49 protein-coding genes and 3 tRNA genes (1 of these 52 running past the window's edge) are annotated in these 57,671 nt (G+C 56.7%); 30 read left to right on the top strand and 22 right to left on the bottom strand.

Translation table 11 applies throughout. The annotated features are described in order from the left end of the window. The 6 genes from glpQ to CF137_RS10510 form a co-directional block, all read left to right on the top strand. Nucleotides 1-401: the 3' end of a glycerophosphodiester phosphodiesterase gene (gene glpQ / locus CF137_RS10535; protein ID WP_139718950.1), read on the top strand. 688 nt of this gene lie to the left of the window's left edge; only the last 401 of its 1,089 coding nucleotides appear in the window; its start codon lies off the left edge, out of view; it ends in the stop codon at nt 399-401. 218 nt (nt 402-619) lie between these two features. Next, nucleotides 620-1,102 (top strand): serine protease inhibitor ecotin, encoded by a 483-nt coding sequence (gene eco, locus CF137_RS10530; protein WP_042018918.1) that lies wholly within the window; start codon nt 620-622, stop codon nt 1,100-1,102. A gap of 297 nt (nt 1,103-1,399) precedes the next feature. After that, nucleotides 1,400-1,777: a MaoP family protein gene (locus CF137_RS10525; protein ID WP_101315210.1), complete on the top strand. Its 378-nt coding sequence runs from the start codon at nt 1,400-1,402 to the stop codon at nt 1,775-1,777. After that, nucleotides 1,777-2,649 (top strand): HTH-type transcriptional regulator HdfR, encoded by an 873-nt coding sequence (gene hdfR / locus CF137_RS10520; protein WP_139718949.1) that lies wholly within the window; start codon nt 1,777-1,779, stop codon nt 2,647-2,649. The genes CF137_RS10525 and hdfR overlap by 1 nt, the downstream gene beginning before the upstream one ends. A gap of 172 nt (nt 2,650-2,821) precedes the next feature. Further along, on the top strand, nt 2,822-3,763 hold the full coding sequence (locus tag CF137_RS10515; RefSeq protein ID WP_162515916.1) for a hypothetical protein: 942 nt from the start codon (nt 2,822-2,824) through the stop codon (nt 3,761-3,763). Between the two features lie 150 nt (nt 3,764-3,913). Further along, entirely contained in the window at nt 3,914-5,104 is a 1,191-nt protein-coding gene (locus tag CF137_RS10510) for an amino acid aminotransferase (protein ID WP_101315208.1), read from the top strand. 123 nt (nt 5,105-5,227) lie between these two features. Here the strand turns inward: CF137_RS10510 and CF137_RS10505 are convergent, their stop codons facing one another. Together CF137_RS10505 and CF137_RS10500 are read right to left on the bottom strand one after the other, a co-directional pair. Next, entirely contained in the window at nt 5,228-5,731 is a 504-nt protein-coding gene (locus tag CF137_RS10505; RefSeq protein ID WP_042018923.1) for a DUF2062 domain-containing protein, read from the bottom strand. Further along, on the bottom strand, nt 5,725-6,243 hold the full coding sequence (locus tag CF137_RS10500; protein WP_101346625.1) for a DUF2062 domain-containing protein: 519 nt from the start codon (nt 6,241-6,243) through the stop codon (nt 5,725-5,727). The genes CF137_RS10505 and CF137_RS10500 overlap by 7 nt, the downstream gene beginning before the upstream one ends. A 27-nt stretch (nt 6,244-6,270) precedes the next feature. Between CF137_RS10500 and CF137_RS10495 the strand changes: the two genes are divergently transcribed. The 11 genes from CF137_RS10495 (at nt 6,271) to CF137_RS10445 (ending at nt 16,466) form a co-directional block, all read left to right on the top strand. Beyond that, entirely contained in the window at nt 6,271-8,472 is a 2,202-nt protein-coding gene (locus CF137_RS10495; protein WP_162515915.1) for a DNA internalization-related competence protein ComEC/Rec2, read from the top strand. Nucleotides 8,473-8,576: 104 nt separating this feature from the next. Continuing rightward, nucleotides 8,577-10,346: a lipid A ABC transporter ATP-binding protein/permease MsbA gene (msbA, locus tag CF137_RS10490; RefSeq protein WP_098969732.1), complete on the top strand. Its 1,770-nt coding sequence runs from the start codon at nt 8,577-8,579 to the stop codon at nt 10,344-10,346. Continuing rightward, entirely contained in the window at nt 10,346-11,341 is a 996-nt protein-coding gene (gene lpxK / locus CF137_RS10485) for a tetraacyldisaccharide 4'-kinase (RefSeq protein ID WP_139718947.1), read from the top strand. Before msbA ends, lpxK begins: the two co-directional genes overlap by 1 nt. A 72-nt stretch (nt 11,342-11,413) precedes the next feature. Continuing rightward, complete coding sequence (locus CF137_RS10480; RefSeq protein ID WP_042018929.1) at nt 11,414-11,602, top strand: Trm112 family protein; 189 nt, start codon at nt 11,414-11,416, stop codon at nt 11,600-11,602. Beyond that, nucleotides 11,599-12,366, top strand: coding sequence for a 3-deoxy-manno-octulosonate cytidylyltransferase (gene kdsB / locus CF137_RS10475; RefSeq protein ID WP_101325147.1), 768 nt, complete (start codon nt 11,599-11,601; stop codon nt 12,364-12,366). The genes CF137_RS10480 and kdsB overlap by 4 nt, the downstream gene beginning before the upstream one ends. A 215-nt stretch (nt 12,367-12,581) precedes the next feature. Then, nucleotides 12,582-13,226 carry a UvrY/SirA/GacA family response regulator transcription factor gene (gene uvrY / locus CF137_RS10470; protein WP_042018933.1) on the top strand — a complete coding sequence of 215 codons (645 nt, stop codon included), beginning with the start codon at nt 12,582-12,584 and terminating at the stop codon, nt 13,224-13,226. 128 nt (nt 13,227-13,354) lie between these two features. Beyond that, nucleotides 13,355-15,208: an excinuclease ABC subunit UvrC gene (uvrC, locus tag CF137_RS10465; RefSeq protein ID WP_139718946.1), complete on the top strand. Its 1,854-nt coding sequence runs from the start codon at nt 13,355-13,357 to the stop codon at nt 15,206-15,208. Between the two features lie 209 nt (nt 15,209-15,417). Beyond that, a complete protein-coding gene (gene pgsA / locus CF137_RS10460; RefSeq protein ID WP_042018936.1) occupies nt 15,418-15,972 on the top strand; it encodes a CDP-diacylglycerol--glycerol-3-phosphate 3-phosphatidyltransferase in 555 nt (184 codons plus the stop codon). Between the two features lie 181 nt (nt 15,973-16,153). Next, nucleotides 16,154-16,229, top strand: a tRNA-Gly gene (locus tag CF137_RS10455). A 35-nt stretch (nt 16,230-16,264) separates the two neighbouring features. Continuing rightward, nucleotides 16,265-16,338: transfer RNA gene (locus CF137_RS10450), tRNA-Cys, on the top strand. 41 nt (nt 16,339-16,379) lie between these two features. Further along, nucleotides 16,380-16,466: transfer RNA gene (locus CF137_RS10445), tRNA-Leu, on the top strand. A gap of 316 nt (nt 16,467-16,782) precedes the next feature. Here the strand turns inward: CF137_RS10445 and CF137_RS10435 are convergent. From CF137_RS10435 to CF137_RS10410, 6 genes are all read right to left on the bottom strand, one after another. Further along, nucleotides 16,783-17,796, bottom strand: coding sequence for a diguanylate cyclase domain-containing protein (locus CF137_RS10435; RefSeq protein WP_139718945.1), 1,014 nt, complete (start codon nt 17,794-17,796; stop codon nt 16,783-16,785). 72 nt (nt 17,797-17,868) lie between these two features. Then, nucleotides 17,869-18,339 (bottom strand): nuclease-related domain-containing protein, encoded by a 471-nt coding sequence (locus CF137_RS10430; RefSeq protein ID WP_139718944.1) that lies wholly within the window; start codon nt 18,337-18,339, stop codon nt 17,869-17,871. Nucleotides 18,340-18,397: 58 nt separating this feature from the next. Continuing rightward, nucleotides 18,398-18,574 (bottom strand): DUF3606 domain-containing protein, encoded by a 177-nt coding sequence (locus CF137_RS10425; protein ID WP_082186713.1) that lies wholly within the window; start codon nt 18,572-18,574, stop codon nt 18,398-18,400. Nucleotides 18,575-18,870: 296 nt separating this feature from the next. Further along, nucleotides 18,871-19,602: a UDP-2,3-diacylglucosamine diphosphatase gene (gene lpxH / locus CF137_RS10420; protein ID WP_139718943.1), complete on the bottom strand. Its 732-nt coding sequence runs from the start codon at nt 19,600-19,602 to the stop codon at nt 18,871-18,873. Continuing rightward, nucleotides 19,599-20,432: a DUF4269 domain-containing protein gene (locus tag CF137_RS10415; protein ID WP_139718942.1), complete on the bottom strand. Its 834-nt coding sequence runs from the start codon at nt 20,430-20,432 to the stop codon at nt 19,599-19,601. The genes lpxH and CF137_RS10415 overlap by 4 nt, the downstream gene beginning before the upstream one ends. Continuing rightward, the gene (locus CF137_RS10410; RefSeq protein WP_042018948.1) at nt 20,422-20,919 is read right to left on the bottom strand and encodes a peptidylprolyl isomerase; all 498 of its coding nucleotides are present in this window, start codon (nt 20,917-20,919) and stop codon (nt 20,422-20,424) included. Before CF137_RS10410 ends, CF137_RS10415 begins: the two co-directional genes overlap by 11 nt. Before the next feature lie 273 nt (nt 20,920-21,192). On the opposite strand from CF137_RS10410, the gene cysS reads away from it, so the two are divergent. Next, on the top strand, nt 21,193-22,569 hold the full coding sequence (cysS, locus tag CF137_RS10405; RefSeq protein ID WP_139718941.1) for a cysteine--tRNA ligase: 1,377 nt from the start codon (nt 21,193-21,195) through the stop codon (nt 22,567-22,569). Between the two features lie 443 nt (nt 22,570-23,012). On the opposite strand, the gene CF137_RS10400 is transcribed toward cysS, so the two are convergent. The 3 genes from CF137_RS10400 to CF137_RS10390 all read right to left on the bottom strand — a co-directional run bounded on the left by CF137_RS10400 (nt 23,013) and on the right by CF137_RS10390 (nt 26,221). Next, nucleotides 23,013-23,300 (bottom strand): hypothetical protein, encoded by a 288-nt coding sequence (locus CF137_RS10400; RefSeq protein ID WP_139718940.1) that lies wholly within the window; start codon nt 23,298-23,300, stop codon nt 23,013-23,015. A 144-nt stretch (nt 23,301-23,444) separates the two neighbouring features. Beyond that, a complete protein-coding gene (locus CF137_RS10395; protein WP_139718939.1) occupies nt 23,445-25,211 on the bottom strand; it encodes a hypothetical protein in 1,767 nt (588 codons plus the stop codon). Between the two features lie 176 nt (nt 25,212-25,387). Next, on the bottom strand, nt 25,388-26,221 hold the full coding sequence (locus tag CF137_RS10390; RefSeq protein WP_139718938.1) for a hypothetical protein: 834 nt from the start codon (nt 26,219-26,221) through the stop codon (nt 25,388-25,390). 1,092 nt (nt 26,222-27,313) lie between these two features. Here CF137_RS10390 and CF137_RS10385 point away from each other — a divergent pair. Next, nucleotides 27,314-28,666 carry an 8-oxoguanine deaminase gene (locus CF137_RS10385; RefSeq protein WP_139718937.1) on the top strand — a complete coding sequence of 451 codons (1,353 nt, stop codon included), beginning with the start codon at nt 27,314-27,316 and terminating at the stop codon, nt 28,664-28,666. Between the two features lie 131 nt (nt 28,667-28,797). Here CF137_RS10385 and CF137_RS10380 read toward each other — a convergent pair whose 3' ends face one another. The 7 genes from CF137_RS10380 to CF137_RS10350 form a co-directional block, all read right to left on the bottom strand. Next, nucleotides 28,798-29,622, bottom strand: a complete 825-nt coding sequence (locus tag CF137_RS10380) for a substrate-binding periplasmic protein (RefSeq protein ID WP_139718936.1) — start codon at nt 29,620-29,622, stop codon at nt 28,798-28,800. Nucleotides 29,623-29,754: 132 nt separating this feature from the next. Next, nucleotides 29,755-30,501 carry a substrate-binding periplasmic protein gene (locus CF137_RS10375; protein ID WP_139718935.1) on the bottom strand — a complete coding sequence of 249 codons (747 nt, stop codon included), beginning with the start codon at nt 30,499-30,501 and terminating at the stop codon, nt 29,755-29,757. Nucleotides 30,502-30,595: 94 nt separating this feature from the next. Further along, nucleotides 30,596-31,114, bottom strand: a complete 519-nt coding sequence (locus CF137_RS10370; RefSeq protein WP_139718934.1) for a GDYXXLXY domain-containing protein — start codon at nt 31,112-31,114, stop codon at nt 30,596-30,598. Next, nucleotides 31,111-32,115: a DUF4401 domain-containing protein gene (locus CF137_RS10365; protein ID WP_139718933.1), complete on the bottom strand. Its 1,005-nt coding sequence runs from the start codon at nt 32,113-32,115 to the stop codon at nt 31,111-31,113. The genes CF137_RS10370 and CF137_RS10365 overlap by 4 nt, the downstream gene beginning before the upstream one ends. Further along, entirely contained in the window at nt 32,108-33,046 is a 939-nt protein-coding gene (locus tag CF137_RS10360) for a DUF2157 domain-containing protein (RefSeq protein WP_139718932.1), read from the bottom strand. Before CF137_RS10360 ends, CF137_RS10365 begins: the two co-directional genes overlap by 8 nt. Before the next feature lie 177 nt (nt 33,047-33,223). Next, on the bottom strand, nt 33,224-33,781 hold the full coding sequence (locus tag CF137_RS10355) for a TMEM165/GDT1 family protein (protein WP_101325115.1): 558 nt from the start codon (nt 33,779-33,781) through the stop codon (nt 33,224-33,226). 261 nt (nt 33,782-34,042) lie between these two features. After that, nucleotides 34,043-34,372 (bottom strand): translation initiation factor, encoded by a 330-nt coding sequence (locus tag CF137_RS10350; protein WP_139718931.1) that lies wholly within the window; start codon nt 34,370-34,372, stop codon nt 34,043-34,045. A 119-nt stretch (nt 34,373-34,491) separates the two neighbouring features. On the opposite strand from CF137_RS10350, the gene CF137_RS10345 reads away from it, so the two are divergent. From CF137_RS10345 to CF137_RS10335, 3 genes are read left to right on the top strand one after another with little or no spacing between them, the layout of a single operon-like run. Beyond that, a complete protein-coding gene (locus tag CF137_RS10345) occupies nt 34,492-34,719 on the top strand; it encodes a FeoA family protein (RefSeq protein WP_042018966.1) in 228 nt (75 codons plus the stop codon). Next, a complete protein-coding gene (feoB, locus tag CF137_RS10340; RefSeq protein ID WP_139718930.1) occupies nt 34,716-36,986 on the top strand; it encodes a Fe(2+) transporter permease subunit FeoB in 2,271 nt (756 codons plus the stop codon). The genes CF137_RS10345 and feoB overlap by 4 nt, the downstream gene beginning before the upstream one ends. Further along, on the top strand, nt 36,983-37,222 hold the full coding sequence (locus CF137_RS10335; RefSeq protein WP_043819323.1) for a FeoC-like transcriptional regulator: 240 nt from the start codon (nt 36,983-36,985) through the stop codon (nt 37,220-37,222). The genes feoB and CF137_RS10335 overlap by 4 nt, the downstream gene beginning before the upstream one ends. 109 nt (nt 37,223-37,331) lie before the next feature. Here CF137_RS10335 and CF137_RS10330 read toward each other — a convergent pair whose 3' ends face one another. Continuing rightward, complete coding sequence (locus tag CF137_RS10330; RefSeq protein WP_139719003.1) at nt 37,332-37,982, bottom strand: DUF2913 family protein; 651 nt, start codon at nt 37,980-37,982, stop codon at nt 37,332-37,334. 78 nt (nt 37,983-38,060) lie between these two features. After that, complete coding sequence (locus tag CF137_RS10325) at nt 38,061-39,356, bottom strand: DEAD/DEAH box helicase (protein ID WP_162515606.1); 1,296 nt, start codon at nt 39,354-39,356, stop codon at nt 38,061-38,063. 287 nt (nt 39,357-39,643) lie between these two features. On the opposite strand from CF137_RS10325, the gene CF137_RS10320 reads away from it, so the two are divergent. Next, nucleotides 39,644-40,222, top strand: coding sequence for an O-methyltransferase (locus tag CF137_RS10320; RefSeq protein ID WP_139718929.1), 579 nt, complete (start codon nt 39,644-39,646; stop codon nt 40,220-40,222). A 79-nt stretch (nt 40,223-40,301) separates the two neighbouring features. Here the strand turns inward: CF137_RS10320 and CF137_RS10315 are convergent, their stop codons facing one another. Together CF137_RS10315 and gltB are read right to left on the bottom strand one after the other, a co-directional pair. Continuing rightward, nucleotides 40,302-41,717 (bottom strand): FAD-dependent oxidoreductase, encoded by a 1,416-nt coding sequence (locus CF137_RS10315; RefSeq protein WP_139692545.1) that lies wholly within the window; start codon nt 41,715-41,717, stop codon nt 40,302-40,304. Between the two features lie 12 nt (nt 41,718-41,729). Continuing rightward, nucleotides 41,730-46,187, bottom strand: coding sequence for a glutamate synthase large subunit (gene gltB, locus CF137_RS10310; RefSeq protein ID WP_139718928.1), 4,458 nt, complete (start codon nt 46,185-46,187; stop codon nt 41,730-41,732). Between the two features lie 610 nt (nt 46,188-46,797). Here gltB and mnmL point away from each other — a divergent pair. The 7 genes from mnmL to CF137_RS10275 form a co-directional block, all read left to right on the top strand. Then, a complete protein-coding gene (gene mnmL, locus CF137_RS10305) occupies nt 46,798-47,727 on the top strand; it encodes a tRNA modification radical SAM protein MnmL/YtqA (protein ID WP_139718927.1) in 930 nt (309 codons plus the stop codon). 375 nt (nt 47,728-48,102) lie between these two features. Beyond that, on the top strand, nt 48,103-50,247 hold the full coding sequence (locus CF137_RS10300) for a type I secretion system permease/ATPase (protein ID WP_139718926.1): 2,145 nt from the start codon (nt 48,103-48,105) through the stop codon (nt 50,245-50,247). Next, a complete protein-coding gene (locus CF137_RS10295; RefSeq protein ID WP_139718925.1) occupies nt 50,240-51,673 on the top strand; it encodes an HlyD family type I secretion periplasmic adaptor subunit in 1,434 nt (477 codons plus the stop codon). The genes CF137_RS10300 and CF137_RS10295 overlap by 8 nt, the downstream gene beginning before the upstream one ends. A gap of 36 nt (nt 51,674-51,709) precedes the next feature. After that, nucleotides 51,710-53,029 (top strand): TolC family outer membrane protein, encoded by a 1,320-nt coding sequence (locus CF137_RS10290; protein ID WP_139718924.1) that lies wholly within the window; start codon nt 51,710-51,712, stop codon nt 53,027-53,029. Nucleotides 53,030-53,142: 113 nt separating this feature from the next. Next, nucleotides 53,143-53,913 (top strand): transglutaminase-like cysteine peptidase, encoded by a 771-nt coding sequence (locus CF137_RS10285; RefSeq protein WP_240038542.1) that lies wholly within the window; start codon nt 53,143-53,145, stop codon nt 53,911-53,913. 3 nt (nt 53,914-53,916) lie between these two features. Next, nucleotides 53,917-55,842, top strand: a complete 1,926-nt coding sequence (locus CF137_RS10280; RefSeq protein WP_139718923.1) for an EAL domain-containing protein — start codon at nt 53,917-53,919, stop codon at nt 55,840-55,842. A gap of 266 nt (nt 55,843-56,108) precedes the next feature. After that, nucleotides 56,109-57,671, top strand: a 1,563-nt coding sequence (locus tag CF137_RS10275) for a retention module-containing protein (protein WP_240038541.1), incomplete at its 3' end; no start/stop codon positions are given.

The raw sequence follows: 57,671 nt of genomic DNA, 5'->3' as shown, positions 1-57,671 counted from the left end.
TGCAGCTGATGGCCGAGACCGACTGGAACGAGACCATGGTCTATGACGCCAAGGGCAAGGCGACCCCCTACAACTACGACTGGATGTTCAAGCCGGGGGCGATGAAAACCATCGCCAGCTATGCCGAAGGGATTGGCCCCTGGAAGCCGATGATCGTCACCGAGCCGGGCACCCTGGGCAAGCCGGTTTTCACCGGCATGGTGAAAGAGGCCCACGCGGCGGGCCTGAAAGTACACCCCTATACCTTCCGTCAGGATGAAGGCCAGATCCCGGCCTATGCCAGGGACTTCACCGATCTCCTTAACATCTTCCTCTATCAGGCCGATGTGGACGGGGTGTTCAGTGACTTCCCCGACAAGGCGGTGGCCGTCATCAAGGCCCATGAAGGGGCGGCTAAATAACAGCCAGGCGCCATTTGAATGCAAAGCGAGGCCAATTGGCCTCGCTTTTTGTTTGAGGTTCCCGCAACGGGAGTGTGCGCCCTGTCAGAAAATAGCCAGATCACGTCATGGTGTGCCGGATCTGCATCATTTTACGCAGTTTTTACGTAGCAGACCGCTGGCATGAAATCGGCAGAGCGGTTAGTCTAGCGGCGTTGAAGCAACCCCAAGAGGTACAGATGAAAACCGTATTGCGTTTTAGCCTGCTGGGCGCCTTGTTGTTGGGTGGCCATGCCTTCGCCGCCGAGCCGAAAAAATTTGATATCAGCATGTTCCCAGCCGCTGACGTGAATCAGGAACGTGTGGTGATCCGCCTGCCTGAAGTCGAGAAAGAAGCCGACATGATGGTCGAGCTGCAGGTTGGCAAAAAGATGATGGTTGATTGCAACGTGCCCCGTTTTGCGGGCAACCTTGAACAGCACAGCGTTAAAGGCTGGGGCTACAACTACCTGAAACTGGGTAAGATCTCTGATCCCATCAGCACCCTGATGATGTGCCCGGAAAATCAGCAGAAAGAGACCTTCGTCCAGATTTATGGTCAGGGTTTCTTTGTGAACTACAACTCCAAACTGCCGTTCGTGATCTATGTGCCGCAGGAGTATGACGTGCGTTACCGTTTGTGGCGTGCCGATAACCTGGCACAACCGGCCATGATTGAATAAGTGCATGTGAACCTGAAATGACATTGGCATCGCTGATGTGATAAATAAAGCGCCGTATGGCGCTTTATTTTTACCTGAAAATCCAGAAAGTGGCCGTGTTGGATGGCGATGAACTTACATAAGCCTGTTATTTATCAACGATTTTTGTGTGTTCTGCCACAAAATCGGCGCAAGCTATGGGGCAAATGGACTTCGATAAAAGATATTTATTAATATAGTGAGAAAATTGATTTTGCACTCGGCGATGGCCTGATGATACTTGCCCGCAAAGGTCAAACTAACCAGAAAAAGAGCACTATGAGCTTCGAATCAGACAAGCGTTTCAATGACTTCAAACATTTTCCCCGTGGCCTGCGTCGCAGTGGTGAATTCACTGTGGCCGAAGCGGACAGTCTGGAAAAATATGGTTCAGCCATGCTGGCACTCTATCAGGGCACGCAGATCGCCCGTGACGATGTCGAGACGGCTTTCGTCGAGCAGGTCAAATCCGGCGCAGCAGGCACGAATCCCCACGCCAAGGTATGGTTCAAATACCTCAAGGTGATCGGCCCCAAGCGGGTGCATCGCCTCTGTACCGTGGTCGGCGGTGCCAACGAAGAGAGCAGTGGCGGTGCCAGCTTTGATGTTGGTGGCGGCAGTGGCAGTGGCCGCAATAGTGACGAGTCCATGGATTAATGGATACCGAGCTGCTTCGGACTTTTATCGAGGTCAGCAAGACCCGGCACTTTGGCAGGGCGGCAGAAAATCTCTACCTGACCCAGTCGGCGGTCAGTTTCAGGATCCGCCAGCTCGAGCAGCAATTGGGTGTCAGTCTGTTTGCCCGTCATCGCAACAACATTCGCCTGACCGCTTCCGGCGAGCGTTTGTTGCCTTATGCGGATGCCATCTTGCACACCCTCGGCCGTGCCAAGCAGGATGTGGCGCTCTCGCCAGGGTTCAGCCAGCAGTTGGCCATCGGTGCTCCCGCGGTTTTCTGGGAGCTCGATTTCAACGACTGGCTCAATCACATCTATGCGCTGGCGCCCGGGTTGGCGGTGCGGCTGGAGACAGCTTCCCGCGAGCACCTCTGCCGCCAGTTGCTGGAGCGCTCCCTCGATCTGGCCCTGCTCTCCGAGCCCACCAAAATCGACGAGATTGCCCTGCATCCTATTGGTGAGCTGGTGTTCGAGCTGGTGAGCCGTGATCCGGCGGCCAATGCCGATAACCTGATGCAGATGCCTCATATCCATCTTGATTGGGGCACCAGCTTTGAGCCACAGCCGAGCCGCCTGCAGAGTCTGCAAAAGACCCCGGTGCTGCACTCCAGCTCCGCCAGCATGGCATTGCAGTTCGTGCTGGCCAACGGTGGCGCCGCCTACCTGCCCCGGCGGATTGTCAGTCCCTTCCTCGAGCAGGGGGCGCTTCATCTGGTTGAAGGTGGCCACGCCTTGAGTCGTCCGCTCTATCTCGCCTATCTGGAGAAATCCGATCGGCGGGAGCTGATTGATCAGTTGCTGACCCTGCCACTGGGTTGGCACGATGCCGAGCTGCGGCTCAATATCGAATAAGCGTCGCACCGTTATCAAGCAAGAGCCCACCACCATGGTGGGCTCTTCTGTTAGGACACAATTGCAGGGAGCAAGGTCACGTAATTGGCGCGGAAGGCTTGGCGTCATCAGTGGGTAACGGTACCTTTTCAGGCTGTTTATCCGATTGGCTGTTTACAGGGATGGATTGCAATTGATCGACTTTAGTCACCCCGAATGGCGGGCGTTGGCGCAGCAGTTGCTGGAACACGCGCCAGCAGTGATCCGCGGCCGTCAGTGGCAGCCGCTGGTGGGCTTGCTCAGGGACAACCAGCTGCTGCTGGCGGTGGGCCAGCATCGCTATGAGCTGACCCCGGCTGGTCGGCGCTATCTCACCCGCGAGCTGATGCTGGCCGAGATCGCCACCGCCCCCCCTGAGCCCGAGGAGTGGCTGCATGCGCAGGGCTGGCAGTTGGGGGAGCTGGTCAACGAGCGGGTGCTGGCCGCGCTCTATCGCAAGTCAGAGGTGAACTTCTCCCCTAACGAGCAGATCGACTTTGAGGATAAAGGTATTCGGCTCTGTGCCGATCAGCTGTTGCGCTTGCGCGCCGCCCAGCCGTTCAGCCTCTTTTTCAGCGGTGGTACTCTGATCGACGCAGCGCCCTGGTTACAGGCGCTTGGGGAGCTGGCTCTGCCGGAGCGGACCCTGGCGGGCCTTGGCAAGATCCTGTGGGGGGAGGGGGATATTGCGCGGGTGATCACCACCGACAGCGTCGGCGCCTTTGCCGAGCTGCCCGTGGATGCCGGCACCTTGCTGGTGTGGGCCCCGCCATCGGCCCCCCTTGCCCTGCAACAGGTGGTGGCGGCTTTGCCGCCCAAGGTGCAGTGGAGTCATCTCACCGCCCTCGACCCTGCCGGGGTGGATCGGCTGCAGGCGCTGGCCCAGCGGCTCGGCCGCCCGGCCAGCTGGTGGTTGCCCCGTGATCTGGCACCCATCCTCAGCGCGTATGCCCAACCCTTGACGGATCCTCGGCCCTGGGAACCGAGCCGGATCCCCAAGTCATTGTTAGCAGTTTGTAGCGGTTTGGTTGAGTCCAATGGTGGCTTGTCGGCCGAGGTGTGTGCATTGGCGCCAGCCTGGCATGCGGTTGGTTGAAATTGGCCTGTAAGCGAGCCAAAAAGCGGTTTTCCCCCATTGAACGCGATGATATAAAGAGTTGACGAAGCGCTTGCCATTGGCCGAATCGTGCTTCGCTTGCCAACATGTTCAGTCATCCAACGCACTCAACGGAATACAGGGAATACCATGTTTGAAAAGGTTGTTGCCGCCCCAGCGGATCCGATCCTGGGCCTGACCGAAGCCTTCCGCGCTGACTCTCGCAGCCACAAGATCAATCTGGGGGTCGGGATCTACAAGGATGAGACCGGTGCCACCCCAATCCTTCACTGTGTCAAGAAAGCCGAGCAGAAGCTGCTGACTGACGAGAAGACCAAGAATTACCTCGGTATTGAAGGCAATATCGAATATGGCCGCATCGTGCAGCAGCTGCTGTTCGGGCAGCATTCCGCACTGGTTGCCAGCGGTCGTGCCAAGACAGCCCAAGCGCCGGGCGGCACCGGGGCCCTGCGTATCGCTGCCGAATTCGTGGTGCGCAACGGTCTGGCCAAGACCATCTGGATCTCCGATCCCACCTGGGCCAACCACGTCAGCGTATTCCAGGCCGCGGGCCTGACCGTCAAGTGGTACAAGTATTATGATGCCGCCACCAAGGGGCTCGACTTTGCCGCCATGCAGGCCTCACTGGCGGAAGTGCAGCCAGGTGAGCTGGTGCTGCTGCACGGCTGCTGCCATAACCCGACCGGTATCGACCCCACCAGCGATCAGTGGCGCGCACTGGCCAAGCAGAGTGCTGCCGCTGGCTGGCTGCCAATGTTTGACTTTGCCTATCAGGGCTTTGCCCGTGGTATTGAAGAGGATGCCGAAGGTCTGCGTATCTTCGCCGAGTGCCACGACGAGCTGCTGGTGGCGAGCTCTTTTTCCAAGAACTTCGGCCTCTATAACGAACGGGTCGGTGCCTTCACCCTGGTGAGCGCGACCAAAGAGATCGCCGATGTGGCCTTCACTCAGGTCAAGACCGTGATCCGTGCCAACTACTCCAACCCGCCGTCACACGGCGCCGCTGTGGTTACCGCCGTGGTGAGCGATCCGGCTCTCTATGCCGAGTGGGTTGAAGAAGTGGCCGCGATGCGGGTGCGCATTCGTGAGATGCGCGAGCTGTTGGTGGAAAAACTGGCTGCCCTCGGTGTGAGCCAGGATTTCAGCTTTATCCGCGAGCAGAACGGCATGTTCTCCTTCTCTGGTCTCTCCAAGGATCAGGTAGCGCGCCTCAACAGCGAGTTTGCCATCTACATCGTCGGCTCCGGCCGGATCAGCGTGGCCGGTATTACCCGTGCCAATATCGATCCCCTGTGTGAGGCGATCGCCAAGGTGCTGTAACCGCATCACCTTGTGCTCATGCGGCACTATGCCATGAAAAAGCCCGTCACCTTGGTGACGGGCTTTTTTGATCGCCAAGTGCTGATCGCCAAGTGTTGATCGACAAACAATGGAAAGGGCGATTTAGTGGTGACGAGCGCCTTGCCACAGTTTGCGCAATTGCAGGAGCAGCGCGGTCAGGGCGCCGCCGCTCAGGGCGGTCAACACCGCCAGCAGCAGGCTGCCGAGCAGGAACGGGGGCACCAGGGTCACCGCCTCCTGCTCCAGCCAGTGGAGGGTCCAGCTAAGGTGGAAAGGCTCCGGCGTCTGGTGCAGCACCAGACAACCGGTGCGATAGGCGTAGAGATACATGAACGGCAAGGTCAGCGGATTGTTGAACCAGACTGCCAGCAGGGCCAGCGGCAGGTTGAGGCTGAACGCCAGCGCCAGTCCGACGGCGATGAGTGAATGCATCGGGATGGGGATCCAGCAGGCGAAGATCCCGGCCGCTACCGCGCCACTGAGGGCTCGGGAGCCCCCTTGCCACAGCGCGGGTGCCAGCAACCGCTCACCAAACAGCGCAAACCATTTTTGTTGGCGCAGGGTGTCGGGGTCTATTTTGAAGCGGGCAAACCAGCGACTCAGCATGGGCGGGCCATCTTGCGCTTTTGCCACTGGCGCACCGTGCTGATCCGCCAGAAGGTGCGGATCAGGGTGTAGCCGATGAGGGAGCTCAGCAGTGCCAGTATCAGCGAGCCCATCAACAGCGGCGGCGCTATCGTCCCCAGCACCGAGACCAGCCAATCCCAGGTGAACTCAATCTCGATCTGCTGCGCTGAATGTCCCAGCAGCTGGCAACCAACCAGATAGGCTCCATAGAGCAGGGGCGGCATGGTGAAGGGGTTGGAGAGCCAGACCAGCGCCACTGACAGTGGTAAGTTGACCCGAAACAGGATAGCTCCCCCGGCAGCCAGCAACATCTGGCAGGGCAGTGGCACCCAGGCTATGAACAGGCCCACCGCAAATGCACCTGCGGCAGAGCGTCGATTGAGATGCCAGAGATTGGCGTCGAGCAGCAGTTTGCCGAACAGTCGCAAGTGCTTATGTTCTTTCAAGGTTTGTTGATCGGGCATCCAGCGTTTTATGAGTCGTTTGGGCATATTGAAACCTTGCTAAATACTTATCCCATGGATCTGCGTCTATTGTCGTTTGCCCTGGGGGCAAGCTCCTCACTGCTCTGGCCATGGTTACCTTCACTCGCATGGGGGGGCCTGTTGCTGTCCCTGCTGGCTCCCCTTGCATATTACCGCGCCTGGCGGCTGTTGTTTCTCCTGCTTGGTATCCTCTGGATGCAAGCCAACCTTGCCTATCGGCTGACGTGGTTGAACCAGCTTGGAGAGCAAACAAGCCACATCATAACCGCGCAGCTGCAAAGTGCAGAGCCCGAGGGGGATAAATTTGTCCGGCTGCTGCTGCGGGTGAGCACCCTCGACGAACAACCGGTGACACCTGAGCCCCTGATCCGGGTCAATGCTTATCAGGCATTGCCCGCCATGACTGTGGGCAGCCGGATCTCCTTAGTCACCTCGCTGAAACCGGCCCACGGTCTTGCCAACGAGGCGGGGCTGGATGGGCGGCGTCTGCTGCTGGGCAAGGGGATCACCGCGACCGGCAATCTGCGCCGGGTGATCGCCATTGAGCCAGTGGCCGCGGGGTGGCGTGAACGCTGGCTGGGAGCGGCGACCGAGAGTTGGCGCCCGCTTGACCATGCGCCCTTGCTGGCGGCCCTCACCTTTGGCGAGCAGAGTGGCATCACGGATGCCCAGTGGGAGCTGTTTCGCGGCAGCGGCCTGACTCATATCATCGCTATTTCAGGGCAACACATTGCGCTGGTGGCGGTGCTCGGGTGGTGGCTGGGGCGCTTGTTTGGCCTGCGTGGCGCCATTGTCATGTCCCTGCTGTTTGCTGCCGTCTATAGCGCGCTGGCAGGATTTGCGGTGGCCACCGAGCGGGCCCTCATCATGGTGCTGGTGTGGAGTGTGCTGCGCTGGAGCCGGCGGGAGTGGCCCGCCTGGCGCATCTGGTTGTGGGCCTTTGTGGTGCTGACCCTCTGGGATCCCTTCGCCCTCTATTCGGCCGGGTTCTGGCTCTCGTTTCTGGCGGTGGCCATTTTGCTGCTGGTGGGATATTTCCACCACAAGCCCGGGCTGTGGCAGATCCAGCTCTGGTTGCTGCTCGGCCTGTTGCCACTGCAGTTGGCGCTATTTGAGGGGATAGCGCCGCTGGCCATGGTGATCAACCTGCTGGCGGTGCCGCTCTTCTGTATTGCCATCATACCGCTGGCGTTGATTGGCGTGCTGCTGGCGCCGCTCTCCACCTCGCTCGCCTATGGCCTGTTCTGGCTGGCGGACCTGGGGCTGGGGTGGGTGCTGGCCACCTTGAGCTGGCTGGCCGGTCAGTTGCAACTGTGGTGGCCACTGCCCGGCTGGTGGCTGCCGCTCTGTGCCCTGCTGTTGCTGCTCTGGTTCGGTTGGCAGTGGCGCCCCGCACGCTGGCTGTGGTTGCCGGGCGCCCTTGTGCTGGTGTTGGCGTGCTGGCCGGCACCGGCCCGCTGGCAACTGCGGGTACTGGATGTGGGGCAGGGGCTGGCGGTGCTGATCAGCAAGGGCGATCGCGCCATCCTCTATGACACCGGTGATCGCTATCCTGGGGGCTACAACATGGCGGATGCGGTGATCTTACCCCAGTTGAGCCGTCTGGGTATCAGAGTGATCGATCGTCTCATCATCAGCCACAAAGATCGGGATCATGCCGGTAATCGTAGGCGGCTGCTCAGCGCCATGCCGGTTCGCCATGAGACCTCATCTTATCCCTTCAGCGAGGGAACCACCCTCTGCCAGCGGGGTCAGCAGTGGCACTGGCAGGGGCTCGCGTTTGCGGTGCTCTGGCCCGAACACCCGGGCGGTGGGCGTAACAACGATGGCTGCGTGGTACGGATCAGCGATGGCGAGCGCAGCATATTACTGAGCGCCGATATCGAACGGCAGGCCGAACAGCGACTGGTGGCGCTGGAGGGGGAGGGGTTGGCCAGCACCCTGTTGGTGAGCCCGCACCATGGCAGCCGCAGCTCTTCCACCCCACCGTTTGTGGCGGCGGTGGCGGCCCGAGAGGTGGTCCATAGCGCCGGTTTCAGGAACCAGTGGCACTTTCCCCGTCCCGAGGTGGTGGCCCGTTATCAGGATGCTCGCCAGTGGATCACCGGTCAGCAGGGGGCGATATTGGTTGAGCCAACAGCCGACGGCTTGCGTGTCACGGCCGAGCGTGATGATGGCCCCTGGTATCGGCGCAGTGGCGACTGGTGGCGGCCGAAGCGGTGGTTTGGCCAATAAATAGTCACTTCCGGTGTGGATGGTGGTCATATCCAAGGCGGCACTTGGTGGAAACCCAAGCTTTGGCTAGAATGGCGCGTCATTTCCATTACTAACGGCTATTCATGCAACAAGAAACCTCACAAGAGAGCTGGCCAGTATTCAAACGCCTGCTCGGCTATGTCCGGGACCGCAAGCTGGGCCTGGTTGGTGGCATCATCGGGATGCTGGGCTATGCCGCCGTGGATACCACCTTCGTCTACTCCATCAAACCGTTGATCGATCAAGGCCTCAATGGCAATGACAGCAGCGTATTGAAATGGATGCCTTTCTTCGTTCTCGGCATTGTGGCGCTGCGCGGTTGCGCTGCGTTCCTCTCCAACTATTGCATGGCCTGGGTCGGCAACCATGTGGTGATGCGGCTGCAGCAGCAGGTTTTTAGCCACCTGATGGCGATGCCCATGAGCTTCTTTGACCGCCAGAATACCGGCAACTTGCTCTCCAAAGTGACCTATGACGCGGGCCAGGTATCCTCTGCTGCCAGCTCAACTCTGGTGTCGCTGGTGCGAGAGGGGGCCACAGTGGTGGGTCTGCTGGGGCTGATGTTCTGGCACTCCTGGCAGCTGTCAGTGATCTTCCTGGTGGTGGGCCCGGTGGTGGGGATCCTGATTGGCCTGATCAGCCGACGTTTTCGTCAGATCAGCCGCCATATTCAGCAAGCGGTGGGAGACATCACTACCTCTACCGAGCAGATGCTGAAAGGTCATAAAGAGGTGCTGATGTTTGGTGGCCAGCAGGTGGAAGACAAGCGCTTCTTCACCGTCAGCAACCGGATGCGTCAGCAGACCATGAAGATGGTCGCGGCCGATGCCATCGGCAGTCCTATCGTCCAGATGGTGGCCTCGGTCGCACTGGCGACATTCCTCTATGTGGCGACCATCGACAGCGTCAAGGCGACCCTCACCGCCGGTACCTTTACCGTCATGGTCACCTCCATGATGATGCTGCTCAAGCCGCTGAAAAGCCTGACGGACGTCAACAACCAGTTCCAGCGCGGTATCACCGCCTGTCAGAGCCTGTTCGGCCTGCTCGATTCCACCCCGGAAGAGGATTCAGGGACCCGTACTCTGGCGCGCGCCCGCGGCGAAATCGAGTTTCGCAACGTCACCTTTAGCTACCCGACCAAAGAGACACCGGCGCTGCACAATGTCAGCTTCAAGGTCGAGGCGGGTAAATCGGTGGCGCTGGTGGGCCGCTCCGGCTCCGGCAAGAGCACTATCGCCAGCCTGTTGACCCGTTTCTACGATATCGAACAGGGCGAAATCCTGCTCGATGGCGTCAACATCCGCGAATACAAGTTGAGTGAGCTGCGCAAGCAGTACGCGCTGGTCTCCCAGCATGTGCACCTGTTCAATGACTCGGTGGCCAATAACATTGCCTATGCCGCCGAAGAGCGCTACAGCCTGGACGAGATCCAGCAGGCGGCCCGCATTGCCCATGCCGACGAGTTTGTCCGCAAGATGCCGGAAGGTTACGACACTGTGGTGGGCGAGAACGGGGCATCGCTGTCTGGTGGCCAGCGCCAACGTATCGCCATCGCCCGCGCCCTGCTGCGCGATGCACCTGTGTTGCTGCTCGATGAGGCGACCTCGGCGCTCGATACCGAGTCAGAGCGCCACATTCAGGCTGCCATCGACGAGCTGTGCAAAGCGCGCACCTCGCTGATGATCGCCCACCGTCTCTCTACCATCGAGAAGGCGGACGAGATCCTGGTGATCGATGAGGGTCATATCGTTGAGCGCGGCAACCATGAAACCTTGATGGCCATGCAGGGCACCTATGCCCAGCTGCGGGCCATTCAGTTTGGGAGCGCTTCACTGGGAACCAAGGCCTAATGCTGCAACAGCTCTGGTACGGCAAAAGTGGCTGGCGCTGGTTGCTGGTCCCGTTTGCCCTGCTGTTCGCCATCATCAGCGGCACCCGCCGCTACGCCTATCGCCACGGCTGGCGCAAGGGGTATCGTTCCTCCTTGCCGGTGATGGTGGTGGGCAATATTTCTGTGGGTGGCAACGGCAAGACCCCGGTAGTGGTCTGGCTGGTGGAGCAGCTGCAAGTACGCGGTTTTCGTCCCGGGGTGGTGAGTCGGGGTTATGGTGGCAAGGCGCCCCATTACCCTTATCGGCTGGATGAGACCAGCACCACGGCGCAGGCGGGAGATGAACCCGTGTTGATCGCCCGACGTTGCGGTTGCCCGGTGGTGGTCGCACCGAAACGGGCCGATGCGGTACGGCTGCTGGAACAGAGCGGTGAGGTGGATATCATCATCACCGATGACGGTCTGCAGCACTATGCGCTGGCCCGGGACATCGAGCTGGTGGTGGTGGATGGCGCCCGGCGCTTTGGCAATGCCTGTTTGCTCCCCATGGGGCCGCTGCGCGAGCCGGTCACCCGTTTAAAGCGGGTTGACGCCATCATCTGCAACGGTGGCGAGCCGGGCAAGGGTGAGTACCCCATGCAACTGGTGGCCGATGCCCCGCGGCGGGTGCGCGACGATGCACCGCTGGCGGTGCCCTTGTCAGGGCTTATTGATGCCCTGGCAGGCATTGGTCATCCCCCCCGTTTCTTTGCCACGCTGGAGGGATTGGGCTACGCACTGGATCAGCAGGTCGCTTATGGGGATCACCACCCCTTCGATCGCACCGAGCTGGTGGGTCGCTTTGCCGCCAAGCCGCTGCTGATGACCGAAAAGGATGCGGTCAAATGTCGCTCGTTTGCCCTCGATAACTGGTGGTATCTGCCGGTCAGCGCCCAATTGCCGGCCCCCCTGCTCGATACCCTGCTGCAGAAATTGAAATTGGTGAAAGCACCCAATGCGGGTGCCGGGATATAACATATCGGATTGCTCGACATCATAGCTGGCCGGGTTGTGTGGCTGGCTCGACATCGTTGAAGGAGTATCGTTTTGGCATTAGATATCAAGTTGCTCGACATCATCGCCTGCCCGGTCTGCAAGGGTAAGTTGCACTACAACAAAGCCGTTCATGAGCTGGTTTGCCGCTTCGACAAGCTGGCCTATCCGCTGGAAGAGGGGATCCCGGTGCTGTTGGAAAACCGCGCCCGCCTGCTCAATAGCGATGAGCTGCCATCATGAGTTTCGTGGTCGTGATTCCAGCCCGCTATGCGTCAACCCGCTTGCCGGGCAAGCCGCTGGCGGATATCCATGGCAAGCCTATGGTGCAACATGTAGTTGAAAAAGCACTGCAATCTGGCGCCGACCGGGTGATTGTCGCCACCGATGATCAGCGGGTCGCGCAGGCGTTGGCGGCGACCGGTGTCGAGGTGTGCATGACTTCACCGGATCACCAGTCCGGCACCGAGCGTCTGGCCGAAGTATGCCGTCACTACGGCTTTGCTGCCGATACCATCATCGTCAACGTGCAGGGGGATGAACCGCTCATTCCGCCCGCCATCATTCGTCAGGTGGCCGACAATCTGGCTGCTGCCACGGCGCCGATGGCCACCTTGTCTGTGCCGATCAAGGATGCCGAAGAGGCGTTCAATCCGAATGCGGTCAAGGTAGTGACTGACAAGGATGGCTACGCCCTCTATTTCAGTCGCGCGTGCATTCCCTGGGATCGTGATCGCTTTGCTGCCAGTGATCGCGCTGCCGGGAGCCACGAGCAGATTGGCGGCCACTATCAGCGCCATATCGGCATCTACGCCTATCGCGCCGGATTCATCCAGCGTTATGTGGACTGGGCTCCGAGCGTGTTGGAGCAGGTCGAAGCGCTGGAGCAGCTGCGGGTGCTCTGGTACGGCGAGAAGATCCACGTAGCCCAGGCCCTTGAAGCCCCGCCGGTAGGGGTAGATACCCAAGCCGATCTGGAGAAGGTGCGCGCATTGTTGGCCAAGTGATGGCAAGGACGTGCAGATTAAGGAACAACGGTGTCGCCAGACACCGTTTTTTGTTTTTAATATTTATATAATTATTTGATTTTAAACATCAATAACGGGTTTTCTCAAACTTTTGGCGGACATGGTTTGCCAATGCGACGAGTTTGGTTATGATGCAAGACGCTCTGTTAACCCTAACCGGGCGGCAAAAACGAGATAAAAAACGGGGTGTTTGGGTGATAAATGTATTCCTGGTCGATGATCATGAGCTGGTGCGTACAGGGATAAGACGCATTCTTGAAGACGTGCGCGGGATCAAGGTGGTGGGCGAGGCACAGAGCGGGGAAACCGCCGTTGCATTTTGTCGCCAACACCATCCGGATGTGATCCTGATGGACATGAACATGCCGGGCATTGGTGGTCTGGAGGCGACCCGCAAAATTCTGCGGATCCGCCCCGATGTACGCATCATAGTGCTGACTATTCACTGCGAAAATCCGTTCCCTACCAAGGTGATGCAGGCGGGTGCTGCGGGTTACCTGACCAAGGGCGCGGCCCCTGACGAGATGATCCAGGCGATCCGGCTGGTGCACTCCGGTCAGCGTTACATCTCCCCGGAGATCGCCCAGCAGATGGCCCTCAGCCAGTTTGCCTCGGCAGATGAGAATCCCTTCAAGTCCCTCTCCGAGCGCGAGTTGCAGATCATGATGATGATCACCAAGGGACAGAAGGTGACCGATATCTCCGAGCAGCTCAACCTGAGCCCGAAGACGGTCAACAGCTACCGCTATCGCTTGTTCAGCAAGCTGGACATCAGTGGTGACGTGGAGCTGACCCATCTGGCCATTCGCTATGGCATGCTGGATGCCGACACCCTGTAACGGGGTGGCGTGAGGCTTCAAAGGCGGCGGGTGCCGCCTTTTTGCTTTTCTGCCCCTTTGCTTTTCAGGCGGCAGGGGCAGTATGCTCTGCCCGTCTTTTTGCATTCATCTGTTGAGCCGAGTAGCTGATGACCCTCTCTCCCGATCCCCTCTTCGACAGCAAAGCGTTTCTGAGCGCAGTGACCCATCAGAGTGGCGTCTACCGCATGTATGACAGCGGTGGCACCGTTATCTATGTGGGCAAGGCCAAGGATCTGAAAAAGCGGCTCGCCTCCTACTTTCGCACCAATGTCGACAGCATCAAGACCCGCACTCTGGTGCGCCAGATCGCCGACATCCAGGTCACTGTCACCCATACCGAGACCGAGGCACTGATCCTCGAGCATAACCTGATCAAGCAGTACCAGCCCCGCTATAACGTGCTGTTGCGGGATGATAAATCCTACCCCTGGATCATCATCACCGCGCACCAGCATCCGCGCATCGGCGTCCATCGCGGTGCTCGCAAGGTGAAAGGTGAGTACTTCGGGCCATACCCTTCCGGCGGCGCGGTACGCGAGAGCCTGCACTTGATGCAGAAGATCTTTCCGGTGCGCCAGTGCGAGGATGCGGTCTATGCCAACCGCAGTCGTCCCTGCCTGCTCTATCAGCTCAAGCGCTGCGCGGGCCCCTGCGTGGCAGGGCTGGTGAGCGAGGCCGAATATGCCCAGCAGGTGGAGTTGGCCAAGTTGTTTCTGGCGGGCAAGAACCAGCAGGTGATTGGCGAGTTGGTGGGCAAGATGGAGTCCGCTAGCGGCGATCTGCGCTTTGAAGAGGCGGCCCGCTATCGGGATCAGATCCAGGCGCTACGCCGCGTCACCGAGCAGCAGTCGGTGAGCGGCAACGTGCTGGACGAGCTGGATGTGGTGGGGGTCGCCTTCGAGCAAGGGGCCGCCTGCATCCACGTACTGTTTATCCGGCAGGGCAAGGTGCTCGGTTCGCGCAGCTACTTCCCGAAAGTGCCAGCCGATACTCCGCAGGACGAGGTGGTGCAATCCTTCCTGCTGCAGTTCTATCTGTCGGGGCAGGGGGGTCGGCAGATCCCCAGTGAGGTGCTGCTCGACGTGGCCCTTGAGGACGAGAGCGTGATCGCCGAGACCCTGAGCCAGACCGCGGGCTACAAGGTGCGGGTGGTCAGCCGCACCCGCGCCGAGCGGGCTCGTTTTATCAAGCTCGCCTCCATTAACGCCGAGACCGCGTTGCGCTCCCGTTTGGCCCACAAGAGCACCCTCATCGCTCGCTACGATCAGCTGGAGGAGCTGCTGGAGCTGGAGCGTCCCATCGCCCGCATGGAGTGTTTTGATATTTCCCACACCATGGGGGAGCGCACGGTAGCCTCTTGCGTGGTGTTCAACCGCGAGGGGCCGCTCAGCTCCGAGTATCGTCGTTTCAATATCGACGGCATTACCGGTGGCGATGACTACGCGGCCATGGAGCAGGTGCTGGAGCGCCGTTTTGGCAAGTTGCAGGAGCCGGACAAGGTGCCGGACGTGCTGTTTATCGACGGCGGTCTTGGCCAATTGCGCCGCGCCGAAGAGATCCTGGCGCGCCAGCTGGAGTTCCTCGGTGGCAAATACCCGCTGTTGGTGGGGATCGCCAAGGGGGTGACCCGCAAGGCGGGGCTGGAGACCCTGATCATGGGGGAGAGCCACGAAGAGCTGCACTTGCCGGCAGATATGCCCGCTTTGCACCTTATCCAGCATATTCGCGATGAATCCCACCGTTTTGCCATTACCGGTCACCGGGCGCGGCGCGCCAAGGCCCGCACCAGCAGCAGCCTGGAGGATATTCCCGGGGTAGGCCCGAAGCGGCGTCAGGCGCTGCTCAAGTATCTGGGCGGCCTGCAGGAGGTGAAGAAGGCGAGCGTGGACGAGTTGGCCAAGGTGCCCGGCATCAGTCAGGAGCTGGCTCAGACCATCCACGATGGCTTGCACAGTGCCTGACCCGCTGTTGGTCCCTCGTTGGCGCCAGAGGAGATCGCTAACTCCTTGATGCACAAGAGCCGTGACGCGGGGGGGCCGTAAATGCCATAATGGCCCCGCATCTTGAGAAGATTGATGGATTAACAAGACCGAGACGAGCGCCAGTGCGATTGCATCGCAAATCGGCTTTGGCGCACTGTGTAGCGACGTACAAGAAGTGGCTGAAAATAATGACAAACATACCTAACCTGTTGACGTTTTTCCGGATTTTGCTCATTCCCGTCTTCGTCATCCTGTTTTATCTGCCTTATCAATGGTCCTATCTGGCGGCCGCCCTCGTCTTTATCCTGGCCGCTGCCACCGACTGGTTTGATGGCTACCTGGCGCGCAAGCTGAACCAGTCCACCGCCTTTGGTGCCTTCCTCGACCCGGTTGCTGACAAGATCATGGTCGCCGCCGCGCTGGTGGTCATCGTCGAACACTACAACACCATCTGGGTCACCATCCCCGCCATGACCATGATTGGCCGCGAGATCATCATCTCCGCCCTGCGCGAATGGATGGCCGAGCTGGGCAAACGCTCCTCGGTGGCGGTCAGCTGGATTGGCAAGTGGAAGACCATGATCCAGATGGTGTCGCTCACCGGCCTTATCTGGCAATACAACGTCTGGATGGTGTGGCTCGCCTATGTGATGCTCTATGTCGCCACCGTGCTCACCTTCTGGTCGATGTTCCAGTACATGAAGGCCGCCTGGGGCGATCTGACCCACCACGCCAAGCTGTGAGTCACCGGCACCGCAAGGTGATGTTTCCGCTGATTTGAGACAGGAAATGGCCAAAGGCGCTAAAACTGTTCAAAAAGGGCAAAAAATGCCCGAACGATCAGGTAATTAAATATTTCTGATTGACTGGGCGAGGAACATCGCTAGAATGCGTCCTCGTAGTCAGGCAGTCAGCCAGACCAATGCGGGAATAGCTCAGTTGGTAGAGCACGACCTTGCCAAGGTCGGGGTCGCGAGTTCGAGTCTCGTTTCCCGCTCCAAATTCAGACAATAGAGAGCCAACTCTCTTTTGCATGGCGCGTTAGCAAAGCGGTTATGCAGCGGATTGCAAATCCGTTTAGTCCGGTTCGACTCCGGAACGTGCCTCCATATTGACAAGCCCGCCACGCGGACTTGATACCGATTGCGGTGCCCGAGTGGTGAAATCGGTAGACACAAGGGATTTAAAATCCCTCGACGTTCGCGTCGTGCCGGTTCGATTCCGGCCTCGGGCACCATTAAAATCAAAGAGTTACAAAGGCCACTAGCGATAGTGGCCTTTTTGTTTTTACCAATTCCTAATACTCCTTCCTAATACTTCACGGCTTTTTCACGCTATCAACAGCAGGAACCACCTCGATAGAGCGGTCATATGCTGCCACTTAGGCCTCAGTTTTATGGCCGCTGATACGTTGTTTATCTCGGCTGCTGCCGGCCACATCAGAGATGGCTTTGGCCTTGATATCGTGAAAGGTGAAGTCCATCGGCCAGCCTGTTTGCTCGTGTGCGGTTAATACCGCTAGGGAAATGCATGTGGATGTAGAGGCTTGCTGGTTACGCCATTTTGATGCAGTTGCGTCCGGATGATTTGGCGTTGTATAGCGCGGAATCTGCAAGCTGTACCAGTTCTGACGGTTGCTGATGATTTGATGGTATTAGGCAGGCGACACCCATGCTAACGGTCACTAAACCAGTGACGTTTTGTGTGTGTGGCTGGGCGAGTATAAGAATATCTTGCTGGATGTGCTGGGCGATCTCGTAAGCCGATTGAGGCTCAACATTTGGCAGCAAGATGACAAACTCCTCTCCGCCATAGCGAGCGACAAGCTCACCAGAACGGCGTCCTGACTGTGCTAAGGCATGAGCCAGTAATCGAAGGCACTCATCTCCGGCAAGGTGGCCATAGAGGTCATTGAATTGTTTAAAGTGATCAATGTCGAGCATGATGAGTGCTATTGGTATTTCAGTACGTAAGCATCGATTCCATGCCTGGATCAATGTGCTATCGAACAGGCGACGGTTACCAATGTTCGTGAGTCCATCGGTATTGCTCAGCGCTTCAAGTTGCCGGTTTGCTTCGGCCAGTTCCTTCGTTCGGATCTCGATGATGAGCTCTAGCTCATGCTGTCGTTCATCAAGGCTGGTCATTGGATAGATTTCCGTATCACGAGCCAAGCCGTAAGGGATTGAAATGCTACTGTGGGATATTTTCCATTCAGTCTCTTCAAGCCGAAAAACCAGTACGAGCCTGGCAGTTCTTCGGGACAAGATTTCTTCTGTTTTGGGCAGGTGAATATGGAAGAACGAAGTGACGGCCACAACATCAGCAGACAGATCTTGAATTGCTACGTCGAGTATTTCTAAGTGGATTCTTCCAGGGATTTGGGCAAAGTCACAGCGGGTGATCCGGACCCACTCTTTTCTATCGGTGACAAGCACGTCACTACTTCCTGCAAAACCACAGAAATTTTCGCTGAAAAGCGTAGTTAGTCGGTCGTCCCGGGAGGAGTACAGTTCGACATATTCCTCAAACAATCGGCGAATAAGCTGCAACCTTTCTGTGGTCATCGTGCTAGATCCATATGTAGTGGTTAGCGTCTTTCAAACAGTCGATTGAAGTATAGCTACATCAGTCCATCGCTATTTTGCAACATCTCTGACTTTTTGCTCGACTTGATAGGCTATGGCCTGAATTTGCGAGATCTCAAGGGTTCCAACCCGAAACTGATGCAGTAACTTTGGCAATGCCGAGGGATTGACCACATAGGGTGATATTGATTTCTGCCGTAAATCCACAAACCAGCCTGGGAGCACCAGGATCCCCCCAACGGGAACATCGTTACCCGTGGCACTATTGAGCCAGTTACGAACCGAGGTGACGTTGCGGCGAACCTGCTCTAATGGCTCTGTTTCCACATGATTGGGGAAATAGAGGGCATCATTTTCAACTCGAACTTTGAACTGCTTTGCCCCATCGTTGACGGGCTTAGATCTGCCTTTGGTTTCTATGACTAATACCCCAGTTTGAGGTGCTGCAGCCGGTTTGCTGTTTTGTAAGTTTTGGTGGTGCCAACTTTGCGGCCACGCAGGGGCAGAGAATGGCCAGCGCAAAAGCCAAAACCCAAAAGCCCCGCGAGCGGGGCCTGGTCAGTGTGGCGGGGTGGTGCTGTTATTTCTTGAGGTGTTTTCGGATGGCCTTGCCAGTGGTGCCGACCGCTTTCACTGCCCGTTTCAACTGGACCTCGGTGCACTCGAAGGTCTTGATCCACAGCTTCATCTCATAGGGGTCGTTGATGTTGAGCTTCTTGGCATCAAGGGGATGAGCGATGGCGTTAGTGTCAGGCATGCAAACCTCAACTTATTGAAATAGTTGGCGAGAAAGAAGTTTCTGCCTGGGCGCATCATCCTCTATATCGGCAAGGCGCAGGGTGACGGGGGTCACACAACCCTTGCCCGGCTGCGGATAAGGGGCCGCTACTTGCGGTTATGTGAGCGGCCACGGCTAATGCAGCCACGGTTCACGCCTGATATGGCGCGAACCGTGGGTTGTGAACAGTACTTGTGAACCGCGAGGTGTGCCCTGCAGGGCGCCGCCGTGAATTGCTCGCCAGTGTGATAGGGCAAGGCGGGACCGAGGCGGTATCAGCCCTCTGGCAGCGTCCGCACTTCGAGGTGCTGCTCGCCGGGGTGGCAGACCAGTACCGAGCCTTGTTCGAACCAGTCCCCCAGCACGATGCGGCGGGCCGGGTGACCGTCGAGGGTGAAGTCGTGGATGGCGGGTCTGTGGGTGTGGCCGTGGATCATCATCCGGCAGTGGTGGGCGCGCAGCATCTCGTCGACGGCGGCCGGGGTGACATCCATGATGGTCTGGCGTTTGACGGTTTTCTCCATCCGGCTTTGGCCACGGATCTTGTGGGCGATAGCCTGACGGCGGGTCAGGGGCAACCGCAAGAACAGCCAGCGCAGCCATTTGAGCTGGGTGATGCGGCGATACTTCTGATATCCCTCATCCCGGGTGCAGAGCAGATCACCGTGACTGAGCAGTACCCGTTCGCCATAGAGGTCGATGATGCAAGGGTCTCCCAGCAGGGTCATGCCCGCCTGCTTGGCAAATTGCTGGCCCAGCATAAAGTCGCGGTTACCGTGGATAAAATAGATGGGCACATTTTGTTGGCTCAGGGCCAACAAGGCTGCCGCCACCTGGTGATGCAGCGCATTGGGATCATCATCGCCAATCCAGAATTCGAACAGATCCCCCAGCACATAGAGGGCATCGGCGCCGGGGGCGTCGTGCTCGAGAAAGTGCACCAGTGCCGCGGTCATATCGGGCCGCTGGGCACACAGGTGAATGTCACTGATAAAGAGGGTGCTCATAATGTGGGGTTCGGGCTCTCGGTCGAAACAGGGCAAACGGGGGTGGCAGAGATAGTGGAAACAACAAGGTGCGAAGGTTGCGCTGCGGGCGTCATCGCCGCCGGGTCAGTGGACCAGTGCCCATCATCATTTGATGGGGGCTGCCATGACAGCTCGGCCAGATTGCGGCCCTCCAGCGTCAGCAGGGCGGCGTAAGGATCGCCAGCCAGCCCCAGCAAACGGCACATTGCCGCTTCCCCTTTCAACCCCTGCTCAAGACGAAGGCGCAGCACTTCGTTGTAGAAGGCATCACCAAAGCGTTGCAGCAGCGCGGCCATCAGGGTGAGGTGGCGCCAGCCATTAAGCATCTCGATGGGGGTTGGGGTGACGTACAGCTCCACTGGCCAGCAGGCGCCGTCTTGATCCGCAGCGCGCTTATCGCAACCGGGAAAGGTGCGCTCCAGCAGCCAGACATTGTCGCCCCGGTCGCTGGCTTGCCAGCGCTCCTTATTCAGGAGTTCGGCGTTTAGAAGTGCAGCGTTCGGGAGGGCGGCAAGGCTCGCAGCAAAGGCTGCGGGATCAGGATGCTGGCAGAGGATATCGAGATCGCTGCCCGGCCGATCCAGCCCGATGGCCAGGATGCTCACCAGCGCCAGATCGCTGCAGTGCGCAGCAAGCTCATCCCACAAACCCGCCGTCAGCAGAGCATGGGCAGCCCGTTGGCGCGGGTTGCCGTGGGCCAGATAGTCGAGGCGGCGCCAGTTCGGGCGGGCAGTTGCGGACGCAGATGGAAAAACTGCGGCCGGGGCCGCAGTTTCATCCGTGCCGAGTTGGCAAAGATCAGTCAGCAAGGGTCACCTTGGTGATCACTACATCTTCGCTCGGGACGTCTTGATGCATACGGCCGTAGTTGCCGGTCTTGACGCCCTTGATCTTGTTGACCACGTCCATACCTGCGGTCACTTCACCGAATACGCAGTAGCCGAAGCCCTGAGTGGTGGCAGATTTGAAATCGAGGAAGTCGTTGTTGTTCACGTTGATGAAGAACTGGGCGCTGGCAGAGTGCGGCTCGCTGGTGCGGGCCATGGCGATGGTGCCAACCTTGTTGGAGAGGCCATTAGCCGCTTCGTTCTTGATCGATGGGCGGGTATCTTTCTCATCAAAGCCAGGAGCATAGCCGCCGCCCTGGATCATGAAGCCGTCGATAACACGGTGGAAGATGGTGTTGTCGTAGTGACCGTCACGGCAGTATTGCAGGAAGTTGGCCACGGTTTCCGGGGCTTTTTCAGCATTCAGGGTCAGGGTGATGTCGCCGTGATTGGTGTGCAGAGTAACCATGAGTTGTCCTTTGATTCTTTTGCGCAAAAAATGCGCGAGCAGGGGGTATGGCATAAAGTGGTGGCAATTCTAGCCCATCAGCGGCGGCGGGCATAGCCCTTCACTTACTCCTGCACACACTCCTTCCCATCGCCATGCAGATACCCCGGCGATGAGCCCTGTCACGAGCATGTTTGGCGCCAGCGCAGTGATAGCAGGCGGGATCTGGCTCGTTTTCTGCCATTGAACGGGGTATTATGACCAACCATTTTACTCACAGGCAGTGGCTAGAAGATGCTGAAGATATACAACACACTCACTCGTCAAAAAGAACAATTCAAACCTATCCACCCGGGCAAGGTGGGCATGTATGTGTGTGGCGTCACCATCTACGATCACTGTCATATCGGCCATGGCCGCACCTTCGTCTCCTTTGATGTGGTCGCGCGCTACCTGCGTTATAGCGGCTACCAGCTCAACTACGTGCGCAACATCACCGACGTGGATGACAAGATCATCAAGCGCGCCGCTGAAACCCGCGTCACCTGTGACGACCTGACCGAGCGTCTGATCGGCGACATGCACGCCGACTTCGATGCCCTCGGCATGGTGCGCCCGGATATCGAACCGCGCGCCACCCAGCACATCGAAGAGATCATCGAACTGGTAGAAAGCCTGCTCGCCAAGGATCACGCCTACGTGGCCGATAACGGCGATGTGATGTTTATCGTCGAATCCTACGCCGACTACGGCAAGCTCTCCGGGCAGGATCTGGAGCAACTGCAAGCCGGTGCCCGCGTTGATGTGGTCGATGCCAAGCGCAACCCGCTGGACTTCGTGCTGTGGAAGATGTCCAAGCCCGGCGAGCCGACCTGGGAAAGCCCCTGGGGCCCGGGCCGTCCTGGCTGGCACATCGAGTGCTCCGCCATGAACTCCAAGCACCTTGGCAACCACTTCGACATCCACGGCGGCGGCTCCGATCTGCAGTTCCCGCACCACGAGAACGAGATCGCCCAGTCCTGCTGCGCCCACGGTGGCGACTACGTCAACACCTGGATGCACAGCGGCATGGTGATGGTGGATAAAGAGAAGATGTCCAAATCCCTTGGCAACTTCTTCACCATCCGTGACGTGCTGGCCCATTTTGATGCCGAAACCGTCCGTTACTTCCTGATGTCTGGCCACTACCGCAGCCAGCTCAACTACTCGGAAGATAACTTGAAGCAAGCCCGCACCGCGCTGGAGCGGATGTACACCGCCCTGCGCGACCTGCCGGTGGCCGCCGCTGCCGGTGGCGACGAGCAGGTGGCTCGCTTTAAAGAGGCGATGGACGACGACTTCAACACCCCGGAAGCCTACTCCGCCCTGTTCGATCTGGTGCGCGAGATCAACCGCCAGAAAGCGGAAGATATCACCGTCGCCGCTGGCCTCGGTGCCCGTCTGCGTGAACTGGGCGCCGTGCTCGGCATCCTGCAACAGGATCCGGACGCCTTCTTGAAGGGTGACGAAGCCGACGACGAAGTGGCCGAGATCGAACAACTGATCGCCCAGCGCAATCAGGCCCGTGCCGACAAGAACTGGGCCGCCGCCGACGCCGCCCGCAACCGTCTCACCGAGATGGGTATCGTGCTGGAAGACAGCGCCGGCAAGACCAGCTGGCGCCGTGCCTAAGGCCGGTTGTCCTGTTGCTACCAACAGGTTGAGCCAATAAAAAAAACCGCAGCCCTTGGGCTGCGGTTTTTGTTTGTGGCCTGCCGTGAAGCCTCGGCATTCTTCGGTCTGATCCCCTCTCCCCTTGCGGGAGAGGGCAGGGTGAGGGGAGCTCACGTCATTCCTCGGCTGAATGCCAGCAGCAGAAGGGTATAAATGTGTTTCAAAAACGATTCCTCACAATATGGGAACTGTTTGAGTGATAGAAATAAAAACCACAGCCTAACTCTTGGTAAGGTGCGAATAAATATCTTGCCCGTAAAGATTGAAAACTTTAGCTATTTAATATTAATTGCTTAGTGAGGTGCATTTTTGTGTAGACTAACTTATTCGAATTTTCTCTAAAATGTGCAGCGAAGCGGAACAGAGCAAGCATTACGGTGACCAACGTTTTAAATGCCTTGTTATATGCCGTTTTGCTTACGATATGAAGCATAACTTTTTAAACCGAATACAACAGTTAAAAATAGGAAAAGTAACGGAATGAAATAATACAGCCAATTCAATTGTTCAAAAAAAGCATTAATTGGCTTGCCAGAGGAACTTTGTTCTATGCTGGAAATCCAGTTATATGCATGGTAAGTGAGATACGCAAGCAGAAGAGTAATAGCGACTCCAACTTGCCAAAAGTATCCAGTAAGCTCCCATAATTGCTCTAACAGTTCTTCTAAATTTGAATGTCTACGTCCCATGTAGGTTTCTCCTTTGGTATATAACGCCCTGTTACGGGGTGAGCAACGCAATAGAAAAGCCGCCGCAAACCACCTTAATCACTTAAACCAACGCATAGTGAAAATGCCACGCGTTGCGAATCACTCTTAAATTTTTTGTTAGGGCTATGGTTTACATAATATGTGAGCTTGCACGCCAAAATCTTTACATGAACTTATAAGCGTATTTATTAGCCAGATTAACTGCACATAGTGTGGCTTACATTTTTGACCTAAAACCAATTTATTTAATTCTCCTGTCAACTTGGCCTTACTCAAAAAAGGTGTTGCAAGTACAATTTTCTTTATTGAATTAGGGTTTTGATTTACAGCATCGAGGGCTACTTCTAAATCTTGCCAATTATTGGCCCCAGTGACCCTACTAATATTGGTACTCTCATAATTTTTGTGCCACTCATTATCATATTTATTTTTAAATAGTTGCTTTTCAGCTTGAGTTCTACCAATATTTTTTAATGCTTGAGCAACTACGTCGTGGAAAGCACTAGCACCATACGTGTCTTTATTAGTATATTTTGAATGTATAAATGAGATAGACGGAATATGACTATTACTATCTATAGCAATATGATCGGCCCATTCATCATTCATGTCATCACAGATAACAATATTATGAGGAGAACAATATTGATCTTCAACTTTCCTAAATAGAGAGTTAACAGGGAATCTAGTTAAATTTGTTGCATGTGGCTTTTCTTTTTCACTGGAGACACCGTTAAAATCATAACCATCATCAAATATATTAAGTATAGAGTGAATGTTATTCAATAAATGCTTATCTTCAAAGCATGACTTCGAATAATATGAGTAATTTGGAGAGTCGAACACAGCAGAAAATGGCTTTTCTTTATTTATATATGTACCAAGTGTATAGCTATTCGTGCTATTTTCAGTAACTAAAATCTCATTGAGAACCCGATTTTTAATTGTAATTAAGTTCTTTGAATATAAAACCTTACCGGATAAAGCTTTACCTTTAACTTTCAATACGTCACCGTCAACTAAAATAGGGGATTTTAATTGATTAAAAATATTATTTATATCTTTTGAATTTAACTGACTGCCATCAGCCTTACTTAAGACAACTTGTCCATCTAGAAACTTGGTTTCTATTTCACTCAAATCAATAAGAATTGCCACAACTTTATGCCCCAAACCTATAATATCCTTCAAGCAAATAGGGGCCGCAAAATTACTAAGAAACTCACTTTGGTTTGTAGTTACCTTGATTTCATCTTTAGTTTCAATCGCCCAGTCGATTAGTCCATCAAATGTTGACTTTTTATCTCTATGGCTAACTCTCGAAGTACTTGGAGTTAGAGTATATGAGTCTTCGCCAACTCTCATTCTGAAGTTGCTTGGGATTGAACGACTGGACGAATTAGATGAGACAATACCATTCAAGCTTTTAGCTTCTAATGAACGGGATCTAATAACCGCATTTGATATGCTCATATTTTTCATGGTGACCCTTTCATATTCTGGGCTTTTATCACCATGAAAATGACAGAATTTTTCGTAATCAAATTCATCTATAAAAGAAGAGAAATGTTTTTCTGGCGAATCAACATATTTCGTCAAAATAGCTAATGCATCATCACATTCTATTAATAACAAATAGGCATACTTTTGTTCTTTAACAGAAGTCCCTGCTAAAAATGAAGGCTCCGCTTCTATCTTGTATGCAACAATAGAGTATATAACTTGATTTCCAGAAGCTGTTGTATAGTTTATTTTAGACTCGTTTAGAAGGTAGTTACCTACACGTTCTTTAGATATTTCTTTGAATGTATCTTTAATAGACCTCTTCGTAAGTGGCTTATTCAGCTCATAAAACTGAACATTCTTGCTTAGACTTAAATTACCAATCATTTTACTGTAATCCCTTCATGTACGACTAAACTCGCAGAATAGCCCTAACGCCCGCCTAAGGGGCTGGCAACGCATTACACTAAACTCAAACACAACAACCGAAACCACCGCGGCTCAATGGGACTGGACACGCCACGCGTTGACAGTCCCTCTTGAGGCGTTTGTTAGGGTGCGAACTACAATACTGTGATGGCTCTTTTCTGATGCTCAATTGAGCAGCGTGTATTACAGTCTGCTCCTATAAATACCCCATCGTAACGAAAATGCTCAATCACATATCCTTTTGACCACTTAAGCTCAGTCTTAATGTCATAATTTCCATTACCTAGTTCAATTCGGCTTTTACGTAAAATAGATGACTCAGGGATTTCAACATGGTATTCATTAATTGGATAAGGTGTATTCGAATTTCGAACCGAACCCTCTTCATTTACTTCAAAATAGAATACAGCACCATCATCGAGCGTCACATCTACATGCAACCATCCATCTTTCATCATGTACTTAAACTTAGAATCAAGAGACTCATAAAATCGGCCATCATCTGGAGTCCATGACTCTTTAAAGTCAGGTCCATGTATAGGGTAATTACTAGAGTCACCAGATTTTGCATATCCCTCTAAGATTTTTCGAACTGCTTCTTGTTCATTTAGGACTAACTCGACTTTCTGTAGCAACAGATCTGCGTTAAACACTACTTCAGGTAGAGACTCATGTTGACGCTTCATTTCTTTCAATACATCGACAGTATATTGAGCAACATTGTCTGTTTCTTTATGGTGAGCATGGCACAAAAAAAGCAAATTAGATTCAGATCTACGTTCTTCATCTGTTTGATTTTCATTATATCTTTCACCACCTTTCTCAGCTGCTTCAATATGGCAAAGTTGAGCAATATATTCACCATTCTCATTTAAGATCGTGTGATCACAGCCGGGAAAAGCACACTGATTCTTTGAGAGAATGCATAGCTTTTTAATAACTTCGATTTTGGGAGATTTTCTGGCCATTAGTTACTCATTTTAGAACGATTTATTTAGATGTTTTTGACAAATAATTTTAATTGAAGCAATGCTGAAACATTACAAAATGTTGATAGCGCCCTAACAGTGATTAGATAGAAGGCGGCACTAATCCAATAGCAGAGACTTCCATATAACTCCGTTATGTCCTGATAGTTGCCACGAAAAAAAATAAAATTAAATCAAAATATTACCCATCTATCTCTGATGCTTGAATGTATTCGCTTGACCTCCTCTTTTTACTCCACTATTTCCACTGTATAAAAAAACAGTTCAGGAGCCAGTTATGGAGGGTACCGCCAAACCCCGTCTGCGTGAAAAGGTCAGGACAGTGATGCGTTTGCATCAGGGCCGTAGGTTCGATTAGCGAAGCGTAATCGGACGTTCGAGAAATAAGGTGTTATTACGGTGAAATACTCACTATCGGGCCTTCAATATAAAACCATTCCCCGATAGGGATATGTGCCGTTTGCCGCTCTGCTTACCATGATTTTTTCACCTATGCAGCCATGTAGTGCCGTAGGGTGCAATGAACGAAGTGAATTGCACCTCTATTCGACGTGGGTTTGATTGCGGAAACAGGCTTTGAGGATTTCGCCATGCGCTTCACCCACAAGGGGAGAGGGATGGTTGCCGCGGACGATTACGCTGCGCTACTCGACCCTACGCTAAAGTCGCTACCGCCCCTGGCTGTCGCTGCCACATTGCGCCGTTGACCATTGATCACGAGAAGGGGGCCAACAGGCGCCGCTGGATATCTTACGGATTCATTGAGCGCTTAACTATGGCGGCCGTCACGCAACTATCAGAAACCGTAGGTTTTTTTGCGCTGGCACAAACTTTTATTAATTAGTGATTGGTCAATGGCTGTTGGGGCTTTGTACTGGCAGGGCTGCGTGGTGACGCCGCAGGGGAGGGGCTATCACCTTGATTTAAAACGAGGCTCACAGATTTTTCGCCGCTGCCGGGTAGACTGGGGCCACTGCGGCGCTGCGCCGCCTCTGGATCAGCAGACAGGGGATAACTGAGCTGGCTCACCTTTATGTTGCACCGCATGTGTTACTGATGGAGGCGTCGGCCATGTCCGCTACCCGTATCTGGATTAAAAACCCCCTTGCCACCTTTACCCCCGAGGCCGTCGATGGTCGCGGCGGGCTGGTGATTGAAAACGGCCTGATCAGCGAAGTGCTGGCGGCGGGCCAGCAGCCTGCCCGGCCATGCGATCAGCTGTTCGATGCCCGCGACCATGTGGTGCTGCCGGGCCTTATCAATACCCACCACCACTTCTACCAGACCCTGACCCGCGCCTGGGGGCCTGTGGTCAATCAGCCGCTCTTCCCCTGGCTCAAGACGCTTTATCCGGTGTGGGCCAGATTGACACCGGACGCGTTGGCGCTGGCAAGCAAGGTGGCGATGGCGGAGCTGTTGCTGTCGGGCTGCACCTTGGCTGCGGATCATCACTACCTCTTCCCGCGCGGGATGGAAGAGTCCATCGATATTCAGGTCGAGACGGTGCGTGAGCTAGGCATGCGCGCCATGCTGACTCGCGGCTCCATGAGTCTGGGCGAGGATGACGGGGGCTTGCCGCCGCGCCATACGGTGCAGGGGCAGCAGCAGATCCTCGATGACAGCTTGCGGCTAGTGCGCCGCTACCACCAGCGCGGCGCCGGGGCGCAGATCCAGATTGCCTTGGCCCCTTGCTCCCCCTTCTCGGTGACCGAGGAGATCATGGTGGAGAGCGCCAAGCTGGCGGCCGAGCTCGATGTGCGGCTGCACACCCATCTGGCGGAGACGCTGGATGAGGAGGCGTTCTGCCTCGAGCGCTTTGGTCTGCGCACCGTCGATTATCTGGAGAAGGTGGGCTGGCTCGGGGATCGCACCTGGCTGGCCCACGGCATCCACTTCAATCCGGACGAGATGGCGCGGCTGGGGGCGGCGGGCACCGGGGTGTGCCATTGCCCGGTCTCCAATATGCGGCTCGCCTCCGGCATCTGCCCGACGCTGGATCTGGAGGCGGCCGGTGCGCCGGTGGGGCTGGGGGTGGACGGTTCTGCCTCCAACGATGCCTCGAACCTGATGCAAGAAGCCCGTCAGGCGCTCTATCTGCAACGGCTGCGTTACGGCGCCGAGCGCATTACCCCGCGCAAGGTGCTGGAGTGGGCGACCCGTGGCTCGGCCAAGCTGCTGGGGCGCGGCGATCTCGGTGAGCTGCTGCCCGGCAAGCAGGCGGATCTGGCGCTGTTCAAGCTCGATGATCTGCGCTTTAGCGGCAGTCACGATCCCGTTGCGGCCCTTATTTTGTGCGGCGCCGATCGGGCCGATCGGGTGATGGTGGGCGGCAAGTGGCGGGTGGTAGATGGCGCTATCGAGGGGCTGGATATCGGGGAGCTGATCGCCCGTCACAAGGTGGCGGCGGCGCTTGTCCGTGGTTGAACGTGAAGGACTGGAATAGCTAAATAGGTAAGAACACGCAGGCCGTGCGCGATTGAGTGCGGCGAGCCATAAAGCCAGAGGGGTCCATATCGGGCCCCTCTGCATTGGTGGAGTGGGAAAGGTGAGGGCGGTTAGTTGGTCGCTCCGGTGCTGGCGGGCTCACTGCTGGCCGGTGCCGCGCTGGTTGCCTCACTTTTGGCTGGCGCAGGAGCTGGTGCCGGGAAGTATTTGCTGTGCAGCAGTGGGTATTCGCCGCTGGCCAGTACCTGGGTCAAGCCGGTCTGGAACTCTCTGACCAGCTCGTCGCTCACCGGATGGCTAAAGGCGAAGCAGAACTGCTCTGAGCTAAGCACCCACTGCTCCTTGAAGCGGGCGGGGTCGAGTTTTTGCTCGACGATCAGCTGCTCCATGGTGGTCTTGTTGGTGGAGACCAGATCGACCCGGCCTGAGGTGAGCATTTTCAGCGCTTGAGCCAGCCGGTTAGCGGCCATCAGCTTGGTCTCGTCAAAGCCGTTGTTGAGCAGCAGTTGCTCCCCCACATCGGCCCGCACCGCCCCGATATTGAACGCCTTGGCATCGTCGAGCTTGGTGATGGTGATATTGCGCTCGGCCAGCCCCACCAGCACGATCTCGGCATACCCGATGGGGCAGGCCCACTTGAACAGGGGGTCCCGCGCCTGGGTGCGAGCGGTGGAGAAGAGCACCGCATTGGGCTTTTGGGTCAGCAGGTAGTAACCGCGCGCCCAGGGCATGATGGTGACCGGCTGCGGCGGTGTGCTGGTCTTCTGCCACACCAGTTGCAGCAGCTCGACCGCGAAGCCGGTGGGGGTGCCGCTGGCATCGGCGTAGTTGTAGGGTTTGTACTCTTCGGTGATGTAGTGCAGTTTGCCGAGCTCAGGACTCGCTTGTGCGAGGGTGGCCAGCAGCGCTCCGGCTAATCCAATCCATGTTTTCATCTTTGCCATCCTGCTCAACGGAATCCTTATGCTCAAGTGTGACCATGCTGGCCGATTTCGCCACGGTAGCGGGAGATGTTGCCAAAACAGCTGCGGGATGTCAGTGACATCCCGCAGGGCAGGGATCAAGGGTTAGCGCACCGGCAGGTATTTGGCCTGCAGTTTCCGATACGCCTCCGAGGCGAGGGCGCGGGTCAGGGCCTGTTGAAACAGGGCGATTTCGCTGTCGGGCATCTGGCGGCTGAAGGCGTAGCAGAGCTGCTCGGCGCTCAGCAGCATGGCCACGTTGAAATCGTCGCTATTGAGCTTGAGTTCGCGGATGGCGTCGTATCCCGCCAGCTTGCTGGTGGCGAGCAGATCGGCGCGGCCGGAGAGCAGCATCTTCAACCCCTGGGAGAGGCGGTTGGCCGGGATGATGTTGTTGTCATCCATGCCGTTGTTGAGCAGCAGCTGCTCGGCAGCATCGGCGCGCACGGCGCTGATCTTGTACTGGCTCATCTGCTCGAAAGCGGTCAGCTTGATGTTCTGCGCTTTGCGGCCCAGCAGGATGTACTCCGAGTAGCCGATGGGGCACACCCACTTGAAGAGATCTTCCCGCGCCTGGGTGCGGGCGGTGGAGAAGAGCACCACATTGGGTTTCTGGGTTAGCAAGTAATAACCTCGCGCCCACGGCAGGATGCGCACCGGCTGGGGCGCAACGCCGCTGTTTTGCCAGATCATCTGCAGCAGTTCGACCGCAAGGCCGGTGGGCTGGCCTTGCGGATCGCTGAAGTTGTAGGGGGGATACTCTTCGGTGAGGTACTCAAGTTTGCCAAGATCAGCCCGGGCCGTTGCGGCCCAGCAGAGCAGTACAAGATGACAGATCAACCATATCCTCATTGGGAACTTCCTTAGCGATCAACCTTCTCTTGAGTGTGATCACTAATAACCCAAATCGCCACTCGCTGCTGGTAACGGGGTCCGGGCTATCCCGTTACCAGCGGGCGCGAGGCGTGCCTATGGGCTGATACGCATCATCCCGCAATCCCACCAGCAGTGTCTTGCCATCGGCCTGTAGCCGGAACTCGCCGTAGCGGGCTGCCTCGTACTGCGCCCCGGTGCCCTCTTCAAAGAAGTAGGCATCGGGGCCGATCTGCCACTGCCGTTCGCTTTGATGCACTTGCAATAGCCGCTCATGGCTGGCGAGTTGATCCGGTTTGCCATCGGCCACCAGGCTGGCCACCTGATTGGCATCGAGGCGGATCACCAGGGTATCGCTGCCGTTGTCTTGAGTAGCACGGGCGGGGCTGCTGGCCAGCTCGCGGGCAATTTCATAGTTCAGCCGCATGTAATCCCCCTGCATCAGGGAGCGGGGATCGACCGGTGCGAGCCGCAGTAGCACCACTTCGCCGCTGCTCATGGCGCGCTCATAGCGCCAGACGGTGGCATTGATGCCTGCCAGGATGGCGAGGCCGCTCAGCAACAGGGCGAGTTGTCGGGTGACGGGTTTCATGAGTCGCTCCTTGCCGCGAAGGTGGTGAGCAGCTGGCGGGCACCCAGCAGCAGGATGCCGGAGCCCAGCAGCAGCCAGGATTTGGTCATCAGGGTGAGCCCCAGATCGTAGTAATAGAGAGAGCCATAACCCAGCAGCAGCAGGGCAGAGAGGGTCATCAGACCCAGACTACCGGCATAGAAGCCGAGGAGCAGCACCAGTGCGCCCGCCCCCATGCCGGGGATGATGGCGCTGAGCAGCACCAGCGGCAGGCCAAACAGCAGGGGGACCCTCAGTTTCACCATCACCGCCAGCAGCATGGCGGCGCAGAGCAGCGGATTGAGCCAGAGCGGCAGGCGCGAAAGCCCCAGCTCGTCGAGCACGCTGCTGCCGCCATCCCACAGCGGGTGGTGCAGACGGCCCAGCACCAGCAAGGAGAGGGCCAGCCCCAACGTAATGGAGTGATAGAGCGTGTGGCGCTCTGGGTCGCTATCTGCCCGCAGCCAACAGAATGTGATGGCCGCCATCACCAGTGGCAGCGCCAGCAGTTGCAGCCCGAGGCAGGCGAGGCCCAAGGTCAGCAGCAGGGCCGCCGCCACGCTGTGAAACAGCCGCACCAGCCAGTGATCGAACAGCACGGCGATGGCAAGCGACAGCAGGCACAACCCAAACCAGAGCAGGGCGTGATGGAGATCCAGCTGATCGAGCAGGCCATAGAGCAGCCAGGCATCGGCCGCCAGGGTGAGGGCCAGCACGAACTGATCCCACAGATCGCCGCGCTGGCTGCGATTGAGGGCGTAAGCCCCCGCCAGCAGCACGGCCCCCAGCAGCAGGGCGCTGTTGGCCTCGCGGGTCAGCTGCTCGAAGGTGAGAAACAGAAAAAAGAGCAGAAACAGGGCGGCAATCCAGCCCACCAGCCCCAGCATAAAACGGCTCGACCAGTGAGGCTGGGTGTCACGGGGCATCTCCCCTTCCACCAGATTGGCCTGTTGCAGCGCTTGCCAAAGGGTGTGATCACTCATGAGACCTCCGTTGTTGTTGCAGCCAGCGGGCGGCCGCGACCGAGAGGCCGATGGCAATGAGGCTGAGCAGCAAAAAGCCGTTGATATCGGGTTCCATCCATTTACCAAGGGTGGCGAGGATGACGGCAATCAGGCTGAGGCACCCCATGGCGAGTCCGGCGATAAATTTGTGGTGCCAGAGGGCATAGGCGGCCGCCAGCCAGCCAAGCCAGAGCGGCCACACCAGCGGGGAGGCGGCATCAAACAGTGCCAGCAGGGTGAGCAGGGTGGCCCCCAGACCTGCAGCCAGGCCAGCCAGCCAGCTTGGCATCAGGCGCCAGCGGGCCGGTGCCAGCAGCAGCAGGCCCCAGAGGGCGGCGTTGAGCAGGGTCAGGCACCAGCCCAATCCCTCTTCATTGAAGGTAAAGAAGATCGCGAACAGGCCGAGCCGCCAGTAGAGCACCAGCGCCACTTGTCCTAGTAGCCAGCTCAAGGTCCAGAGCAGGGGGCTTTGGCCAAATGCCGCCAGTGGCACCAGCATCAGCGCCCAGGTGGCGAACAGCTGCCAGGGATCGGCACCGGTCTGGTAGGTCTGGCCCACCAGCGCCAGCAGGGCGCCGATATTGAGGGCGATGGCCAGCAGCAGCGCCTGACGGGGAGTATCCCCCAGCGGTTTGCACCACAGCAGAAGCAGCATGGCGAGCAGTGGTGCCTCCAGCAGGGCGAGGCGGGATACCCGGCCCAACTCTTGCCAGTTGAAGGCGACGAAGAAGATGAGGCCAGCCCCGATGCAGAGGGCGCCGAGCCACAGCAGCAGCCGGTCAAACAGCCACTGCCAGCGCGCCGGGGCAGGAGGCAAGTCAGCAAGGGTGCGAGCGGCAGCCAGCTTTTCTGGCGCCAGCCGTCCCTGTTTGACCCATTCGAGTAGCGTCTCTCTTGATACGTTGTGCATGGGGGGGCTCCACGAGGTTTGCCCCATTATGGCATGGCACACCTGATAGAGGGCAATGCCCCTTGGCTGTACGGCATAGGCGCTGCGACACAGCCCAACGCAGTGAGATGGCGGGATGACAAGACGCAAACAAAAAAGCCCTCCACAGGGGAGGGCTTGGTCACCGGGCAAGGGCTGTCAGGCAAAGATCAGGGTGCTGATCCCGAGGCCGACGAAGAGGCAGGCGCAGGCGATGCGGATCCCCTTGAGCGGCAGCTTGTCTGCCCCCAGCTTGCCGATCAGCACCACAGGCACGTTGGCCAGCATCATGCCGAGGGTGGTACCGGTAATGACCTGCACCAGCGAGTCATACTTGGCGGCCAGCAATACGGTGGCGATCTGGGTCTTGTCACCGATCTCGGCAATAAAGAAGAGCACGAAGGTGGCCATAAAGGGGCCGTATTTATCCAGCGAGCTCTCCTCGTCATCCATCTTGTCCGGCACCAGGATCCAGACAGCCATGGCGATAAAGGCCACCGCTACCAGATAGACCATGATTTTGGGATCGAGCCAGCGGCTGATGAACTCGCCAATCCAGGCGGCGCCCGCATGGTTGAGCAGGGTAGCTGCGAACATGCCCGCGATAATGGGCCAGGGCTTGCGAAAACGACAGATGAGCAGTAACGCCAACAGCTGGGTTTTATCGCCGATTTCGGCAATGGCGACGCTGAGGGTTGAGGTTAACAAGGCTTCCATAAAAATATGACCGGGGGACGGAATTGTTATAAACCAGAGACAAGCCTGCGCCATCCGTCCCCGGTATTGGCACTGGCCCGTCAAAGGTCTTGTCAAATCCATGACTGGCATGGATCACCCTGACCATGGTGAGTTGGCACCAAGTATGTTGATCAGGGTCGCTGCGCGGTATTCATGCAATGCATGGAACCGGCGTGCGAGACTACTCCCCCTCGATGGGAGCGGGCATTCTAGGGAAAAACCGCAGGGGTGACAAGGGGATCAGCCACCCACCAGCTTGACGCTGAAACCGGCTTTTTCCAGTTCGGTTTTGATCAGATCCCGTTTATCCCCCTGGATCTCGATGATCCCCTCTTTGATCCCGCCACCGGTACCGCACTTTTTCTTCAGCAAGGTGGCCATGGCTTTCTGCTGTTCGGTGGGAACGCCATGAATGGTGATCACCCCGGCGCCCTTGCGCCCCTTGGTCTCGCGGCGAATACGCACGGTGCCATCGGCAGGGAAGGGGGAGGCGGATTGGGGAGCGCTCTGCTCCTTGATGATGCCGCCATCTGTGCTGTAAACGAGGCGGCTGTTGTTGTCGTGACTCATGGCAATACTTTATCGGTTAGCTAAGCGGAGTTTGATTTTACTCAAATAAAAGTTGAAGACACAGCATATAATGCCTCGAGTAAAAGCGAATTATTATTGTTTAACTTCAGGAGTCAGTCATGGTACTCACGCAGTTGTCACCGGGACAGAGTGCTCGCATCAAAAATATGAACCAGTTGTCCCGGCCGCTGCGCCGCAAACTGATGGTGATGGGCCTGTTGCCTCAAACTGAAGTCATCTATCTGCGGTCTGCCCCCTTGGGGGATCCGCTCCAGATCCAGTGCCAGGGGATCTGTCTCTCCATGCAAAAGAGCCTTGCCGAGCAAATTGAGGTCGAGCCAGTATGAATTATTCCCTAGTCACGGTCGGTAACCCCAATAGCGGCAAGACCTCCCTGTTTAACGCCCTGACCGGTGCCCGCCAGCAAGTGGGTAACTGGAGTGGCGTCACCGTCGACAAGAAGATGGGGGAGTTCAGCGCGGGTGAGCATCACTTCAAGCTGATGGATTTGCCCGGCATCTATAGCCTGGCCAGTCAGGATGGCAGTCTGGACGAGCAGATCGCCAGCCGCTTTGCCCAGAGCCAGCAGCCGGATCTGCTGCTCAACGTCATCGACGCCGCCAATCTGGAGCGCTCCCTCTACCTCACGCTGCAACTGCGCGAACTGGGGCTGCCCATGGTGGTGGTACTCAACAAGTTGGATATCCTGGACAAGCGCCGCATCGTCATCGACGAGCAGCTGCTCGGTAAATCCCTCGGTTGCCCGGTGGTGGCCCTCTCTGCCCACAACAGCAAGCAGGTTGCGGCCTTCAAGCAGCAGATCCAGCAGTTTATCGGTCAGCCACAAGCGGCCTTGCAGCTCGATTACGGTCACGACCTTGAAAAAGATCTGGCGGAGCTGGAGACCCTGCTCGCCCCGCACCACCTCACCCCCCGTGGCCGCGCCTTGCGGCTGCTGGAAGAGGATGCGGTGATGCAGGAGACCCTGTTGCCCGGTCAACACGCTGCGGCCAGCAATGTGGTGACCCGTGCCCATCAGGGGCAGGATATTGACCTGCAACTGGCGGATATCCGCTACGGCCATATTCATCTGTGGGCCAGTCAGGCGAGCCAGCAGAAGGGCAAACTGACGGTGGCCCAGAGCGAGTGGCTGGATCGGCTGCTGCTCAATCGCTGGATTGGCATTCCCTTCTTCCTGTTTGTCATGTACCTGATGTTCATGTTCGCCATCAAGGTCGGCAGCGCCTTTATCGACTTCTTCGACATCATGGGCGGCGCCCTGTTTGTCGATGGGGTTCACCACCTGCTGGGGTTGGTGAATGCCCCCGAGTGGCTGGGCGCCATTGTGGCCGATGGCTTCGGGGTCGGATTGCAGACGGTTGCCACTTTTATTCCGGTGATCGGTTGCCTCTACCTGTTCCTGGCGGTGCTTGAGAGCTCCGGCTATCTGGCCCGCGCCGCCTTCGTGGTGGATGCCCTGATGCGCCGCCTTGGCCTGCCGGGCAAGGCGTTCGTGCCGATGTTGATGGGCTTTGGTTGTACCGTGCCGTCGGTGATGGCGACCCGTACCCTCAACTCCGAGCGGGAGCGGTTGATGACCTCGGCCATGGCCCCTTTCATGTCGTGCGGTGCCCGTCTGCCGGTTTACGCCCTGTTTGCGGTGGCCTTCTTCCCGGAATCGGGTCAGAACCTGGTGTTCGGTCTCTACCTCATCGGCATTGTGGTGGCGGTGCTCACCGGCCTGTTGCTGCGTAGCACCCTGCTGCCGGGCAAGAGTGACTCCATGCTGATGGAGATGCCGGACTACGAGTGGCCGCGTCCGGTCAACGTCGGTATCAAGACCTGGCAGAAGCTCAAATCCTTCGTCTTTGGTGCCGGTAAAACCATCGTGCTGGTGGTTGCCGTGCTGAGCGTGCTCAACTCCCTCGGCACCGATGGCAGCTTCGGTCATCAGGATCAGGAGAGCTCGGTGCTGAGCAAGGTCAGCCAAATGGTTACCCCTGTGTTGCATCCCATCGGTGTGCGCGATGACAACTGGCAGGCCACTGTCGGTATCGTCACCGGCATCTTCGCCAAAGAGGCGGTAGTGGGTACCCTTAACAGCCTCTACGCGGGCAAGAGCGGCGACGAGGAGGCGAGCGAGTTTTCACTGGTGGCCAGCTTCCACGAGGCCATCGATGCGGTCGCTACCAATCTGGCGGAGATCAACCCGAGCGACCCCATGGGGCTGGCTGTCGGTGAGCTGGATGATCAGCAGGCCGCAGCCGACGCGCAGGAGGTCGATGTCTCCACCTACGGCAATATGCAGACCCACTTCGATGGTGCCGCCGGTGCCTTTGCCTATCTGCTGTTCGTGCTGCTCTACATGCCTTGCGCCGCCGCCATGGGCGCGCTGGTGCGCGAGACCGGTCGTCAGTGGGCGCTGCTGACCGCTGCCTGGTGCAACTACATGGCCTTTATGTGTGCCACCGTCTTCTATCAGGTCGCCACCTTTGCCGCTCACCCCGAACAGAGCCTGTTCTGGGTGGCGAGCTACGGCCTCTCCCTGCTGCTGCTCTGGTGGGCCGGTCGCCGTCACGGTGACATAGTCGCCCGCAAGGTGGTGACTTTATGATCCTGCGCGAGCTGGGGGATTACCTCGCCGCGCAGCAGAAGGTGAGTCGGCGTGAGCTGGCTCGCCACTTCCACACCTCGGAAGATGCGGTGGAGGCCATGCTCGGCGTCTGGATGCGCAAGGGGCGGGTCATCAAGCGTGAAAGCCGGGTCTGTGGCGGCAGTTGCTGCGGCAAGAGCGAGGAGGTGATGTTCGAATGGTGTGATGCGGGTCAGATTGGGTTCAAGATCCGCTAAACAGCCGCTACACCTCATCGGGTGATGACGGAGCACCAGCTATTGAACAATAAAAAACGGCAGATCCCTTATTCAGGATCTGCCGTTTTTTTCATGCCAAGCAACCGGTTCAGGGGCGCTGGCGAGCCTGCGCCAACAGCGCCAGCGCCGGTTGGGCGTTGTCCGGCATCAACCGGTAGGCCTTGTGATGCTTGACCAGGGTGGTTTTCTTGTTGCCCTGACTCAGCAGCAGCCCGTTAGCAAAGGCGGCTTCGGCCAGTACCTTCTCGTCACCGCGCACATAGAGGGTGAGGGGTTTGAGCAGTTCACCCGCCTCGATATGGCCCTGATACTCGCTGGCACTGATCACCACGCTCGGCTGGCCGTCGGATTGCAGCCGCAGCTTGGCGTTGATCTCGCTATCGGTTAGCACTTGCCAACCGGCCTCTTCCAGGGTGGCCAGCAGGGCGACCAGCTTGGCCCCCAGTTGCTGCGGTGTCGCCATGGCGCACTGATATTGAAACGCGATGCGCTCCAGCAGTCCCTTGAGGTCGGCACCGGCACCCAGGGTGCGGCCAAGCTGCACCCACTCTTTCAGATCATCCATCACCAGACGGGAGAAGCGCTTCTCCTTGAGGGAGTCCGCCATCCAGGTGCAGAGAAAGTGGCTCTCTTGCGCCGGCGTGCGCTTGCCCGCTTTCTGCTCGGCGGTGCGCGCCAGCTCCGCCAGGCTCTGGCTGGCCATCTCGAGCAGGGCCTGATTATAGCAAGGAGGGGTCATCATGGATCCTCGGGAAATAACAGAGATAGCAAAGGCGCCAGTGGCGCCTTTGCGGTTCAATAGATCAGCCAGCGCGCCTTATTTCGGCTGACGGGGCTTCTTGGCACTCGCCAGACGCTTGAGGCGTTGGCCTTGCAGCTTGCTCTCGGCCATTACCTGTGCCACGGCGTTATCTTCACGCTGCGGGCGCTTACCGAAGCGGCGGCGCTCTTGCAGCTGCTTGATCAGCTCGTCGCGGTTGCTCACTTCGTAGCCCGGTACCATGATGCGGCGGATCTTCTGGCCGATCAGGGCCTCGATCTCCAGCAGAGTACGCTCCTCTTCGCGGCTGACGAAGGAGATGGCCATGCCATTCTTGCCAGCACGACCGGTACGGCCGATGCGGTGCACGTAGTCTTCCGCCAGGAACGGCAGATCGTAGTTGACCACATACTCCAGATCAGGAATGTCCAGACCACGGGCGGCCACTTCGGTGGCGACCAGGACCCGAACCTTGCCTTCCATGAATTCGCGCAGGGCGCGGCGACGGTTGCCCTGGGCTTTCTCGCCATGGACTACGGCGGACTTGATGCCGTCGAGGTTCAGCTCATCGATCAGCACATCGCAGCTCTCGCGGGTACTGGCGAACACCAGCACCTGCTGCCAGTTCTGCTTGCCAATTAGCTCTGAAAGCAGCTCGCGCTTGCGCTTCTGCTCGACCGGATAGACGGTGTGGCTGACGGTATCGGCGGTGGAGTTCTGCTTGTTGACGCTGACGATCTGCGGGCGGTCCAGCATCAGGTTGGCCAGCTTCTTCACTGCATCGGAGAAGGTAGCGGAGAACAGCAGGTTCTGACGGGTCTTGTTGACCGCTTGCAGGATCTTCTGCACATCGGCACTGAAGCCCATGTCGAGGATACGATCCGCTTCGTCCATCACCAGACACTCAACGCCGGAGAGGCTGAGGTTACAGGCGGTGAGGTGTTCCAGCAGGCGGCCCGGGGTGGCCACAATGATGTGAGCGCCCGCTTTCAGCTTCTTGGCCTGCACATCCTGCTTGCCACCACCCACGATGGTGATGGTGGTGATATCGAGATACTTGGCGAAGTCATTGATGTTGCTCGCCACCTGAGCCGCCAGTTCGCGGGTCGGGGTCAGGATCAGCACCCGGGCATTGGACGGCTGGACCGGAGCCGGATTGTCTACCAGACGCTGCAAAATAGGCAGAGCGAAGGCGGCGGTCTTGCCGGTACCGGTCTGGGCGCTGGCCAGCACATCGCGGCCGCGGCGAATGGCCGGGATCGCCTGTTGCTGCACAGGGGTCATCTCCTGATAACCGCAATCTGAGACAGCACGCAAAATCTCGGGGGCAAAATCGAACGATTCAAATCTCATAATGGGTTCCTGTGTTCCAGCTGGGCTGTGTTTGGCTTGGTTAGCTCGGCATGAGCGAGACGGAGGTTGTAACCACCGACGGCTGCGCCTGACATCAAGTCAGAGAGAGAGCCGGAAAATGGCGGGCGCGAAGTGTAACAGATAGACGGCATAATTTCTGCCTCAAATGGTTGTCCTTTTCTCATCCTTGCGGTCTGAATGGCGTTTAAAAGCAATCATTTGACTCTCAAAGGCCAAGCCAACAGGATAGAGCGAGCGGTTTTTGGCAAGGACGAAAGGGGGTATCGATGGAACTTGAACGGTTAAAACACCAATTGGAGCAGCTTGGTGAACGCAATGATCGCCAGCAGCAGGAACGTAGCCGCAAGCTGCTCAACATCACCCGTGACACGGGGGAGCTGCTGGCGGTGCTGGTGCACACTCGCGGGGCGCAGGCCGTGCTGGAGATCGGCACCTCTAATGGTTACTCCACGCTTTGGCTGGCCGATGCAGTGCGTCGGCTGGAGGGGCACGTTACCACCATTGAGCTGGATGAGGATAAACGTGCGCAGGCCCGTGACAATTTTCAGCGGGCGGGACTGAGCCCCTGGATCACCTTGCTGGCAGGGGATGCGGGTGAGGTATTGCCGACCTTGCCGCAAGCCGGGTATCAGCTCATCTTTCTCGATTCGGATCGCCAGCACTACCGGGCATGGTGGCCGCAGATCCGCCGCTTGCTGGCGCCCCGCGGCCTGCTGGTGGTCGATAACGCCATCTCCCATCGCAGCGAGATGGTGGAGTGGATGAACGAGGTCACGCAGGACCCCGCTTTTGCCACCTCGCTGGTGCCGGTCGGCAAGGGGGAGTGGCTAGTGGTGCGTTTGTAGGGAATGGGGGGCTGCAAAAAATCAGCCCCGCATTGGCGGGGCTGATTGTGAGAGAGCATCATGGCCGTGGCCGGTCAGATCAGACCGCCAGGTAATCCATGATCCCCTCAGCCGCCTTGCGGCCTTCGTAGATGGCGGTCACCACCAGATCGGAGCCGCGCACCGCATCGCCACCGGCAAACACCTTGGGGTTGCTGGTCTGGAACGGGAAGTCCGCTTGCTCACTGGCTTTGATCCGATCCCGGCTGTCGATTTCGATGTCAAACTCGGCCATCCAGGGCTGCGGATTGGGTTGGAAGCCAAACGCCATCACCACTGCATCGGCGTTTAGCACCTGCTCTGAGCCCTCAATCAACACCGCATTGCGGCGGCCATTGACATCTGGTTCGCCCAGCTCGGTACTCACCACCTTGATACCGACGGTGCGGCCGCTGGCATCCAGCTCGACCGCCACCGGCTGCAGGTTGAACATGAATTCGACCCCCTCTTCGCGGGCGTTCTTCACCTCCCGCTTGGAGCCCGGCATGTTCTCCTCGTCCCGACGATAGGCGCAGATCACCTTGTCAGCACCCTGTCGGATGGCGGTGCGCACGCAGTCCATGGCGGTATCGCCACCGCCCAGTACCACTACCTGCTTGCCGGCGAAGTCGATGTAGTCGGCTTGCGCCTTTTCAAAGCCCAGCAGCCGGTTGGCGTTGGCAATCAGGTAGGGCAGGGCGTCATAGACCCCCGGTGCCTCTTCGTTGGCAAAGCCACCCTTCATGTACTTGTAAGTGCCGACCCCGAGGAAGACTGCATCGAACTCGCCGAGCAGGTCGGCGAAGGTGACATCTTTGCCCACTTCGGTTTCGAGACGAAATTCGATGCCCATCCCCTGGAAGATCTCGCGCCGACGTTGCATCACCTCTTTTTCCAGCTTGAAGGAGGGGATACCAAAGGTGAGCAGGCCGCCAATTTCCGGATACTTGTCAAACACCACCGGGGTGACGCCGCCCCGCGCCAGCACATCGGCGCAGGCAAGGCCTGCGGGACCGGCACCGATCACCGCGACCCGCTTGCCGGTCTTGACCACCTTGGAGAGATCGGGCTGCCAGCCCATCTCGAACGCCTTGTCGGTGATGTACTTTTCGATGTTGCCGATGGTCACCGCGCCGAAGCGATCATTGAGGGTGCAAGCCCCTTCACACAACCTGTCTTGCGGACAGACCCGGCCACACACTTCCGGCAGGCTGTTGGTCTGGTGGGCGAGCTCCACGGCTTCCAGAATGCGCCCCTCTTTGGCCAGTTTTAGCCAGTTGGGAATGTAGTTGTGGACCGGACACTTCCACTCGCAATAGGGGTTGCCGCACTCCAGGCAACGGTCAGATTGCATCTGCACCTGGGCCTGGTTGAAGGGTTCGTAGATCTCGACAAACTGGATCTTGCGGATCTTGAGCGGCTTCTTGGGCGGGTCGACCCGCTGGACATCGATAAACTGAAATACGTTCTGGCTCATAGGGTTCCCTCCTTATTGCGCCTGGATTCTGAGTTCTGCACTGGAACGGCTGGTGTGGCCCAACAGCGATTTGACGTCGCTGGATTTGGGCTTGATCAGCTTGAACATGGGCACAAAGGCATCGAAGTTGGCCAGGATCTCTTCGGCGCGCGAACTGCCGGTTTCATTGAGGTGTTCGGTGATGATGCCGCGCAGGTGCTCCTGATGAATAGCGAGACTCGCCACCTCCAGCAACTCGACCAGCTCGGGGTTGGTGCGTTTAGCGAAGTTGCCGCACTCATCGAGCACGTAGGCAAAGCCGCCGGTCATGCCTGCCGCGAAGTTGACGCCGGTCGTGCCGAGAATGGTGACTATGCCACCGGTCATGTATTCACAACCGTTGTCGCCAATCCCCTCGACCACCGCCAGCGCGCCGGAGTTACGCACCGCAAAACGCTCGCCAGCGGTACCTGCGGCGTAGAGTTTGCCGCCGGTGGCGCCGTAGAGGCAGGTGTTGCCGATGATGGCCGCCTCATGGGATTTGAAGGCCACGCCGACATGGGGTTTGACCACTAGCTTGCCGCCGGTCATCCCTTTGCCCACGTAGTCGTTGGCATCACCCGTAAGGATCATCTCAAGGCCACCCGCATTCCAGACGCCAAAGCTCTGGCCTGCGGTGCCGTTGAAGTGCACCTTGACCGGATCTGCGGCCATCCCCTGATTACCGTGACGCTTGACGATCTCGCCAGAGAGGCGCGCACCCACCGAGCGGTCGGTGTTGCGGATGTCGTAACGGAACTCGCCACCGCTTGAGGTTTCCACTGCTTCCAGCAGATCGTCCACCATCTGCAGGTTGAGCGGCCCCTTATCGAAGGTGGGGTTGTGCTGCTGGCTGAACAGGCTGGAGCCTGCCGGTGCGATGGGTCTGGCCAGAATGCCCCCGAGATCCAGCTTGGCCTGACGGGCGGTGAGGCCGGGCAGGGCCTCAAGCAGATCGGTGCGGCCAATCAGATCGGTCAGCTGGGTGACGCCCAGCTGGGCCATCAGTTCACGGGTCTCTTGTGCGATGAACTTGAAGTAGTTCATCACCATCTCCGGCAGGCCGGTGAAGTGTTCGCGGCGCAGCTTCTCATCCTGAGTGGCAACGCCGGTGGCGCAGTTGTTGAGGTGGCAGATCCGCAAGTATTTGCAGCCGAGTGCCACCATGGGGCCGGTGCCAAAGCCGAAGCTCTCGGCGCCGAGAATGGCCGCCTTGATGATATCGAGGCCGGTCTTGAGACCGCCATCCACTTGCAGCCGTACCTTGTGGCGCAGGCCGTTGGCGACCAGCGCCTGTTGGGTTTCAGCCAGACCCAGCTCCCACGGGGAACCGGCATATTTGACCGAGGTGAGGGGGCTCGCGCCAGTGCCGCCGTCATAACCGGAGATGGTGATGAAGTCGGCATAGGCTTTGGCGACGCCGCAGGCGATGGTGCCCACGCCGGGCTCGGAGACCAGTTTCACCGACACCAGACAGCTCGGGTTGATCTGCTTGATGTCAAAAATAAGCTGGGCCAGATCCTCGATGGAGTAGATATCGTGGTGCGGCGGTGGGGAGATCAGGGTCACGCCGGGCACGGAGTAGCGCAGCTTGGCGATCTGGGCGGTCACCTTGTCGCCGGGCAGCTGGCCACCTTCGCCGGGCTTGGCGCCCTGAGCCACCTTGATCTGCACCACATCGGCGTTCATCAGATAGTGAGGGGTGACGCCAAAGCGACCGGATGCCACCTGCTTGATGCGGGAGTTCTTCTCGGTGCCAAAGCGCTTGGGATCCTCGCCACCTTCACCAGAGTTGCTCTTGCCGCCGAGGCGGTTCATGGCAATGGCCAGCGCTTCGTGGGCCTCTGGCCCCAAGGCGCCGATTGACATGGCGGCGGAGTCGAAGCGGGGGAAGAGGTCCTCGGCAGATTCCACTGCACTCACGTCCACCGGATGGTCGACTTTTTTCAACGCCAGCAGATCACGCAAGGTCGAGACCGGGCGTTCATTGACCAGCCGGGCGTATTCGAGGTAATCGGCGTAGTTGCCAGAGCGCACTGCGGCTTGCAGGGTTTGCACCACATCCGGGTTGTAGGTGTGGTACTCGCCGCCGTGGACGAATTTGAGCAGGCCGCCGTGACTGAGGGGCTTGCGTTGCAACCAGGCCTGACGGGCCAGATTGTGCTGATCTTGCTGGATGTCGCTGAAATCGGCCCCTTGAATGCGGCTCGATACCCCACGGAAACAGATCTCAACCACCGACTGGGCAAGCCCCACAGCTTCAAACAGCTGTGAGCAGCGATAGCTGGCCACGGTACTGATGCCCATTTTGGACATCACCTTGTAGAGGCCTTTATTGATGCCGTTACGGTAGTTGACCATCGCCTGACGCAAGGTCATCTTCAGCACCCCTTCTTCAACCTGCTTGGCCAGGGTTTCATAGGCCAGATAGGGGTAGACGGCAGTGGCGCCAAAGCCCAGCAGTACCGAGAAGTGGTGCGGGTCGCGGCAACTGGCGGTCTCTACCAGAATGTTGGCGTCACAGCGCAGGTTGTTATCAACCAGAGTGCGTTGCACCGCGCCCACCGCCATGGCGGCCGGGATCGGCAGGGTGTCGGCGCTGATATCGCGATCTGACAGCACCAGCAGCACTGTGCCACTCTTGGCGGCGGTTTTAGCCAGCTCGCAGATGCGAATGATGGCCGCTTCCAGCCCCTCTTCGGGCTTGAAGTTGAGACTGATCACCTGATGGCGATAGTATTCCCCTTCCAGCGCCAGCAGCTGATGGAAGTCGGAATAGAGCAGGATTGGCGACTGGAACAGCACCCGGTGGGCGTGGCCGAAGGTCTCGTTGAAGACGTTCTGCTCGCGACCGATACAGGTGGCCAGCGACATCACGTGGTTCTCCCGCAGCGGATCGATAGGTGGGTTGGTCACCTGGGCGAACATCTGGCGGAAGTAGTCATACAGGGTCCGTTGACCGGACGAGAGCACCGCCATCGGGGTGTCATCCCCCATGGAACCGACCGCTTCCTGACCGTTCTCAGCCAGGACCCGAATGATCTGATCCAGCTCTTCGAAGGAGTAGCCGAACAGCTTCTGATAGGTTTTCAGCTGGTCATCGGCAAACTCGCGGCTGCCGGTCTGGTTGTCATCCATCTGCTCGAATGGCACCAGTCGGGTGCAGTGCTTGTCCATCCACTGCTTGTAGGTGTGGCGGCTCTTGAGATCGTCGTCGATCTCGAAGCTGGTCCACACCTTGCCGTTGTGGGTATCCACCACGAACAGCTCGCCCGGGCCGACCCGGCCTTTCTCCAGCACTTCATCCGGGGTGTAGTCCCAGGTGCCGACCTCGGAGGCCAGGGTGATGAACTTGTCCTTGGTGATGACGTAGCGGGCCGGACGCAGGCCGTTGCGATCCAGTGCGCAGGTGGCGTAACGGCCGTCGGTCATCACGATACCGGCAGGGCCGTCCCACGGCTCCATGTGCATGGAGTTGAAGTCATAGAAGGCGCGCAGGTCGTCATCCATGTTCGGGTGCTTTTGCCATGCAGGCGGGATCAACAGGCGCATGGCGCGGAACAGGTCCATGCCACCGGCGAGGAACAAGTCCAGCATGTTGTCGAGACTGGAGGAGTCGGAGCCGGTGGTGTTGACGAAGGGGGCTGCGTCTTGCAGATCCGGAATGAGCGGGGTGGCAAACTTGTAGCTGCGCGCCTTGGCCCACTGGCGGTTACCGGCGATGGTGTTGATCTCGCCGTTGTGGGCCAGATAGCGGAACGGCTGGGCCAGTGGCCAGCGCGGGCTGGTGTTGGTGGAGAAGCGCTGGTGGAACACGCAGATCGCTGCCTGCATGCGAATGTCGGCCAAATCGAGATAAAAGCGTGGCAGATCCACCGGCATGCACAGCCCTTTATAGACGGTGACCAGGTTGGAGAGACTGACCACATAGAAGTAGTCATCGTTGATGCGCTTTTCGATACGGCGACGCACGATATAGAGGCGCCGCTCCAGATCCTGTTCAACCCAGCCGGGAGGCGCGTTGACAAAGACCTGTTCAATACTGGGCAGGGAGGCTTTGGCGATAGGGCCGAGCACATTGGTATCGACGGGCACTTTGCGCCAGCCGACCAGACTCAGGGTCTCCTTTTCCAGCTCTTCGTCGATGATGTCGCGAGTCTGCTGGGCCAGGACCGGGTCGGGGTTGAGAAACAGCATGCCAACCGCGTATTTGCGGCCAAGGTGCCATCCTTTCTCCTCGGCGACCGCTCTATAAAAGCTGTCGGGTTTTTGCAGCAGCAGACCGCAGCCATCGCCGGTCTTGCCATCGGCGGAGATCCCGCCGCGGTGTTGCATGCGAGCCAATGCTGACATCGCGAGACGGACAAGTTTGTGGCTGGCTTCCCCTTCCATGTGGGCCAACAGGCCGAAGCCACAGTTATCCCTCTCCAGCTTTGGATCATATAGTGACATTGCATTTCTCCCTTGCTCGGCCTTCCATCGCACAGCCATCAACTGACTGCATAAATTGCGATTGGCTCTTGTGGTTCCGTCTGCCTGACGTGGCGAATCTCCAAACTAATGGGATTTTCTGACGAGGTCAATCGCAGGTCAGGTTTGTCTCGATGGTTACATTCTCATAACAAAATGTCGAAGTAGAGGGGGTAATTGGCTGGAATGGTGCGATTAATCTGCTGAATATGATGTTTGTGGTGAAATATGTTGTCATTGGGGAGTTCAATGGTGCGCTTATCGACCGAGGGTGAATGTAGTAATTTTACCAACCCGGCTTGGTCGACAGCGGAGGTGATCACATTTTCAATATTGCAGGCTTGCAATTGTGTGTTGTCCGGTCTCTTTGGATTTTTCATTGTTCAACAGTGAGTTATCAGGTCTCATTTTCATATTGGCGTTTCTTGCCGGGGCGGGCCAAAAGCGGCATAACTCAATCTTTTGCGCTTTTTCTCGATATTTATTCAAAATTGACCGGATATTTATATGTTTACCCTCTCCGCTAGCTTGATCCAGCTCAGCGCCTGTTTTGCGCAAGCTCGTACAATGGCGCTCCTTTAGCGGAGGTGCCATGCAGTTACACGAACTCGTCAATACATTCGGTCAAGATCTCAAGCAGCGTCACGGTCAGAAGATCCACAAACTCTCCATCCATGGTGCCTTCACCTGCCCGAATCGGGACGGCACCCTGGGCCGCGGTGGCTGCACCTTCTGTAATGTCTCCTCTTTTGCCGACGAGTCGGCCCAGCAGCTCTCCGTGGTGCAACAACTGTTGGCTCGCCGCGATGAAGTGACCCGCGCCAAGCGCTATCTCGCCTACTTTCAGGCCTATACCAGCACCTATGCCGAGGTCGAATATCTGCAGCGCATGTATGAAGAGGCGCTGTCGGTGAGCGATATGGTGGGGCTCTGTGTGGGCACCCGTCCCGATTGCGTGCCGGATGCGGTGCTGGATCTGCTGGCGGGCTATCAGGAGCGGGGTTACGAGGTGTGGCTGGAGCTGGGACTGCAAAGTGCCAATGACAAGACCCTGCAACGGATCAATCGGGGTCACGGTTATGTCGCTTATGTGGATGCGGTGGCCAGAGCCCACCAGCGCGGCATCAAGGTATGCGCCCATCTGATCGTCGGCCTGCCGGGCGAGGTGCCGATGGATAGCCTGGATACCCTGCATCGCATCGTGGAAACCGGTGTCGAGGGGATCAAGCTCCATCCGCTTCATGTGGTTGAGGGCAGCACTCTAGGCAAGGCGTGGCAGGCTGGGCGACTTGAGGTATTGACGCTGGAGCAGTATGTGGAAGCGGCAGTCGCCATGATCCAGCACACGCCGCCCGAGGTGGTTTATCACCGCATATCGGCATCGGCGCGTCGGCCAACGCTGCTGGAGCCCGTTTGGTGTGAAAATCGCTGGACTGCGATGGCGGATATTGCCAAAGCGTTGGTCTTGAGTGGCCCACAAGGGCATGCGCTGGGCAGACCCTTCATACTTCCTGACCTATAATTGAGTGCGACGTTATTATTTTCACCTAAAACATAGGGTTATATAAAAAAGTACATACCATAAACTATAGTTTTGGGGGGTTCCGGTTGATATAGTAATGCACACTTAATGGACATCTAATTGACATCGTTATCCATTAAGTTCGACACACTCCCGCAAGGCAGTGATAGCATGGAGCCAATCAGGCCATTTTTATCAGAATTCGGCCATTTCGTTACCAGCGCCCTGCAGTAATTTATGGAGGCATGTTTGCTGACAGGTTGATGCCGTGCCAGCACATCAGGAGATGTGTGATTTGGTGTGTTAGTCGCGCGAGCAGGAAAATACGTGCGGTTCATTTTCGTCTTGATCCCATTTATGCAGTGACAGGATGCTATGCAAGCAGAAACAAGTCGTATCGATGAACTATTAGAGTGCCTGGTCTTCTTGACCCGCTTTTATGGTGTGCCCAACAGTCAGGATGCCCTGACGACCGGGTTGCCTCTGGTCTCTGGCCGTCTGACGACGGCGCTGTTTTGCCGCGCGGCTGAACGGGGTGGCTTATCTGCCCGTGAAGTGATCCAGCCGTTGGCTGATATATCACCCTTGTTGCTGCCCTGCGTATTGCAGATGCGCAGCGGTGGTGCCTGTATTCTGCTGGAGTGGAACGAGGATCGTAGCCAGGGGAAAGTGATTTTTCCTCAGGCTGGGGATGCCGCCCAATGGCTATCGACGGCTCAGCTTGGTGATGAGTATCTGGGTCGTCTCTTCTATGTGAAGAAGCAGTTCAAATTTGACGAACGCTCACCCAAGGTGCTGGAAACTCGCGATGGTCACTGGTTCTGGAGCACCCTGTTCGAATCACGGGGTATTTATCGCGATGTGCTGATTGCCTCGATCCTCATTAATCTGTTTGCGGTCGCCAGCCCGCTGTTCACCATGAATGTCTATGACAAGATCGTGCCCAATCTGGCGTTTGAGTCGCTGTGGGTGCTGGCTGCGGGGGCCATGGTTGTTTTTACCTTCGATTTTGTGATGCGTCAGTTACGCAGTTACTTCATCGACATTGCTGGTAAAAAATCCGATGTGCTGTTGTCGGCCAAGATCTTTGCCAAGGTGATGGGCATGCGGATGGAGTCGCGCCCAGCCTCCACCGGTGCTTTCGCCAAGCATTTACAAGAGTTTGAGTCGGTGCGGGAGTTTTTCACTTCCGCCACCGTATCGACCCTTATCGATCTGCCCTTCGCGGTGTTCTTCCTCTTTATTATCTGGTTATTTGCCGGCGTGATGGTGGTGGTGCCTATTGTGGCCATGCTGATCCTGGTTGCCTACAGCTTCTATATTCAAGGGGCGCTCAAGCAATCCATCGAAGAGGGCTCGCGCCTTGCATCCCAGAAAAATGCCAACCTGATTGAAAGTATTTCCGGGTTGGAAACCGTCAAAATCTTCGGTGCCGAGAGCATGTTCCAGCATCGTTGGGAGCAGGCGGTATCCCATATTTCCACTTGGGGTGTACAGACTCGTCGCATTACCAACTCCATGTCTTCACTGGCCAGCTATATCCAGCAGGTGGTAACGGTCGGACTGGTCATTGTGGGTGTCTACCAGATATCTGAAGGTTTGGTCACCATGGGCGGCATGATCGCCGCCGTGATGCTGGCGAGCCGGGCAATTGCGCCTATGGTGCAACTCTCGGTGCTGTCGACACGCTATAACCAGGCCAAGTCTGCGCTGGATATTCTGGAAAAGATCATGCAAACCCCGGGTGAGCAGGAAGAGGGCAAGCAATATATCCATCATCCGGTGATTGCCGGTCGGATCGAATTCGAGAATGTCTCGTTCAAATATCCGGGCATGGAAACCAGCACGCTGCACAATATCAATTTACGCATTCAGCCAGGTGAGAAGGTGGCCATTATCGGCCGGATCGGGGCAGGTAAAACCACCCTGGAGAAACTGCTGATGGGTTTGTATCGACCCACCGATGGTTCGGTACGAATTGATGGATTTGAGCTGGATCAGCTGCCCTCGTCGGTGATCCGTCGCAATATTGGCTGTGTCCCTCAGGATGTCATCCTGTTCTTCGGCTCGGTGCGCGACAACATTATGTTGGGTAACCCGCTGGTGGATGATGCTCGGGTCTTGCGCGCCGCCAAACGGGCCGGTGTGACCAACTTTACCAACCGGGATCCCAATGGCCTTGATCGGCAGATTGGCGAAGGCGGGCGTCAGCTTTCCGGTGGTCAGCGTCAGGCGATCCTGCTGGCGCGGGCCCTGCTCAATGATCCCCCCATTCTGGTGATGGACGAACCCACCTCCAATATGGACAACCAGTCCGAGTTGCAGGTCAAACAGGAGATGGCCAGACTGGGGCCGGAAACCACCCTGATCCTGATCACTCACAAGACCTCCATGCTGGATGTGGCATCCCGGGTGATTGTTATCGAGCAAGGGCAGATAGTGGCAGATGGCCCCAAAGATGTGGTGTTGCAACAGTTGAAAGAAGGCAAAGTACGCGTGCAGGAGGTATCCCATGGTTAAGGGATTCTCCGGCTGGTTCAACCGGTCTAAAAAGACGCAGTCTGACGAAGTTTTACCCGCACCTGAGCACCTGGAGTTTGTCGATGACGGAGCCGCCGCTGTGTTGCTCAGCACACCGACCAGTGCCCGTATCTTGTTGTGGTGTTGCTTCTTGTTTTTTGTGAGTGCCATTGTCTGGGCTGCATGGGCAGAGCTGGATGAAGTCACCGTGGGGCAAGGCAAGGTAATGCCTTCCCGGCAATTACAGGTAATCCAGAACCTGGAGGGGGGGATAGTCAAAGAGATCTTTGTCAAAGAGGGTGACATCGTAGAAAAAGGGCAGGCATTGCTGCGTATCGATGATACCCGTTTTCGCTCAGATTTTCGGGAACGTGAGCAGGAGCTGGTGACCCTGAAAGGCGATATCGCCCGGCTGCGGGCCGAGATGGCCAGTGTCGAGGTAAAAAATGAGCCGGCACTGGGTTGGCGTGAGCAAGTGGTCATCTCTGAGGCGCCCATCCAGTTCCCTGATGGCTATGAAACGATTTTCGCTGAATATGCCAACCGTGAGCGCTCTGTCCAAAAAGATCGCCTCAATAACTTGAAGAACCAGCTCTATATATTGGGGCAGCAAATCGAGCAGAAAGAGCAGGAACTGATAGAGTTGAATGCCAAAATACGCACCGTGAACCGCAGCGTGGATTTGGCCAGACAAGAGCTCAATATCAGTCGCCCGCTGGCTAAAGAAGGGATTGTGCCACAGGTTGAATTGATCAAACTGGAGCGTCAGGTCAACGAGATGCAAGGGGAGCTGGAGAGTAACCGGCTGATTATTCCAAAACTCAACTCGGTATTGCGGGAGTCTATATCAAAGCGTAATGACATCGCGCTAACCTTCCGGGCTGATTCACAAACTGAGCTTAATGAGAAGCAGGGCCGACTTGGCCAGCTGTCCGAAGGGCAGGTCGGTTTGCAAGACCGGGTTGATCGTACCAGTGTGATTGCGCCGCTCAAAGGCACCATCAAAAAGCTCAAGATCAATACCCTGGGCGGTGTAGTGCAACCGGGTATGGATTTGATGGAGATAGTGCCGCTGGAAGATACCTTGCTAGTGGAAGCAAAAGTGTCGCCAAAAGATATCGCCTTCCTGCGGCCCGGGCTGGACGCTATCGTCAAGATTACTGCCTATGACTTTACAATCTATGGAGGATTGCATGGCAAGGTTGAACAGATAAGTGCGGACTCGATCCAGGATGAGGAGGGGAACTCCTTTTATCTGGTTCGAGTACGTACCGACAAGAGTTACTTGGGCGATGAGCTTAACGCACTTCCCATCATCCCCGGTATGTTAGCCAGTGCGGATATTATTACTGGTAAAAAAAGTGTCCTAGACTATTTGCTGAAACCCATATTAAGGGCAAAACAGTCGGCACTGAGAGAACGATAAGCCAACAATCTAAAACAATACATGACTGGAGATAACATGAAAAAAACGATTGTTGCCATGCTGATCAGTGGCATCACCTTACTCCCCGGTTTGGGTCAGGCCCAGACGCTGGAGGAGTCGGTAGGACATACGCTTGCGACACATCCCAAGATCAAGGAAGCGTTCGATTTGTATCAGGCACGCCTCTATCAGCATGATGGTGCCAAGGGTGGCTACTACCCCACCATCGATCTGCGCGGTGGCGTAGGTTATGAAAAGACTGACAGCCCTTCTACCCGAGCTCCTGGTTTCAAGGGGGATGATTCACTTACGCGTAAAGAAGCTGGACTGAGTCTGCGCCAAATGTTGTTTGATGGCTTTGATGTCAGCAACAACGTATCCAGAACAGAAGCAGAAGCCAATGCCCAGCGTCTGGCGATGATCTCTGAAGCGGAAAACACCGCGCTGCGTGTCTCAGAGGTGTATCTCAACATGCTGCGTCAGCAGGAGATCCTGGAGCTATCCAAGCAGAATCTGGAAACCCACGAGCAGATCCGCAGTGACATTCGCAAGCGGACCGACTCTGGCTTGGGATCGACGGCTGACCAGACCCAGATTGATGGCCGTGTTGCCCGCGCCTATTCAAACCAGGCTGCTGCGGAGAACAATTATCGCGATGCAGAAAGTGAATTTATCCGTGTCGTGAATGAGGTGCCAAAAGATTTGGTACAGCCGGTTCCCAACGCCGAGGTGATTCCGGCCAGTCTGGAGACAGCGCTGAAAACCGCGACCGAAGTTCATCCGACCCTGCTCTCTTCACTGCAGGATATCGAAGCGGCCAAGTATCAGCATGAAGGTGCCAAGTCCGGTTTCTACCCCAATGTGACATTTGAAGTGGATCAGAACTGGAATGAGGATATCGATGCGGTTAAAGGTCGTAACGATGACCTGACCGCCATGGTGCGGATGCGTTACAACCTGTTCCGCGGTGGTTCTGACGTGGCAGAGAGCAACGCTACATCGGCGCTCTATTCCCAGGCGAAAGACATTCATCTGAATGCATTCCGCCAAGTGGAAGAGGGCACGCGTTTGGCATGGAACGCCAAAGAGTCGCTGACCAAGCAGAAGACCTTCTTGAAAGAGCACGTCGACGCCAGCTATGACACAGTGCAGGCCTATAAAAAGCAATTTGGTTTGGGCCAACGGACTTTGCTGGATGTGTTGAACACCGAGAACGAACTGTTTGAAGCGCGTCGTAGCTATATTACTGCCGAATATGACGCGCTGCTGGCGGACTATCGCATTCTCAATGCGACAGGTAGCCTGCTCAATGCCTTTAGCGTCAAGCAGCCCGCTGAATGGCAAGCCAAGAAGTAACGGTTCGCTATTGATCCCGCAGGGATGATGACCGCACCAAGGTGACTGTGTATTGCAGTCACCTTGTTTGGCAAATACAAGTGGTTGTCCGGTTTCAGGAGTGCGCAGCAACAATGCAGCAGGCAACGGATGTGACACTTCAGCCTGGAGAGGGTTACCGGTTTCCTTTGATCTTCAGCAGATGGAAACTGTTATGCCTGCGCGTTTTGCGCCACTCGTTATGGGTTTTGCTGCTACCCGTTTCGCTGTTGCTCTGTGCCAGTCAACCTTTGCCACCGGAAGATCTCAACTTGATCAAACGGGCTGAGCAGACCTATGGTGCACGAGCGGGCAAGCGGGTAACCAGTTGGCGGATGCTGGTTATGGAGACGAAGGGAAGGGCTCTTAGCGAGGCGAAAAAACTCGAGCGAGTGAATAACTTTTTTAATCAGATGCGCTTTATTGATGACATCAAGTTGTGGCGCAAGAAGGATTATTGGGCCACGCCACTTGAGTTTCTGGGGGCGGCCGGGGGAGATTGCGAGGATTTTAGTATTGCTAAATATTCCACGCTGCTTGAACTTGGGATCCCGGATGAAAAAATGCGGATGGTGTATGTCAAAGCGCTTGATTACAACCAGTTTCACATGGTGGTTGCCTATTACGAGACACCATCCTCCGTACCGGTTATTTTGGATAATTTGATTGGCTCGATTAGACCCGCCACACAACGACGGGATCTGTTACCTATTTATAGCTTTAACGGTAGTCACTTGTGGTTGATGAAGGCGAAAGGCCAAGGGGAACTGGCTGGTCAATCATCGCGCTTGGGATTATGGAATGATTTACGCAATCGCATGACCTCGGGGCGATTGGCTCGGCCAGCGGTGAATTTGGATGATTAACCTATGACGCTCTATCGACAGTTATTAGCCACCATGCTGCTGTTGTTTGGATTGCTCTTTGCGGCCACATACTGGGTGCAATTCAATTCAACCCGCACGTATCTGGCGCAGCAACAGCAAACAACGGTCATCAACACGGCCACCTCGCTGGGGCTGGCACTGACGCCATACCTGGAAAATGGTGACAAGGTTGCTGCCGAATCAGTGATCCAGGCCATCTTTGATGGTGGCTATTATCGACAGGTTCGCCTTGACCTACTCGCCTCCAAAGATGTCATTGAGTTGGAAAACACCAATAATATTCAGGGAGTACCGCAGTGGTTTATCAATTTGGGGCTGTTTCCTGAGGTATCCAATGAGTCAATTCTGACATCTGGCTGGTTGCAGCTTGGCAAATTAAAGGTGGTCGGCCACCCTGGTCAGGCTTATTACGAGTTATGGCGCGGAATGAGCGAACTGGCGAGCTGGTTTCTGATCGGTTTCTTGATCACCACCATTCTATTGATGAGAGCACTCAACTATTTGCTTAAACCGCTTAAACACATCTGTCAGCAAGCGGTCGAGATCGAGTTGCATCATTTTGGTCACGCCATACCTGAGCCGAAAACCCATGAATTGAAACAGGTGGTTCAGGCTATAAATACCCTCTCAAGCAAGTTGGCATTGCAGTTCAAAGAGCAAGCCGATGAGGCTGAAAAATTGCGTGAGCGGGTGTATGTAGATGCGGTATCTGGTCTTGGCAATCGCGCCTATTTTGTCGGTCAGGTCAATGCCTGGATTGCAGAAGCAGGACAGGGGGGCGTCATGTTGATTGCGGTAGACATGCTTGATGACATCTACCGTGATGAGGGCTTTGCAGCCCGTGACAATATGGTTAAATCCATCGCACAAGCCTTGAAAGAACAACTGCAAGGGTGGGATGGCGCTGCGTTGGCACGGATTTCGGCAACGGAATATGCGCTGCTCTGCCCAACGGATGACCTCTCTCAACTCAAAGAACTGGCAGAGGTGATTAATAGCCGCATCGCCGATCTGGTGGTGAACCCGATGGGTGAGGGGGATGCGCTTTCCGTCATCGGTATTGCCGGACGTGACGGCAACGATGATCTATCAGCCTTGTTGACCAAGGCCGATAATGCGCTTGGCAAAGCGCGCAATGAACGCCGTGGTGCTGTTGTGATGGAAGGGGGCGCCGAACAAGGTTTGATGGGACGTTTGGCCTGGCGAGATCTGGTGCAAGATGCCATTTCACGGCAACTCTGGCGCTTCAAAGCCCAACCAGCTTGTCGGTTTGATAATGGTGCCAGGTTGCATGCCGAGCTGTTTGCCTCGATTTCTCGTGATGGCACAGATTATTTTGCCGGACAGTTCTTGCCTGCGATTGAACAGTTCAAGCTGGGTGGCGAGTTTGACCAGGCGGTCCTCGATGCGTGCGTTCCATTACTACAAAAGCAGTCTGATCTGGTGCTGGCGATCAACATCACTGCTGGCTCGCTCTGTTCGGATGAGTTTTTAACCTGGCTGACGCGCTATTTGGCCGAGCATGCCGAGTTGAAAGAGCGGCTGTTATTTGAAATACCTGAAGCCGCCATCATGAAGCATAAAGAGAATGTGACCGCGTTGGTGCACGCCTTGCAGGCGCATGGCTTCCAGTGGGGTGTTGATCACTTCGGTCGTCACTTCCACTCTTTGGGTTATCTGGAGGAGCTGGCACCGGCGTATGTCAAAGTTGACCACGGTTATACCAGCCAGGTTATGGAGCCGGGGGCAGATACCTCATTCCTGGCCGCGGTGTGCCGTGCGGCACATAATGCTGGGGTGACCACGATTGCGACCCGTGTGGAGGATCAGCGCCAAGTAGAGCTGCTCTCGAAGTTGCATATTGATGGTTATCAGGGGTTTGTTCATCCAGCCTTTCCCTTGTCTTGAACAATACAGTGTTAAAAATGGCCCCGAATGGGGTCATTTTTATATCTAAAAATTCTCTTTTCCCTCTTTCGATATAATGGAATTATAGCGGGTCTCTAATGGTGCTCAGCAAATGGTGTTGATTTTTATATTAAAAAAGCAACCCTTCTATTTTTTTCCCTCGTTCCGTTGAATTCCTACCGAATAGATACATTTTTGCAACGGATAAGAATGTCATCTCCTCCTACGGTCTAGGAATCAAGATCCGTCACGTTGGAGCAATGGATATGCGTACCCAAATCATCGACAAGTCAGTGGTTGTCTCAGCTATCGAAGGGAGTGTGGAAATTGTGCTGGCTGATGGAAGCAGCCGCCCTCTGCAAACAGGGGAGATCCTCCAGCCCGGTGCCAAGTTGACCATAGCGGATGATGCCAAGCTGGCGCTTTCCCCTTATGACGACACTCCCGCATCGGATGCTCCGGCGGGTTCCGAGTCTGTTGAGCCAGCTCAACCGCAAGTGGGCGCCAGCCCGGAAGGGGCTCCTTCAGATATTGCCGCATTGCAAGAATCGATTCTGCAGGGCGTTGACCCGACTCAAAACTTTGAAGCTTCTGCTGCCGGTGGTGCCCCTGCGGCCGGTGGTGGTGGCGGTATTGGTGGGGTTGCCGGAGCCAGTGGTAATGGTGGCTTCGTCACCATTGACCGCGTGGGAGATGCGACCATTGCCGAAGCCGGGTTTGATACCACTTACGATACAACGGCTGAAATTAATGCAAATCAGGCGGAAGATTTAATTCTGGATAATCAGCTTGAGGACCTTGGTGAAACTGTGATTACCCAGGAAGACACTATCGTCAGCGGTAATTTGTTGGACAACAGTACCAACCCTGATGGGCCAGCTGCTGCCACCATCGTTTCATTTGACTGGGGGATCAATATTGGTGTGCCTGCGGGAGTCCCCGCCACTATTACCGGTGTGGGCACGTTGATCATCAATCCGGATGGGAGCTATACCTTCACTCCGGCTCCTAACTATGATGGCGCCGTTCCCCCAGTGAACTATCAGGTGACTGATGGCCAGGACACAGTGACATCAACACTCGTTATCTCTATTACTCCGGTAGATGAAGAGGTAGAGCTTGCAGGACTTGATCTGGTTGGGGGTGAGGTACAAGTCAGCGATACCAATTTAGCGGATGGTTCGGCTCCCAACGCCGCAGCTTTGACTCAAAGTAGAGTGTTTACCTTCAATGCTCCTGACGGCGTCCAGAGTTTGACTTTGGGTGGCGTTACATTAATCACCAATGGCCAGTTAGGCGCATCGTTTCCACAGTCCATTATCAGCCCATTAGGAAATGCACTGACCATCACAGCGGTGACCTACAACCCGGTGACCGGTCAAGGGCAAGTCAGTTACAGCTATACCCTTGGCGATAATGAAGACCATACAAGACCCGTCAATGACACCTCCCTGAGCGAAAGCTTCAGCGTTGTACTGATCGATAGTGATGGTGATACGGCTAGCGATACCCTTGATGTCACCATTTTGGATGATGTCCCGGTGGTTGAGCTGGCAGATAGTCATGAGGAAAGTCTGCGGGTCGATGAGACCGTCCGCGGCGAGGGTGACGAGGACTCCGCGCCGGTCTGGGCGGGCCTGCTGGGCGCCGTACTGGGTTATGCCAGTGCCGATGCCAGTGCACTCTTCGACAGCGCTGATACCGGCAGCGACGGAGGTTCGATGGCCTTCAGCCTGACGGCCGCCGATGGCGAATCGCTGGAAGATGGCACGGCGTCGGGTGTGTACGACACGGAGACGGGTCAGCAGATCTACCTGTTTATCAACGAC

Origin of the sequence: Aeromonas sobria (assembly GCF_006243315.1) — a bacterium.
GTDB lineage: Bacteria > Pseudomonadota > Gammaproteobacteria > Enterobacterales > Aeromonadaceae > Aeromonas > Aeromonas sobria_A.
Note: the sequence above shows the minus strand (reverse complement) of the source record. Positions and strands in the feature narration are given on the sequence as shown.

Bases quoted from the DNA above. Each gene is read 5' to 3' on its own strand.
- eco (WP_042018918.1), top strand. From the start codon at position 620: ATGAAAACCGTATTGCGTTTTAGCCTGCTGGGCGCCTTGTTGTTGGGT.
- CF137_RS10525 (WP_101315210.1), top strand. From the start codon at position 1,400: ATGAGCTTCGAATCAGACAAGCGTTTCAATGACTTCAAACATTTTCCC.
- hdfR (WP_139718949.1), top strand. From the start codon at position 1,777: ATGGATACCGAGCTGCTTCGGACTTTTATCGAGGTCAGCAAGACCCGG.
- CF137_RS10510 (WP_101315208.1), top strand. From the start codon at position 3,914: ATGTTTGAAAAGGTTGTTGCCGCCCCAGCGGATCCGATCCTGGGCCTG.
- CF137_RS10505 (WP_042018923.1), bottom strand. From the start codon at position 5,731: ATGCTGAGTCGCTGGTTTGCCCGCTTCAAAATAGACCCCGACACCCTG.
- CF137_RS10500 (WP_101346625.1), bottom strand. From the start codon at position 6,243: ATGCCCAAACGACTCATAAAACGCTGGATGCCCGATCAACAAACCTTG.
- CF137_RS10495 (WP_162515915.1), top strand. From the start codon at position 6,271: ATGGATCTGCGTCTATTGTCGTTTGCCCTGGGGGCAAGCTCCTCACTG.
- msbA (WP_098969732.1), top strand. From the start codon at position 8,577: ATGCAACAAGAAACCTCACAAGAGAGCTGGCCAGTATTCAAACGCCTG.
- lpxK (WP_139718947.1), top strand. From the start codon at position 10,346: ATGCTGCAACAGCTCTGGTACGGCAAAAGTGGCTGGCGCTGGTTGCTG.
- kdsB (WP_101325147.1), top strand. From the start codon at position 11,599: ATGAGTTTCGTGGTCGTGATTCCAGCCCGCTATGCGTCAACCCGCTTG.
- uvrC (WP_139718946.1), top strand. From the start codon at position 13,355: ATGACCCTCTCTCCCGATCCCCTCTTCGACAGCAAAGCGTTTCTGAGC.
- pgsA (WP_042018936.1), top strand. From the start codon at position 15,418: ATGACAAACATACCTAACCTGTTGACGTTTTTCCGGATTTTGCTCATT.
- CF137_RS10435 (WP_139718945.1), bottom strand. From the start codon at position 17,796: ATGACCACAGAAAGGTTGCAGCTTATTCGCCGATTGTTTGAGGAATAT.
- CF137_RS10425 (WP_082186713.1), bottom strand. From the start codon at position 18,574: ATGCCTGACACTAACGCCATCGCTCATCCCCTTGATGCCAAGAAGCTC.
- lpxH (WP_139718943.1), bottom strand. From the start codon at position 19,602: ATGAGCACCCTCTTTATCAGTGACATTCACCTGTGTGCCCAGCGGCCC.
- CF137_RS10410 (WP_042018948.1), bottom strand. From the start codon at position 20,919: ATGGTTACTCTGCACACCAATCACGGCGACATCACCCTGACCCTGAAT.
- cysS (WP_139718941.1), top strand. From the start codon at position 21,193: ATGCTGAAGATATACAACACACTCACTCGTCAAAAAGAACAATTCAAA.
- CF137_RS10400 (WP_139718940.1), bottom strand. From the start codon at position 23,300: ATGGGACGTAGACATTCAAATTTAGAAGAACTGTTAGAGCAATTATGG.
- CF137_RS10395 (WP_139718939.1), bottom strand. From the start codon at position 25,211: ATGATTGGTAATTTAAGTCTAAGCAAGAATGTTCAGTTTTATGAGCTG.
- CF137_RS10390 (WP_139718938.1), bottom strand. From the start codon at position 26,221: ATGGCCAGAAAATCTCCCAAAATCGAAGTTATTAAAAAGCTATGCATT.
- CF137_RS10385 (WP_139718937.1), top strand. From the start codon at position 27,314: ATGTCCGCTACCCGTATCTGGATTAAAAACCCCCTTGCCACCTTTACC.
- CF137_RS10380 (WP_139718936.1), bottom strand. From the start codon at position 29,622: ATGAAAACATGGATTGGATTAGCCGGAGCGCTGCTGGCCACCCTCGCA.
- CF137_RS10375 (WP_139718935.1), bottom strand. From the start codon at position 30,501: ATGAGGATATGGTTGATCTGTCATCTTGTACTGCTCTGCTGGGCCGCA.
- CF137_RS10370 (WP_139718934.1), bottom strand. From the start codon at position 31,114: ATGAAACCCGTCACCCGACAACTCGCCCTGTTGCTGAGCGGCCTCGCC.
- CF137_RS10365 (WP_139718933.1), bottom strand. From the start codon at position 32,115: ATGAGTGATCACACCCTTTGGCAAGCGCTGCAACAGGCCAATCTGGTG.
- CF137_RS10360 (WP_139718932.1), bottom strand. From the start codon at position 33,046: ATGCACAACGTATCAAGAGAGACGCTACTCGAATGGGTCAAACAGGGA.
- CF137_RS10355 (WP_101325115.1), bottom strand. From the start codon at position 33,781: ATGGAAGCCTTGTTAACCTCAACCCTCAGCGTCGCCATTGCCGAAATC.
- CF137_RS10350 (WP_139718931.1), bottom strand. From the start codon at position 34,372: ATGAGTCACGACAACAACAGCCGCCTCGTTTACAGCACAGATGGCGGC.
- CF137_RS10345 (WP_042018966.1), top strand. From the start codon at position 34,492: ATGGTACTCACGCAGTTGTCACCGGGACAGAGTGCTCGCATCAAAAAT.
- feoB (WP_139718930.1), top strand. From the start codon at position 34,716: ATGAATTATTCCCTAGTCACGGTCGGTAACCCCAATAGCGGCAAGACC.
- CF137_RS10335 (WP_043819323.1), top strand. From the start codon at position 36,983: ATGATCCTGCGCGAGCTGGGGGATTACCTCGCCGCGCAGCAGAAGGTG.
- CF137_RS10330 (WP_139719003.1), bottom strand. From the start codon at position 37,982: ATGACCCCTCCTTGCTATAATCAGGCCCTGCTCGAGATGGCCAGCCAG.
- CF137_RS10325 (WP_162515606.1), bottom strand. From the start codon at position 39,356: ATGAGATTTGAATCGTTCGATTTTGCCCCCGAGATTTTGCGTGCTGTC.
- CF137_RS10320 (WP_139718929.1), top strand. From the start codon at position 39,644: ATGGAACTTGAACGGTTAAAACACCAATTGGAGCAGCTTGGTGAACGC.
- CF137_RS10315 (WP_139692545.1), bottom strand. From the start codon at position 41,717: ATGAGCCAGAACGTATTTCAGTTTATCGATGTCCAGCGGGTCGACCCG.
- gltB (WP_139718928.1), bottom strand. From the start codon at position 46,187: ATGTCACTATATGATCCAAAGCTGGAGAGGGATAACTGTGGCTTCGGC.
- mnmL (WP_139718927.1), top strand. From the start codon at position 46,798: ATGCAGTTACACGAACTCGTCAATACATTCGGTCAAGATCTCAAGCAG.
- CF137_RS10300 (WP_139718926.1), top strand. From the start codon at position 48,103: ATGCAAGCAGAAACAAGTCGTATCGATGAACTATTAGAGTGCCTGGTC.
- CF137_RS10295 (WP_139718925.1), top strand. From the start codon at position 50,240: ATGGTTAAGGGATTCTCCGGCTGGTTCAACCGGTCTAAAAAGACGCAG.
- CF137_RS10290 (WP_139718924.1), top strand. From the start codon at position 51,710: ATGAAAAAAACGATTGTTGCCATGCTGATCAGTGGCATCACCTTACTC.
- CF137_RS10285 (WP_240038542.1), top strand. From the start codon at position 53,143: ATGCAGCAGGCAACGGATGTGACACTTCAGCCTGGAGAGGGTTACCGG.
- CF137_RS10280 (WP_139718923.1), top strand. From the start codon at position 53,917: ATGACGCTCTATCGACAGTTATTAGCCACCATGCTGCTGTTGTTTGGA.